41 protein-coding genes and 1 pseudogene (1 of these 42 only partly in view) are annotated in these 53,960 nt (G+C 59.8%); 17 read left to right on the top strand and 25 right to left on the bottom strand.

All coding sequences use genetic code 11. The features are described from left to right. A partial coding sequence (locus ACVOLV_RS01875) for an IS3 family transposase (RefSeq protein ID WP_481552874.1) occupies positions 1–108 on the top strand: 108 nt, incomplete at its 5' end. 26 nt (positions 109–134) lie between these two features. Here ACVOLV_RS01875 and ACVOLV_RS01870 read toward each other — a convergent pair. Together ACVOLV_RS01870 and ACVOLV_RS01865 are read right to left on the bottom strand one after the other, a co-directional pair. Then, positions 135–425 (bottom strand): hypothetical protein, encoded by a 291-nt coding sequence (locus ACVOLV_RS01870; RefSeq protein ID WP_481552870.1) that lies wholly within the window; start codon positions 423–425, stop codon positions 135–137. 111 nt (positions 426–536) lie between these two features. Continuing rightward, positions 537–980, bottom strand: a complete 444-nt coding sequence (locus tag ACVOLV_RS01865; RefSeq protein ID WP_481552873.1) for a DDE-type integrase/transposase/recombinase — start codon at positions 978–980, stop codon at positions 537–539. Between the two features lie 551 nt (positions 981–1,531). On the opposite strand from ACVOLV_RS01865, the gene ACVOLV_RS01860 reads away from it, so the two are divergent. After that, positions 1,532–2,083, top strand: a complete 552-nt coding sequence (locus ACVOLV_RS01860) for a hypothetical protein (protein WP_481552869.1) — start codon at positions 1,532–1,534, stop codon at positions 2,081–2,083. A gap of 17 nt (positions 2,084–2,100) precedes the next feature. Here ACVOLV_RS01860 and ACVOLV_RS01855 read toward each other — a convergent pair whose 3' ends face one another. The 4 genes from ACVOLV_RS01855 to ACVOLV_RS01840 form a co-directional block, all read right to left on the bottom strand. Next, positions 2,101–2,508: a hypothetical protein gene (locus ACVOLV_RS01855; protein ID WP_481552868.1), complete on the bottom strand. Its 408-nt coding sequence runs from the start codon at positions 2,506–2,508 to the stop codon at positions 2,101–2,103. A 55-nt stretch (positions 2,509–2,563) separates the two neighbouring features. Continuing rightward, a complete protein-coding gene (locus ACVOLV_RS01850) occupies positions 2,564–4,000 on the bottom strand; it encodes a phosphatase domain-containing putative toxin (protein ID WP_481552867.1) in 1,437 nt (478 codons plus the stop codon). A 32-nt stretch (positions 4,001–4,032) separates the two neighbouring features. After that, complete coding sequence (locus tag ACVOLV_RS01845) at positions 4,033–6,894, bottom strand: bifunctional diguanylate cyclase/phosphodiesterase (RefSeq protein WP_481552866.1); 2,862 nt, start codon at positions 6,892–6,894, stop codon at positions 4,033–4,035. A gap of 75 nt (positions 6,895–6,969) precedes the next feature. Continuing rightward, entirely contained in the window at positions 6,970–9,324 is a 2,355-nt protein-coding gene (locus tag ACVOLV_RS01840) for a methyl-accepting chemotaxis protein (protein WP_481552865.1), read from the bottom strand. A 764-nt stretch (positions 9,325–10,088) separates the two neighbouring features. Between ACVOLV_RS01840 and ACVOLV_RS01835 the strand changes: the two genes are divergently transcribed. Together ACVOLV_RS01835 and ACVOLV_RS01830 are read left to right on the top strand one after the other, a co-directional pair. Next, on the top strand, positions 10,089–10,400 hold the full coding sequence (locus ACVOLV_RS01835) for a hypothetical protein (RefSeq protein WP_481552864.1): 312 nt from the start codon (positions 10,089–10,091) through the stop codon (positions 10,398–10,400). 12 nt (positions 10,401–10,412) lie between these two features. Further along, positions 10,413–10,624 (top strand): annotated as a pseudogene (locus ACVOLV_RS01830) (transposase); the annotation flags it as partial. 105 nt (positions 10,625–10,729) lie between these two features. Here ACVOLV_RS01830 and ACVOLV_RS01825 read toward each other — a convergent pair. Together ACVOLV_RS01825 and ACVOLV_RS01820 are read right to left on the bottom strand one after the other, a co-directional pair. Continuing rightward, entirely contained in the window at positions 10,730–10,942 is a 213-nt protein-coding gene (locus ACVOLV_RS01825; protein ID WP_481552863.1) for a hypothetical protein, read from the bottom strand. 4 nt (positions 10,943–10,946) lie between these two features. After that, on the bottom strand, positions 10,947–13,700 hold the full coding sequence (locus tag ACVOLV_RS01820; protein ID WP_481552872.1) for a UvrD-helicase domain-containing protein: 2,754 nt from the start codon (positions 13,698–13,700) through the stop codon (positions 10,947–10,949). Between the two features lie 789 nt (positions 13,701–14,489). On the opposite strand from ACVOLV_RS01820, the gene ACVOLV_RS01815 reads away from it, so the two are divergent. Continuing rightward, positions 14,490–16,727 carry a methyl-accepting chemotaxis protein gene (locus ACVOLV_RS01815; RefSeq protein ID WP_481552862.1) on the top strand — a complete coding sequence of 746 codons (2,238 nt, stop codon included), beginning with the start codon at positions 14,490–14,492 and terminating at the stop codon, positions 16,725–16,727. 457 nt (positions 16,728–17,184) lie between these two features. On the opposite strand, the gene ACVOLV_RS01810 is transcribed toward ACVOLV_RS01815, so the two are convergent. The 8 genes from ACVOLV_RS01810 to ACVOLV_RS01775 all read right to left on the bottom strand — a co-directional run bounded on the left by ACVOLV_RS01810 (position 17,185) and on the right by ACVOLV_RS01775 (position 27,623). After that, positions 17,185–19,377, bottom strand: a complete 2,193-nt coding sequence (locus tag ACVOLV_RS01810; protein ID WP_481552861.1) for a DEAD/DEAH box helicase — start codon at positions 19,375–19,377, stop codon at positions 17,185–17,187. Between the two features lies 1 nt (position 19,378). After that, the gene (locus tag ACVOLV_RS01805; protein ID WP_481552860.1) at positions 19,379–20,677 is read right to left on the bottom strand and encodes an ATP-binding protein; all 1,299 of its coding nucleotides are present in this window, start codon (positions 20,675–20,677) and stop codon (positions 19,379–19,381) included. Further along, positions 20,674–23,682 carry a tellurite resistance TerB family protein gene (locus ACVOLV_RS01800; RefSeq protein ID WP_481552859.1) on the bottom strand — a complete coding sequence of 1,003 codons (3,009 nt, stop codon included), beginning with the start codon at positions 23,680–23,682 and terminating at the stop codon, positions 20,674–20,676. Before ACVOLV_RS01800 ends, ACVOLV_RS01805 begins: the two co-directional genes overlap by 4 nt. Positions 23,683–24,094: 412 nt before the next feature. After that, positions 24,095–24,619 (bottom strand): DUF4411 family protein, encoded by a 525-nt coding sequence (locus ACVOLV_RS01795; protein WP_481552858.1) that lies wholly within the window; start codon positions 24,617–24,619, stop codon positions 24,095–24,097. Further along, on the bottom strand, positions 24,616–25,767 hold the full coding sequence (locus tag ACVOLV_RS01790; RefSeq protein WP_313642684.1) for an ImmA/IrrE family metallo-endopeptidase: 1,152 nt from the start codon (positions 25,765–25,767) through the stop codon (positions 24,616–24,618). Before ACVOLV_RS01790 ends, ACVOLV_RS01795 begins: the two co-directional genes overlap by 4 nt. Before the next feature lie 872 nt (positions 25,768–26,639). Beyond that, positions 26,640–26,852 carry a hypothetical protein gene (locus tag ACVOLV_RS01785; protein ID WP_481552857.1) on the bottom strand — a complete coding sequence of 71 codons (213 nt, stop codon included), beginning with the start codon at positions 26,850–26,852 and terminating at the stop codon, positions 26,640–26,642. Between the two features lie 209 nt (positions 26,853–27,061). Then, entirely contained in the window at positions 27,062–27,280 is a 219-nt protein-coding gene (locus ACVOLV_RS01780) for a hypothetical protein (protein ID WP_481552856.1), read from the bottom strand. Further along, positions 27,252–27,623: a MerR family transcriptional regulator gene (locus ACVOLV_RS01775; protein ID WP_481552855.1), complete on the bottom strand. Its 372-nt coding sequence runs from the start codon at positions 27,621–27,623 to the stop codon at positions 27,252–27,254. Before ACVOLV_RS01775 ends, ACVOLV_RS01780 begins: the two co-directional genes overlap by 29 nt. A gap of 81 nt (positions 27,624–27,704) precedes the next feature. Here ACVOLV_RS01775 and ACVOLV_RS01770 point away from each other — a divergent pair, with 81 nt between their 5' ends. The 4 genes from ACVOLV_RS01770 (at position 27,705) to ACVOLV_RS01755 (ending at position 32,955) form a co-directional block, all read left to right on the top strand. Further along, positions 27,705–28,571 (top strand): aminotransferase class IV family protein, encoded by an 867-nt coding sequence (locus ACVOLV_RS01770; RefSeq protein WP_481552854.1) that lies wholly within the window; start codon positions 27,705–27,707, stop codon positions 28,569–28,571. Positions 28,572–28,830: 259 nt separating this feature from the next. After that, positions 28,831–29,625: a DUF4198 domain-containing protein gene (locus tag ACVOLV_RS01765; protein ID WP_481552853.1), complete on the top strand. Its 795-nt coding sequence runs from the start codon at positions 28,831–28,833 to the stop codon at positions 29,623–29,625. 26 nt (positions 29,626–29,651) lie between these two features. Continuing rightward, entirely contained in the window at positions 29,652–30,500 is an 849-nt protein-coding gene (locus ACVOLV_RS01760) for an EF-hand domain-containing protein (RefSeq protein WP_481552852.1), read from the top strand. 157 nt (positions 30,501–30,657) lie between these two features. Beyond that, a complete protein-coding gene (locus ACVOLV_RS01755) occupies positions 30,658–32,955 on the top strand; it encodes a TonB-dependent hemoglobin/transferrin/lactoferrin family receptor (protein WP_481552851.1) in 2,298 nt (765 codons plus the stop codon). A gap of 98 nt (positions 32,956–33,053) precedes the next feature. Here ACVOLV_RS01755 and ACVOLV_RS01750 read toward each other — a convergent pair whose 3' ends face one another. The 3 genes from ACVOLV_RS01750 to ACVOLV_RS01740 form a co-directional block, all read right to left on the bottom strand. Continuing rightward, positions 33,054–34,586 (bottom strand): arylsulfatase, encoded by a 1,533-nt coding sequence (locus ACVOLV_RS01750; protein ID WP_481552850.1) that lies wholly within the window; start codon positions 34,584–34,586, stop codon positions 33,054–33,056. A gap of 427 nt (positions 34,587–35,013) precedes the next feature. Continuing rightward, the gene (locus ACVOLV_RS01745; RefSeq protein ID WP_481552849.1) at positions 35,014–35,748 is read right to left on the bottom strand and encodes a response regulator transcription factor; all 735 of its coding nucleotides are present in this window, start codon (positions 35,746–35,748) and stop codon (positions 35,014–35,016) included. Positions 35,749–36,196: 448 nt separating this feature from the next. Further along, positions 36,197–39,184: a TonB-dependent receptor gene (locus ACVOLV_RS01740; protein ID WP_481552848.1), complete on the bottom strand. Its 2,988-nt coding sequence runs from the start codon at positions 39,182–39,184 to the stop codon at positions 36,197–36,199. Positions 39,185–39,505: 321 nt separating this feature from the next. Between ACVOLV_RS01740 and ACVOLV_RS01735 the strand changes: the two genes are divergently transcribed. Together ACVOLV_RS01735 and ACVOLV_RS01730 are read left to right on the top strand one after the other, a co-directional pair. Beyond that, positions 39,506–39,814 carry a hypothetical protein gene (locus ACVOLV_RS01735; protein WP_481552847.1) on the top strand — a complete coding sequence of 103 codons (309 nt, stop codon included), beginning with the start codon at positions 39,506–39,508 and terminating at the stop codon, positions 39,812–39,814. Positions 39,815–39,914: 100 nt separating this feature from the next. After that, positions 39,915–41,129, top strand: coding sequence for a serine hydrolase domain-containing protein (locus ACVOLV_RS01730; protein WP_481552846.1), 1,215 nt, complete (start codon positions 39,915–39,917; stop codon positions 41,127–41,129). 137 nt (positions 41,130–41,266) lie between these two features. Here the strand turns inward: ACVOLV_RS01730 and ACVOLV_RS01725 are convergent, their stop codons facing one another. Beyond that, positions 41,267–41,908, bottom strand: coding sequence for a CDGSH iron-sulfur domain-containing protein (locus ACVOLV_RS01725; RefSeq protein ID WP_481552845.1), 642 nt, complete (start codon positions 41,906–41,908; stop codon positions 41,267–41,269). A gap of 181 nt (positions 41,909–42,089) precedes the next feature. Continuing rightward, positions 42,090–42,932, bottom strand: coding sequence for a class I SAM-dependent methyltransferase (locus ACVOLV_RS01720; RefSeq protein ID WP_481552844.1), 843 nt, complete (start codon positions 42,930–42,932; stop codon positions 42,090–42,092). 282 nt (positions 42,933–43,214) lie between these two features. Here ACVOLV_RS01720 and ACVOLV_RS01715 point away from each other — a divergent pair, with 282 nt between their 5' ends. Beyond that, positions 43,215–44,708: a SulP family inorganic anion transporter gene (locus ACVOLV_RS01715; protein WP_481552843.1), complete on the top strand. Its 1,494-nt coding sequence runs from the start codon at positions 43,215–43,217 to the stop codon at positions 44,706–44,708. Positions 44,709–44,971: 263 nt separating this feature from the next. On the opposite strand, the gene ACVOLV_RS01710 is transcribed toward ACVOLV_RS01715, so the two are convergent. Then, positions 44,972–46,720 (bottom strand): acyl-CoA dehydrogenase family protein, encoded by a 1,749-nt coding sequence (locus ACVOLV_RS01710; RefSeq protein ID WP_481552842.1) that lies wholly within the window; start codon positions 46,718–46,720, stop codon positions 44,972–44,974. Positions 46,721–46,903: 183 nt separating this feature from the next. Here ACVOLV_RS01710 and ACVOLV_RS01705 point away from each other — a divergent pair, with 183 nt between their 5' ends. From ACVOLV_RS01705 to ACVOLV_RS01695, 3 genes are all read left to right on the top strand, one after another. Then, entirely contained in the window at positions 46,904–47,875 is a 972-nt protein-coding gene (locus ACVOLV_RS01705; RefSeq protein ID WP_481552841.1) for a hypothetical protein, read from the top strand. Between the two features lie 188 nt (positions 47,876–48,063). Next, positions 48,064–49,134, top strand: a complete 1,071-nt coding sequence (locus ACVOLV_RS01700) for a chitinase (protein ID WP_481552840.1) — start codon at positions 48,064–48,066, stop codon at positions 49,132–49,134. Positions 49,135–49,151: 17 nt separating this feature from the next. Beyond that, positions 49,152–49,340, top strand: a complete 189-nt coding sequence (locus ACVOLV_RS01695; RefSeq protein ID WP_481552839.1) for a hypothetical protein — start codon at positions 49,152–49,154, stop codon at positions 49,338–49,340. 142 nt (positions 49,341–49,482) lie between these two features. Here ACVOLV_RS01695 and ACVOLV_RS01690 read toward each other — a convergent pair whose 3' ends face one another. Then, complete coding sequence (locus ACVOLV_RS01690; protein WP_481552838.1) at positions 49,483–49,791, bottom strand: ASCH domain-containing protein; 309 nt, start codon at positions 49,789–49,791, stop codon at positions 49,483–49,485. 124 nt (positions 49,792–49,915) lie between these two features. On the opposite strand from ACVOLV_RS01690, the gene ACVOLV_RS01685 reads away from it, so the two are divergent. Next, a complete protein-coding gene (locus ACVOLV_RS01685; RefSeq protein WP_481552837.1) occupies positions 49,916–50,695 on the top strand; it encodes a lytic transglycosylase domain-containing protein in 780 nt (259 codons plus the stop codon). Positions 50,696–50,862: 167 nt separating this feature from the next. Here the strand turns inward: ACVOLV_RS01685 and ACVOLV_RS01680 are convergent, their stop codons facing one another. Further along, complete coding sequence (locus ACVOLV_RS01680) at positions 50,863–51,336, bottom strand: hypothetical protein (RefSeq protein WP_481552836.1); 474 nt, start codon at positions 51,334–51,336, stop codon at positions 50,863–50,865. An 87-nt stretch (positions 51,337–51,423) separates the two neighbouring features. On the opposite strand from ACVOLV_RS01680, the gene ACVOLV_RS01675 reads away from it, so the two are divergent. Continuing rightward, the gene (locus ACVOLV_RS01675) at positions 51,424–53,508 is read left to right on the top strand and encodes an NHL repeat-containing protein (RefSeq protein ID WP_481552835.1); all 2,085 of its coding nucleotides are present in this window, start codon (positions 51,424–51,426) and stop codon (positions 53,506–53,508) included. A 102-nt stretch (positions 53,509–53,610) separates the two neighbouring features. Here ACVOLV_RS01675 and ACVOLV_RS01670 read toward each other — a convergent pair whose 3' ends face one another. Beyond that, positions 53,611–53,960, bottom strand: partial view of a TonB-dependent receptor gene (locus ACVOLV_RS01670; protein WP_481552834.1) — the end only. It continues 2,689 nt past the right edge of the window; 350 of the gene's 3,039 nt are visible here — the last part of the coding sequence; its start codon lies beyond the right edge, outside the window — the gene reads right to left on this strand; its stop codon occupies positions 53,611–53,613.

Below are 53,960 nucleotides of genomic sequence, written 5' to 3'. Positions count from 1 at the left end.
GATGTCTTCCAGTACATCGAGATGTTTTACAACCCGACACGGCGACACGGTTCCAATGGCGGCCTGTCCCCGATAGAGTTTGAACGGCAGTACGCACTAAACGGCTGAAGAGTGTCTACAAAAGCCTGGGCGATTCACATCGATCGGCTCACCCGCCACTGGTCAAACATAGCCCTTACCGTTGGGGCGTAGAACAGAGCCTCCACTCGACTCTTTTGACGAGATCGTCCGTCGATCGTTCCAGACCTGTTCCGCTCACCAACATACTTCTTCAAGTCGTACATCGCTGCCAGCAGATCCTCGTCATCTGAGACTTGGTGCACGCAACTGGTTTGCATCCGTAGAACAAGCGCATCAATTGACGAAGCAATGACCTCGAGATCTGCAATTGCACCACCGACATCGTCCTCGTCCAGCGATTCCATTACCACCCCTTGGTCTAGACATATCGCGTGGCGCCACACATGTGCTTCAGGCTAAGTATAGCCATTGCGATGAGGACATTGTTCTATAGCGTTATTGGATCCTTCTCGCCTCTAGAGCTCACTCATGAGCAAACGCGAGATGTACCGGAAGATGGGAATTTCCGAGGTCGTGTTGTACGGCTGGAAGAAGAAGTTCGTCGGTCCAAGCTCAAGTAACTGGTCGCGGATCCGAGCGTGGATAAGGTGATGCTTCAGAGTGTCATTAAAAAAGCTCTGAGGCGGGTGTAGTGACATACGCGCATCGGCTTCAGCGACCGCGTTGTCCCAACAGTTGGCACGTCTGCCCATGCTTGGCTCAAAGTAGTTGTCTTTGCGGAAACGCCCCCATGCATCGCTTCCGTATTGCAAGCCTTGATCCGAGTGGATCAGGATTTTGCGAAGACGTCGGCTGAGCACGGCTTTCATCAAGGCATCCAGAACAAGTTCTCGATGAATCGTTGGTCTGACAGTCCAGTCAATAACTCTGTGCGAGAAAAGATCCAAAACAACCGCCAGATATAGCTAAACCTGCCAGGTGCGGATGTAGGTGATATTTGTTACCCATGCCTCGGTCGGTTGCGATACGGTGAACTGATGCTGCAGCGACCGGGAATCAATACGTGTCGATTTGAAGTCGGGATGTGCCATTTGCGATAGCCATGCAATGCGCGCAATGCGGTTTTGCTGCATCTTTCCCCGTGCTCCCGCAGGTCAAGAATTACCTTGGGCGTGTCATAAATGCCATAGTTGGCAGTAAATTACGCTTGTATTCGCCGAAGTAGCTGCGCGTCCTCCCGAGTTCCATCGGAGGCCGGATGTTCACGCCATGCGTAGTTGCCGGCTCAAGCAACCCCAGGAAGACGACACATCATTGGGATGCTGAACTCGTCCCGATGCGCATCAGAACGTGTAAATCCGCCGGACCTTGCTGGTGATCTTGCTTGCAAACATAGCCGTCTCCCGAGGTTATCCCAACAAAGGCTAGCTCTGTTCACGAGGTCCTGGAAATTCCAGTTGTCCTTGTCTGAGGAAACTAGTCGGGTGGGGCATGCTAGAGATTGATGGGCATGGCTCCTTCCGCCAAATCGTCCGCGAGGGGAGCGCTGCAGAAACGCAACCCGTTACCCGCGAGCGCCACTAACTCAAGCCGGGAGGCATCCGGCCACCGGATCGTCAAGATTTCCTCCAGGCCGCTGCCGATCGCGGCGTCTTACACCATTTCGCCAACCTTCTGGCAAGCCATCTGTGTGGACACCATCGGCGCGACTTTCAGGGGGCGGGCCTTCCTGCACATAGCTGACTCCCATGCGGTTGCAGGTGTTGAGGTCGGACAGTCCGCCGCTCTTGAAGACCAGGGTGATAGGGCGGTCTTCGTGGACGAAGAGGGCGCCGATACGTTGGTCGTGATTGTCAACAGCATCGTCCAGCGGCCACCGATAGGCGATAAGTTGATTGTTATCGATGGCGGCGGTTGCATCGCTGCTGTTTTGCGCTCCGTTATCGGCGGTGGGGGTGGGGGCTGTGGAGCTATTTGTTTCGGTGAACGGCGCGTTACACGCCGTTACCAGGGGACGGAGAGAACCAAAGGCAACATGCGTTTCACGTTGTTCTTTGAGTAGACGGGGGGAGACGTCGATCAGACTGCGGCTTCGATCTGCGGCATCGCCAGGCGGGCCTTGGTCAGGGCCATGCCGAGATTGGCGGTACGGCGGCAGACGAAGGTCATGATGTGGTTCGGGTAGATCTTGCCGCGCATGAAGACGTGGATCAGGTTCTCGCTGTTGACTATGATTTCCTGGAAGTAATGCGCTCCTTCGCCTTCCGGCAGACCGCGCGAGCGCCGGAACATCTGCTCGATCATGCGCACGTTAGCGCCGTCATACAGGTCGGCAGTGGCGGCGGCGAGCAGGTCCATCACTTCCCTCGGATGCGAATCCACTGTACGCATGGCCAGCAGCATGCCGGAGGAAATGTCGACATAGCCGGCGGCCAGACATTCGGGGATCGAGGTGATGGATTGTTGGATAACGGAATCGAGGGACATGGGGAGTCTCCGGTATGGTAGGCGCGCGACAGGGAGTGCGCGGTGGGTGAGGGATTCAGAAATCCGGCGCGCGGATCAATAGGTTGGTTTCCAGTTCGTGCAGCAGTTCCTCCTGCACGCGGGACTGGACGAAGCCGGGTTCGATCGCACGCAGGCGGCGCAGCGCTTCTTCGGCGGTCAGGCCTTCGCGCACCAGCCAGGCGCCGAGCACGGTGCCGGTGCGTCCGAGGCCGGCCAGGCAATGCACGGCGATGACTTCGCCTTGACGCATGAGCCGGTCGATCTTGACCAGCAGCATCTTCATCCACATCAACGGTGGCGCGTTGCGGTCTTCCACGCCCATGTGCAGCGTGCGTAGGCCATGGACGGGTATGGCGGTGTCGGTCATCGGCTTTTCGGTGAGGTTCACGAGCACGGTGACGCCGACAGTGCGCAGTAGGCTTAGGTCGTATTCCAGCGGCAGCATCGCACCGGGCATCGGACAGCCGGCGAGCTTGCCCGGAATCAGCCAATGGAACCCATTCGGGCCGCGGCTAGCGGGCAGCACACCGGTTGGGAGAGCCTCGACGTCGGCAGGCTCGGCCTGGGATTCGGAGGTGAGGGCGGCATCAAGGACAGCGGGTGGATAGTTCGTCAACGCGGACGGGGCGAGCGGCTTGGACTTAGCCATGGCGGCGTCATTCGCGGGAGTGGCGTGATGGGCGTCGAACGCATCGTCCAGATCCTCGGGCAGAGCATCCGGACTCGGAACATGGCAACTGCCGGTACGCAGAAATTGTGCGAGCACCGGATGGTCAGCGCTGTTGGAGAAGAACGCGGCGGCGCTGGCCTCGACTTGGATGCGGCCGCCGGCTAGGAGCACCACGCGATCGGCGATGGAGCGGGCCTGGGCTTGATGATGAAGGGTGAGCACGCAACAGCGGTCGCCGGCCAGACGCCGGATCAACTCCAGCACGCCGGTGGCCTGGGCATCGTCCAGGTCGCTGGTGGGTTCGTCGATCAGTAGTACGGGGTTGCCGGAAAGTGCCGCGCGCACGATCAGGGCCCGCCGCATCTGGTCGCGCGGCAGATTGAATAAGCGGCTGTCTAGCGACTCCAGCAGATCGTGCTGACCGAAGGTTTGCAAGGTGTGCCGCGAACGCTCGCGCAGCTCGGCCGGAGACATGGGTTGTTGGCTGCTGCGCAGCGCTTCGATCAGCGTGTCGATCACGCTCATGGCCAAGTCGCGTGGATGCTGCTGCACCAGCGAAGGCAGCTGCGTCGCCTGCTCAAATGGCTGGCCATCGATTTGCAGCATGCCATCGTATTGCGCGTGGACGCGGGATTGCCCAGCTAGCATTTTGAGTAGAGTAGATTTGCCGGTTCCGGCCGGTCCCATGAGCACCATCACACCCGGCGCGCCGAGGTGCAGATCGATGCCCGTCAACACGGTACGTCGACCGAAGCGGACGCCCCAGTCAGTGAATTCGATCAGAGGAGAACTGGTTTTCATGGAGCATCTGTCCACTGCGGGTGTGAATTGAATCATTGGATTTCGGCTGGCCTGCCGAAGAAATAACCCTGGTACTTCTTGCAGCCATAACGCTGTAGTTGTACATACTGATCTTCGTTCTCCACGCCTTCGGCGATCACTTCCACGTTCATCATCGTTGCCAGTGCGAGGACCATCTTGACGATGGCAACGTCGTCGGAGTTGGTCTGCAAATCTTTGATGAAAGAGCGGTCAATCTTGAGCTGGTCCACGGGAAGCCTGCGCAGATAGCTCAGCGAGGAGTAACCGGTGCCGAAGTCATCCAGTGAGAAGCGAACGCCGCGCTCGCGCAGCAATTGCATCTTGACGATCACGGCTTCCACATCGGTGTGCAGCAGACTTTCAGTCAGTTCAAGGTGTAGCCGGTTGGGGTTGGCGCCAGTACGTTCCAGTACGGTCTCGACGCTAGAGACGAAGTCGATATCATGAACCTGGCGAGCACTGACGTTCACCGAAACGCTCCACCGCGACCGAAGCGGGTCGCCTTCCCATGCCTTAATCTGTAGGCAGGCGTTCACCAGTACCCAGATACCGAGCGGCAAGATGAGGTTGACTTGCTCGGCCAGCGGGATGAACGTTTCGGGCGGCACCATACCTAGAGTCGGATGTTGCCAGCGCAACAGCGCCTCGTGGCCAATGATCTGTGAGTCCGCATCCACAATGGGTTGGTAGTGCAGGCGAAGTTGTTCGTCCTCGACGGCCCGGCGCAGGTCGCGCAATAAATTGATGCGGCTGACCATCTCGGCCTGCAGGATGGAGTCGAAGAACTGCAGGGTGTTACGACCGCTTTGCTTGGCTTTGTAGAGCGCCTGATCGGCACGTTGGATCAGTTCATCCGTATCCGTGCCAGGATGGAGCATGGTGATACCGATGCTGGTCGTGACGGTGATGATATGTTGGCCCAGCTGGTAGGGCTGAGCGAGTGCATCGCGAATACGTTCGCCCAGATCGGCCGCGCCGGCGGTGGCCTGCTCTGGCGTGGCTCCCAAGTCGTCGAACACGATGCAGAATTCATCCCCACCCAGCCGTACCAAGGTATCCCGCGGTCGCGTGATTCGCCTCAGCCGCTGCGCAACCTGCTGAAGCAGCACGTCGCCCTGCGGATGCCCCATGGTGTCGTTGACTTCCTTGAAATAGTCTAGGTCGATCATGGCCAGTGCATTGTGGCCATGCGCTTGGACGACCCGGGAAAGCTGTTCCATCATCAGTCTGCGGTTGCCCAGCCCGGTCAGTGCATCGTGGAGCGCCAGCTTTTGTGCTTCCTTTTCGGCTAGCTTGCGCTGGGTGATGTCGGCGCGGATGGCGATGTACTGCACCGGACGCCCTGTCTCACCGAGAAAGGGCACGATCGTGGTCTGTACCCAGTAGAGCGAGCCGTCCTTGGCGCGATTACAGACGTCGCCATTCCACACGCGGCCCTTGCCGATAGTTGCCCACATTTCTTCGAAGAATGCTTTGGGATGCCGCTGCGAGTTGATGAGACGATGGTTGTTGCCGACCAGCTCTTCCCGCGAATACTGGGATATTTGGCAGAACTTGTCGTTGACGCTGGTGATTGTGCCTCGGTGGTCGGTCATCGCGACGATGGCGTGGGCGTCCAGCGCCGCGCGCATTTCGCTGGCCTTGCGTGTGACCACTTCCAGTCGCTGCTGGGCGAGGGTGCACTCAGTCGTGTCCATCACGAGGGCCAGCACGCCTCGGATCGCGCCGCTTTCGTCGTGGTCGGGTACTGCGGTGACGTGGCGATAGACCTGTCCGTCAGAGGAGCCGTAGCTGTAATCTAACATCACGGAGGCACCCTGCAGAGCATTCCTCAGGTTTGGCAGGATCTGCTTAGCAGCCTCTACGGGTAGCACCTCGCTGATGTGTCGCCCTTGCAGGGCGGCAATGCGCTGTCCCAGATTTTCCTCGATCATCGGGTTGGCGAAGCGCAGCAGCAGGTCTGCATCCAACTGAATCAACCCGATGGGCAGGGCGTTTACCAAAGAGTGATACTTTTTTTTCTCCTGCTCCAATTGTCGGCGGGAGGCCAAAACCTCCTTGTAGGGCAATCGCACTGATGTGAGGTAGACACCACGGAATATGAAGAAATAGGCCAAAACCTTGTAGACGTGTCCGAGCAGCACATCTCCGGTTGCCGTGCTAGTCAGCTCGGTGAATGACAGCTCTCCAATGCCTAGAATGAAACTGGCTATGGCGAATGAAACAAAGAGGGGTTGTTCGGATGTTGCAGCGTGAGCCATCCAAGCCGCCATGGCGAGGTAAGCGGCGCAGAACAGATAGGCAAGTCTGGTATTCAGCGACGTCCCGCCTCGATCTTCCATGAACAGTGCTGGCTGCCAGGATTGGATATGGGGCTCCAGCAGCAGTACCAGCAAGCTCATCGCCATACCTAACAAGAACCAGCGGTAATGCATGCCGGGCAAGCGCACGCCGCTAAGTAGCAAAAAAAAGCCAAGAAGCTCCACCGTACGAGCGGACAGCCAGAAGAAGATCGCCTTGGCCGTGCCGTTAGGAGATGGGAAGGAGGGCATGCCGCTGTAGGAGAACGCGTGCATCAGGTCTAGCCCCGCAACCAGCGTAAAGATGAGTATCAAGCTGTTGGCTAGAGGCGAGCGATGCACATCGGATGCATGCCAGGCCGTGATGACCACCAGCGCCGATACACCTACGGAGAAGGCCTCCAGTGTGAAATGAAACACCGGCAACAAGGGGGAGTGCGCGTCGAATACGGTAAATTTGGGGGTGCACGAAACTCCCAGCATCAGGACAATGAGCAACGCGCCGCCCACGGCCAATCTTGGCCACGAGTGCGTCGCGGGGTAGCCTGGGTTCTCTTGTGTCGTGGGGGTCATGGCGGTGGTTTTCTTCGATCATCGGTAGGTAGCCCTTTCCTGAGCTATGACATCAAGAGATTGATAGGAGTTATGTCAGAACTCTTGCCAATCGCCGGCATTGGTCACCATTGCCGGTTTCATACGACGCGGGGCGGGTGCCTGGCGCAGCGCCGGTGGTTGGATGGCGACCGGCTTGCCAGCGGGGGGCGCTGGCGTTGCCGGCCCCTCAGCTGCCGTGCGAAACACCGACACCGCATCGGCCAGCTGGGTGGCCTGCTCTTCCATCGAGCGCGCGGCGGCGGTGGCTTCCTCCACCAAGGCGGCGTTCTGCTGGGTGCTCTCGTCCATCTGGTTGATGGTGCGGTTGACCTGTTCGATGCCGGCGCTCTGTTCCTGCGAGGCGGACGAGATCTCGGCCATGATGTCGGTCACACGCTGCACCGAAGTCAGGATCTCGCCCATGGTCGTGCCGGCCCGGTGCACCAGCGCCGAGCCTTCGGACACCTTGCCGACCGAATTCTCGATCAGCTCCTTGATCTCTTTGGCCGCACTGGCCGAACGCTGGGCGAGGGTGCGCACCTCCGAGGCGACAACGGCAAAGCCTCGGCCCTGATCGCCGGCGCGGGCGGCTTCCACCGCAGCGTTCAGCGCCAGGATGTTGGTCTGGAAGGCGATGCCGTCGATGACGCTGATGATATCGGCGATCTTGCGCGAGGCCGCTTCGATATCGGCCATGGTGGTGACCACCTGGCCCACGACCTGGCCGCCCTGCGATGCCACGCCTGCGGCACCCTGCGCCAACTGGTTGGCTTGGCGGGCGTGCTCGGCGTTCTGGCGCACGGTGGAGGTCAGTTCCTCCATCGAAGCCGCGGTCTCTTCCAGGTTCGCCGCCTGCTGCTCGGTGCGGCGCGACAGGTCGTTGTTGCCGGTGGCGATCTCTGCCGCCGCGCAGTTGATGCTGGACGCGGCGGTCTGGATGCGGTCGATGATGCCGGTGAGCTGGATGACGGTGGCGTTGGCGTCGTCGCGCATGTCGGCGAAGGTGCCGCGATAGTCGCCCTCCATCTGCATGGTGAGATCGCCGTGCGAAAGCGCACGCAGCACGCCGGAGACTTGCTCGACGCTGGTGCCGATGGCCGCCAGCAGGCCGTTGAGCTGTTCGGAGATCTGGAGCAGGAAGTCGCTCTTTCCTTCCAGCGGAATGCGCCCGGAGAGGTCGCCGCTGGAGGCTGCGGCGATGAGTTCGCTGACCTCTTTCTCGATCTGCACCTCAATGGTACGGTCGGCCCACTCGACCACGTAACCGACGCGCTTGCCGTCGGCATCATTGACGGGGTTGATGATCTGGCGCATCACATGGCCGCCGACGGTGATCTGTGCGCGGTGGGAGCCGCGTAGTCCGTCCAGCAGCCCCCGCTGGTGCGGCGGGTGCTTGTGGAAGATGTCGATGTTGCTGCCGACCAGGGTCTGCATGTCGAAGTGGGGCAGGTCGCGGCGCATGTCCTGCTCGGCCTTGCCCAACATTTCCATCAGCGGGCGGTTGGTGTAGATGATGTTGAGGTCGGCGTCGGCGATCATCACACTGGTAGTGACCTCGTCCAGCGCGGTGCGAATGCGCAGGTTGGCTGCTGACTGCTGCTTGATCTGCTGGATCTCATAGCCCTGCCGCACCTGCATGGCCTTGATCGACCGCGCGAGGTTGCTGATCTCGCCGTCGCCGAGGATATCGATTGCGGCGGTGTAGTTGCCTTCGGAAATGGAGCGTACCGAGCCGGCGAGCGTGCTCAGCCGGCGGCTGCGCCGGTGTGTTTCCCGGGCAAGCGCGCATCCCAGCAGGCCTACGGACAGGCCGCAGGGTAGCGCGGACCATGTGCTCCCTTTCGCCAGGCAGAATCCAAGGATTCCTACGGCTGCCAGTGCGAGCAACTGCATCGCGACCTGGACGTGGTTGCGCCGAAGCAGTAGGTCGAACTGGCGCAGAACGCGTGGCATCCACGTGGCCTTAACCACTCTGCCATGGGAAATGGTGAGGCCTGGTTCGCCATTTCGAATCCGGGCGTAGGCGGCTTCTGCTTCCTGGATGGCCTGCCGTGTCGCCTTCCGCCGCACCGACATGTAGCCGATCAGCTTGCCGTCTTCATAGCGTGGAGAGAAATTCGACTCGACCCAATAGTGGTCGCCGTTCTTGCAACGGTTCTTGACCATGCCGACCCAAGGGCGCTCGGCTTTCAGGTCTGTCCAGAGATCCGAAAAGGCCAGCTCCGGCATGTCCGGGTGGCGGACGATGTTGTGGGCCTTGCCCAACAGTTCTTCGGTGGTGAAGCCGCTAATGTCGAGGAAATCCTGGTTGATTTCCTCAATAACGCCTTTGGTATCGGTCTTTGAAACGATTGTACAGCCGTTGTCGAGAATGATCTCATTCCCGGTTACTGGAAGATTCCGGCGCATACGTACCTACGGGGCCTTTGAGAGGAGGGGCAGGACAAGGTCCGTGCGATGAGGTGCTGCATGATGGTGCCGGCATAGCGGTCGTGATGGGGCACGGAGCAACGCCCAAGAGCTCTTGTCGAACAGTATGATCAGACAGTAGAGGCAGGTTGGCGCGTGGGCGATACATGCTGCCGATTGCGGATATCGTTCGCCGAGTAATCCGGCCGCATCGCAATCGTTCGCTTGCGCGAAGCTGCCTGGCCTCTGAATCGGTCCGTCGGAAATGTGGCATGTCTTGCGGATATTGGCGGCCATGTGGCCACTGCCAGTATCGAAGGATATTTTGACCAGTCGTGTTAGATTCGATATAGCCGTGAACACGTATGTGCACCGGCACGATGTTGTTGGCGTTGAATAGATTGTTCAACGGGGGGGGGCTCATCTTGAGCTGGGCCGGTTTAGAGTCCGCTTCCATTCAGTGTGGTTGTCAGGGTTGCTACAAGGAGGGGCGGGGCTGTTGGTCGAGCTCGTCTGGTGAGCCGCAGGCAGATTCTAGATTTTCATGATACTCATACCAGTTCTCGCCGGGCGGGACAAGTAATGCTGGTATCAACATCGGCAGCAGTTCCCGTTCCTGAATCTAAAATGCATTGTCGCTCGGTGAGGATTTGAGAGATTCCATTGCCCTAATGCGGTTGTGTAGGGTGTCAGGGATATTGTGTTGATCGTGCCGAAGAGTACGCGGCGTCCATGGGTACCAGTTGCGCAAGTGACTTGTCGATATGGACCTGGAGGCCGGCACGAAGGTCTGGACTCGGATCAGTGCTCGCGGCGACGCCGTGAACCTGACTCTGGAGGCGCCACTGCCAAACGTCCGCGCGGTGAGCCCGCAGTCCTGCCCTGGTACAACCATCACGGTCCACTTGATTGACATTGCAACGGCACACATTTCATGGCCCCTTGTGGGTGTCCCGGTCAATGAACTCGTCGTGATCATGGAAGTGGTGCATGGGGCGCTGCAGATTGACCACCCCTCCAGCTTTTTGAGCCATTCAAAAGTAGAGAAATTCGGCGAAACTAACCCCAAGCAGTGAGGTGGTTTTGCCATGAAGAAGTCGAAGTTCACCGAAGGCCAGATTGCGTTTGCCTTGCGCCAGGCCGAGGGCGGTACATCAGCCGGCGAGACCTGCCGGAAGATGGGAATTTCCGAGGCCGCGTTCTACAACTGGAAGAAGAAGTTCGTCGGTCCAAGCTCAAGCAACTGGTCGCGGATCTGAGCGTGGACAAGGTGATGCTTCAGAACGATATCAAAAAGCGCTGAGGCCGGTGCAGTGACATACGCGCATCGGCTTTCTGCCGCGTTCTTACGAGATCAACCTGCGGCGTGATACGCCAGTACAAGCTGGCAGGGCTCAACCTGCGCTCAAAGCGACCGCGGCGGTGCAGGGTCGCTGCGGACCGATTGGATCGACCAGTACTCACCGCATTCTACGAGAGCTGGCGCATGGATCTCGTCAGCGATGCGTTCTTCGATGGGCGCTGTTTCGGCTCGCTGCTCGCGGTCGACAACTTCAGCCGCGAGTGTCTTGCCGTTGTCATGCGGCATAGCCTGCGCGGCGAGGATGTTGCCGAACAAGCCATTACCTTCGCCGTTGAGTCCTGGGTTTGTTCTGGCACTGCGGGAAGCTGGAGCATGATTTAAAAGGGCCGTGCGGACCGGTTCTATCAACGAACACACCAACTTTGCATACGGGACAGCGTTCCTCGGTTACGGGGATGCCGGAGACGCTGGTCACTTTGACCGCGCCCTCTTTTACAAGCTCATCCAAGAACGGAGAGTTTTTACCCAAAAGTGTGAACATGACAACCGTGCGCCTAGCGCGTGTGAGGGCGACATAGAAAAGGCGCCGCTCTTCACTCAGCGGGTAGGAGTCTCCATCAGGCATGGCTAAGGACAGAACGGGATCATCAGCCCGCAGGCTCGGGAAGCCTCGGTTCACCATGCCTGGCAGAATCACGTAGTCGGCCTCTCTGCCTTTTGAGCCGTGAGCGGTAAGGAATTTCACTTCCATGGTGCTGCCGAATGCCTTCTTCCAGTCCGCTGGAACCGCACTGCGATCTGCCCGATAGCGGCCAAGGACGAATACGCTTACTCGGCCGTCCTTACCGCGAGGGAGCTGTCCCGCCAATAGCTGTGCGTGTAGTGCTGATAGATATTGGCGGACACCATCTTGGACTTCATCTCGCTTGGCGACTTGGAAGGCTTGTAGAACCGGGCCATGTGTAGGGGTGACCGAACGAACAGTTTTCGAGATCTGCGTAGGATTCTTGCCGACGAACCGACTAGAAATGTCGCAGAGTGCTTGTGGGCATCTGAAGGTCTGTTCCAGTCTGAGAACCAGGCCTTGCCCCATCCACTCGCGGAAGCCGGTCATGACAGATACGTCGGCGCCGGCAAAGCGATTGATGGACTGCCAGTCATCGCCGACGGCGAAGAGGAACTTCCCGGGCTGTTTGACTAATGCACGGCATAGTCGGGCCCGGGCCCGGGACGCATCTTGGAATTCGTCGGCCATCACCAAGTCGTACGGTGATTCATAACGGCCTTGTTCAAGAAGACTGGCCGCCATGTTCAACATATCCTCGAAGTCAATTCCGCGTTCGTCTGAGAGTGCGTTGTCCCACGCTTGAAATACAGGACCGGCGATCTCCAGGAAACGTCGATGACGTTCCTTGAACTGATCCTCTGGCATCCGTCGTAGACGCTCAGTCATATCCTCGAATGTCAGGCAGTTGCTCTTAGCGTGGGCGATAAACGTGCGCATCAGACCGATAAGGTCTGAGTCGGGCATGGGCTTTGCACCATCATCGAGGAGGTCCCGATCTGGATTGGGGTCAAGGGTAATGCCTGAATCCGCCAGGCGCTGGGCTAGGTGATCCAGTGCATAGCCGCTGCGTAATCCGAACGAGGTGGTTTCCACGAGCGCAGTGTTGCGGCGATCATGTTCCTCGCGCTTCCAGGTCATGCTCTTTAGGTAATCTGCAAAGTGCTTGGGGGGTTGGCCGCTGGCATCCAGTGCGAAATGCTCGTGATACAGCCCGGCATCCGGATAGTAGAAGTCGGGGCGATACTGGCGATGGGTTTCCGTTGCGGTATCGAACTCATACTGCCGCTCGTACTCATACGTCACGCCGTTGTAGAAGAGCCAGTCGGCAATGACACACTCTTCCAAACTCTTGACGCGTTCACCTTGAAGCGTACGGATGTAGGGCTTTCCATCTCGGTCATAGCCGTCCGCAAGCATCTCAGCCCCTAGAGGGGGGAGGTCGCGGCCAAATACCAATCTGAACATGTCCCATTGCGTCCGGAAATGAGCAGATCGGTCCTTTAAGTTGTCTACCAGCTCTGTGAGTTTGTGAAAGCCCATGGTGGAATCCAAGGCCCACTCCGGAACATCCGGCTTCCGGCCGGTCGCTTTGGCGATGATTGCCAAGCCAAATGCGTGGAAGGTACGCGACTCGACGACAATGTCGTCTCGATCCAGGCGCCTGAAGGAGCGTTCGGCGCGCTCGCGGAGTTCCGTGGCAGCATCTTTGTTGAAAGCCAGCATGATGATGCGCTCAGGCGTAACAAATCCACGATCAATGGCATAGGCGGCTTTGGCAACCATGGTGGAGGTCTTTCCGGAACCGGCCGAGGCGACTACTTGTACACGGTTGTCAAAGCAGATGACTGCGCGTGCCTGCTCCTCGGTCAGAGGCTTGCTTTCGACTTTGTCCAGAAAATCTTTGGCCAAGACCAACTCTCTGGTCACCATGGCTTCATTGGCGTCGGACCATACCTTGGGCCATTCAAGCTCCCAGTCATCCAATGCTTTCAGTGCCGAAAGGTGGGCAGGTGAGCGTAGATCGCCATGCACCTCTGTATCCAGAAATAGACGTTCCAACTCCGATTGGTCTATCGGCAGTTGGGGACGATCGGCAAGGAGCGCGCGCTGTTGTTCTTGAGTAATCCAACAGCGATCGTCACGCCCCGTCTCTATGAGGGAATGAGCTGCAGTCAACCAGGGAAGGATTTGTCCCAGGAGGGAATCAAATAGCGCCTTTCGTGCGCGCCTGTTGCGCTCAAGAAGCAAGTCCGTTATGGCCGAGGACAGTTGTGTGCCCAGATCGTTCGGGAGGCCGTCCCCGTATAGATTTGGGCCATCCTCGCGCTCGATCTCTATTCGCGACCAGAGAATTCCTGGAATCACCTGAACGCTATGGTCGTCGGTCAAAGGTTCTCGGTAACGTTTGCCTGCGATGCTCAGTTCGACATGCTCGTCGTTCAGACGGAGCCACCAATGAGGGGAACGGGTCAGAAGCCGGCCCGCAGCAGAGGGGCGCCAATCGATTGTCATCTTTAATAAACCAGCATGTCTTAGGTATCGCCATGAAAACGAAGCCAACTGCCTTCATGATAAAACAACACCCCTTCGGATGATTGTTTGGCTGTAGCAAGGCGGATGTGACCGTGATAAGTGCGTCGTTGGTGGCCGATCGCTGTCCCCTAATGAGCTGCCGAGGCAGGCCTTCGGCTGTCTGCAGAAAACGGGACGACGGTATCTTGGCTCCGTCAAGGAGCTATCACTTTTCGGCTTTCCCCATTGATCATCGCCTACCTAAGGGGCGGAGATATGTCTAGCAGATGTTTGGGGACGGCTCGTTGGCCCCCGGCTGTCAGCCTTCCATCATGGTCGCTAAGATGGTGGGATAGTTCTTTCGTTTGCGCCGCTGGTCTCGGCATCCTGCAAAAAATCGCGCACCGATTCGGGTAAATCGTCCTCGCGTGGTTCTTGGCCTATGTCGAGTAGCAGGTCAATATGGAGGATGGTGAGGCATCGGCGGAAAGTCGCGGCTGAGTCGCACACCTAGCTCTGACGCAATCGTACGCGGATAGGTAATGAAGGAAATGCAGGCGTGCGGGCCTTGCTCTAGATGCTCTCACGGACCAACGCGGGCTTGGGTTCGGTAGTCCAACATTCGACCTCTCCTTGCCTCATCTCGGTCCTGGGTGGCTCCGTTGGGATAGTTAACGCCCGCCAACTGAGTTGCTCCCGAACGGTGCTGGTTCAGGTACATGGCTAAAGAAACCGGTGGACATGCCGCTTTCAGGTGGACCATTACACCTATTAGGAAGTGAGATGAACTCGCTAAGAAGCCTGCGGGTCGGGCTGCGGCTAGCCATGAGTTTCGGCTTGATGCTGTTGCTCATCGTGGCCATGCTTGCTGTTACCTCGTACGGTAACAAACGCAAGGCAGATCAGTTTAGATATGTGACCGACGTCAACATGGTGAAAATGCGCCTGTTGAACGAGATGCTCGGCGCCAACAATGCTGCGCTTTTGCATCGACGGTTAATGTTGATCAAGCGCGGTGACGATTTCGAGAAGGACTCGGCTCACGCCAAAGAACTTACTCACCGGTACGATGAAGTTTGGAATCAGTACGTCAAGATTCCGCGCGATGCGATCGGTGATCAGAAGGTTGCGGAAATCGAAGAGGCTCGTCGACTCGCTGAGATCTCCACGCAGAAACTGGTCGATCGGATGCAAGTTGGAGACTTCGATGGAGCCATCCAGATTCTGCTTGGCGAGTTGCGTCCACGCGCAGAAGCATGGAATGGCAGCATCGCAAGCCTGCTTAAGCACCAAGTCGAACTGACCCAGAGTAGTGGCAGCGAGTACCGTGCTATTGAGAGCTGGACCGGCAAATTGTCGCTTGGCATCAGTGTGCTGAGCATCGCGCTAGGCGTGTTGTTGGCCCTGCTGATCACCCGTAGCCTGACCCGACCGCTGGCCGGTGCGGTGGAGGTAGCCAAGAACATCGCTGGCGGCCGTCTGGACAATAGCATCGACATAACCGGTAAAGATGAAGTTGCTGATCTGCTTCGTGCCATGCAGCACATGCAACATCAGGTTCAGTCGGTTATCGCCGCGCAAGGTGAGATGGCCAAGCGTCACGATGAAGGCAACATCAGCTACCGTATCGAGGTATCTGGTTTCGCCGGAGACTATGGCCGTATGGTGCAAGAGACTAACGCACTGGTAGGCTCGCATGTGCAGGTGCAGCAGCACCTGATTGATGTAATGAAGCACTACGCGCGTGGCGACCTGTCGGTGGATATGGATCGCCTCCCGGGCGAAAAGGCCGCCATCACCCAGGCCATGGACGAGACGAAGGCCAGTCTGTCGGCGATCAATGCCGAGATCAAGCGCTTGGCTGGCGCCGCGGCAGCTGGCGACTTTAGTCAGCGGGGCGCGGAGGATCGATTCGAGCATGATTTTCGCGATATGGTCGCAGGGCTTAATGGTCTGATGGATAGCACGGACGGCAACCTCGCTGAAGTTTCAGAGCTTCTGCAGGCCATTGCGCGTGGCGACCTTACTGCACGTATGCAAGGTGACTTCCACGGCGTGTTCGCGCGAATGCGTGACGATGCCAATGCGACTGTTGCCCAGCTGACCTCGATCGTCGATCGCATTCAGCAGGCGGCCAGTAGCATTAATCTCGCAGCATCTGAGATTGCCACTGGCAACAATGACCTGTCGCGTCGCACCGAACAGCAGGCCGCAAATCTCGAGGAAACCGCAGCGTCAATGGAGGAGTTGACCTCTACCGTGCGCCAGAACGCCGAGCACGCCCGGCAGGCAAACCAACTGGCGCAAGGTGCGGCAAGTGTTGCGGTACAGGGCGGCGATGTGGTCGGCCGGGTTGTCACCACCATGTCAGCCATCGAAGCATCTTCGATGAAGATCGCCGACATCATCAGCGTCATCGATGGCATCGCGTTCCAGACGAATATCCTGGCGCTGAATGCGGCGGTGGAGGCGGCTCGTGCGGGCGAGCAAGGTCGAGGTTTCGCCGTAGTAGCTTCAGAAGTTCGGACGCTGGCCCAGCGCTCGGCTGGTGCGGCAAAAGAGGTCAAAGAGCTGATCAACAACTCGGTCGCTGACGTAACCGAAGGCTCGACACTGGTTCGCCAGGCAGGCACCACCATGGGGGAGATCGTGACCTCGGTGCAGCGTGTCACTGACATCATGGCCGAAATCTCATCCGCGTCACAGGAGCAAAGCGCAGGTATCGATCAAGTTAACCAAACTGTGGTACAGATGGATGAAGCCACTCAGCAGAACGCAGCACTCGTTGAAGAAGCCACTGCGGCGGCGCGCGCCATGGAAGAGCAAGCTACCCAATTGGCAGATGCGGTATCGGTGTTTCGTACTGCCCCTGGAGATGTAGATCGAAATAGTCGTCTGACCAACCGACCGGCCCCGCAGCTTGTCGTGCCGCCTCGCATCCCGGCTCCTAAGCTGGTGCGTGCCCTGAGCCCGATCAAATCAGCGATGATTGCTGACAACGGTGAGTGGCAAGAGTTCTAAGGTTTTTTTGCCAGCTTGGTCCGCAGCGCCGCTTCGATCGGCGCTGCGGATTTTCACCTGTCCGTGGTGGACCACTTCACCTATGAATGCCTAGCTTTCGTCGTGGGCGCAGTCCCTGTGAGGGAATAGGTAGCAGAGGCGATGGCAACACCGGCAGCCCATCGAGGATCATTGGGTGAAATCAAGGCAGAAAGCCGCAGTGAGTTCGCCAGGAAGGTAAGGGATCGTTGGGCTTATGAGAACAGCGTGGAGCTGGACTTTTCCCGACGAGGTACGCCGACCGACAACGCGCTTGTAGAAAGCTTGTGAGATATCTTCAGGAGTCCGGGGGGGATGGGCGATGATCTCGCCCGGCATCAGTTGTTGCTCGCCTTCCATAGTTGCGAGATGCACCTGCTTCGGTGGCGGTGTGTAGGGCGCCCATCATTGGGGCTACCTGCTGCCTAAGTAGTCTAGGTTATGTTGGCAGCTCGGGGCTTTGGGCGCGCCATTTGATCCATTCCAGCGCAGACTCCATGTCCAGAGTCAATGATGCATAGGAGCGCATCAGTAGTTTGGGAGGAAGCAGCCCGTCCCATTTCTGGATGGTCAGGTTTTTTGCGGTTGCCAGTAGTGCTTCTGCGGCGGGGGCAGGGCGCGCGGCTATTTCTTTCAATACGTCGCGAACGGTGCCTACGGCACCAATGCCCTTAGCTAGCTCGACGCCTAAGCGGCAAGCTTGAGCCTTGTGGCCGTGAGCATCTAATAAACAGCTAATTCCGTCGTTGACGGCGTCGCCTAGCCATGTGATCAGCAGGTAGTGACTGCCCAGATCAATGAGCCACCGATGGTCCAGGTCCAGTTGCGCGTAGGCACTTTGCCCTTCCTGAAGGAACCGTTGTGCGGTGGCGTCGAGGAAGGCAGGACGTCGCTCGCCACGGTAAACCGCGCGCATGGTCTCGCGAACACGCGTGTGCAGTCGCCCGCCGTTGCCATTGAAGAGTGGCGGGGTGCCGCCCTTGGCCGGCGCGGCGTAGATGGTCTTCTGAGGCTCGTCGACCTCCTCAACCAGCCATGTTCTTCCGCCGAACAAGAGGCGCTGACCGGGCGATATCAGCTGATTGACGGGCAACGTACCCAATGTACGCCCCATGGCGACAAGCCGGAACTCGTCCTCTGCTGCGAAGGCGGCATAAAAGGAATAGTGGTTGACGATGCGCTCCCCGGCAGGGCCATGAAGCAGGAGGCCGGAGCTGTCCTGGATCAAGATGTCTTGTTGGCCTAGGTGCCTCAACAGATCGACAAAGTCGTCTCGGGCGAGCCCGTGAAACGGTGCATTGGGTGAGCAAAGTGCTTGGAATGCCTGTGACGCATGCAGACCGCCGTACTGAGCGATCAGGGACAAAAGTTGTTGGATCAGCGTGGAAAGGTGGAGACCGTTGGCGTTGGCCGGTTCATACCATTTTTCAACCAACAGAAGAACCGAAGCTATGGACTGCACTGTGCTCAGGCGCAGCCGCGTCGCCAGGTCCGCATTTGCATCGATGACTTGCTCAATGGAATAGCCGCGGATGATTGCCGGCTCTCCTTTGCGACGTCCGGATCGGCCCATCCTCTGCCGAAGGCTCGCAACGGACGGTGGTGGTCCGATCTGAATCACGCTTTTGACGGCACCAATGTCAATGCCCAATTCCAGCGTGTTGGTGCAGATTGCCGTAGCCGGGCGAGTGTCCTGCTTCAGCGCTGTTTCGGCATCAGACCGGATTTCCTTAGATAGGTTGCCATGGTGTGGCCAAAATGATCGGGGCTGCTGGTGTTGCTCGCAAAGCTGGTTCAGAAGGTGGGTGTAGCGTTCCACCTCCCGCCTGCTGTTGGGAAAAACCAAGTTCTTGCTGCCCGCCACAACCTGAAAGATGTGTTGTGCGACTGCCGCTGCAGCCACGGCGCCCTCTGCCTCTTTGTCAGAGATCTGCGGCTCCTCAAAACCTTTGATCACCAACTGGAGCTCGCCGTTACCGGCGGGGATATCGACTACTTTGGCCTTGCCGTCGATTCGCAAGAAGCGCGTGGCGGAGGCCATGTCACCGAGTGTCGCAGACAGTCCAATGCGGGGGACCCGTCGACCAATGGCAGCTTCGATCCTGAACATAAGCGACTGGAGCTGCTTTCCTCGCTCGCTACCGATGAACGCGTGGAGCTCATCCACGACTAGGAATTGCAAGCGTTGGAACAGGGCGGCAACCTGGGTGCCACGATTGCACAGCAGGGCTTCTAAGGATTCGGGCGTGATAAGTAATACACCAGCGGGGCGCTTGAAGAAGCGTTGCTTGCTTGAGCTAGAAATGTCGCCGTGCCAAGGCCAGACGTCGATATCTAACATCTCGCACAATCGATCTAGCCGGCCGAACTGATCGTTGATCAATGCTTTGAGCGGGCTGATATAGATGATCAACCCGCTTGGGTTCTCGTTGAGAAGGTGCGTCAGGGCCGGGAGGAAGGCCGCCTCCGTCTTACCCGAAGCAGTACTGGCCGCCACTACCACGTCTTGGTCGGCCCTGAGCACTTCCGGAATGGTTCGCTCTTGGACGTCTCGCAAGCTCTCCCATTGCTCCGCCCACAAGAATCGTTGGATTTGTGGGTGTAGTGAATGGAACGCGCTGGAGTTGGCCACGTTACAAGGTAAACGACGACAACTCGTCGTCCTCGTGAACCTGCTGGTCGCCCTTTCCGCCAAGGTCCTCCTTGACCTCGACTTGGCCAATGAGGGCCTGCCAGTCCACGCCGGGATTTTGCTCCAACACCGCCAGCAGATTGATGAATGAGGTGATGGTCGTTCGAGGTGTACGGAAGAAGCTGTCTCCGATTCGCTGGGCGCAGTGCGTCATGAATTGATGCACTGCTTCATCTGGAAGGAGATATTTTGCTGGTTCGCCGCCGGCATAGACGTGGCGGATTTTGGTGAGAAGGACGTAGAAGTCCTCGGCGGTCAAGCTCGAGAGCCGAACGACGGGGCCGCTGAAATCCACCAGGCCGTTCGCCGCGAAGGTGTTTTGCGCCAACCGGCTTTGTAGCGCCTCGTAACTGTAGACTCCTCGGCGGGTATCCATCAGGAAGTCCGGCGTTCCGCCTAGCACAAAGCCCAAGCCCACTGCGGTCCCCTGCAGTGAGTCGTTGAGCATTCGCAGGAGTTGCTCGTAGTTGGCGTTACGCGCCTGAGTGTTGGCCAATTTGTAAAGGTTCACCAGTTCGTCTAAGCAAATCAGCAGGCCACTGTAGCCGGCCAGTCGAACGAAGCGCCCCATTAGTTTTAACTGATCGTAGACCGATGCATCATCGACGATGCTGCGAACGCCCAAGGCAGCCCTGGCGTCGGTTCGCGTGGAGAACTCTCCTCTCAGCCAGCGAATGGCGTCGGATTTTAGCTGCTCGTTGCCCAGCTCAAATCCGCGCCAGTAAGCTGCGATCACGTCCGCGAAATCGTAGCCATTGACCAATTCGCTGAGTTGCTCGAGCTTGAGGCGGATGACTTGTTCCGGGGAGCTGCTTTGGGCTTTGGCGTCCGAAATCGCTGTGGAAATGAATTTCTCGACGATGCCGGGGAGGGCGCCCCCGTCGGGCCTGGTGCGCGTGGCCACGTTCCGCATGAGCTCGGCATAGAGAGACCGCGCTTGGCCGCCCGAGGCATGCAGGCGACGATCGGGATTCAGGTCGGCACTTGCGACAACCAGCTTTCGCTCCATGGCGATGGCGCGCACGAGGTTGAGGAAGAAGGTCTTGCCTGCTCCGTACTCTCCCACAACCATTCGAAAAGATGATCCGCCGTCTGCGAGACGGTCGATGTCGCTCACGAGCGTCTGCACTTCACGGACGCGACCCACTTGGATCAGGTGTTGACCGGCCCGAGGAACCACGCCAGCGCGAAGGGACTGGATGACCGCGTCGCGGTCCCTGGAACGAATCGGGGTGCTCATAGCTCGATCTTCTCAAAGAATTCGGGATTAATTTCCAACGGGTCGTCCCCGTCGGTGAAAGGGATGTCATAAGCATCGAAGGAGGCGTCGTTGATTTGCTCCAATGCTCCGTCGAGCATCAATTGCAGATCTGTTGCGCTGTCCTCCAGGTCCGAACGGCTCCACGTGGGGCGAGAGAGCATCAATCGCAGCAGTGCGCTGTGGGTTTCGTCCAGCCCCAGCAACTGGCCAGTAACTTCTGTGGTGTCAGTCTCGGTCTCAACAGGAGCGGGCTCAATAACCTCAATGGGCTCTTCAACAAAAATATTGGCCAGCAATGCGGAGACTTGGGCCGTATCACGTTGCAAGGCCGCGATGCGCTCTGGATCGAGCTGCAGCCCTACGGACGTTGACTGGGTTGGCCTAGGTCGTGAGCTTCGCCCATCTGCTGCATGGATATCGCTGAAGACGCGTTTCGGATCGACGCCTAGTGTCTTGTAGACCCTTTCAAGGAATCGGATTTCCTCAGGGGATACGCTTCCATCGACTTGGGCCAAGGCGACCATGGACAACGCGACGGCCTCCTTGGCAGCTTCATCCAGTGCATCCAGCTTCTTTCGCATTGCGGTCAGCGACAAAGGGGCGGCCACCAATAGGTCCAAGTGAGCGCGTAGCCGGGCACGATCCCCTGGGCTGAGGTGCGACCAGCTCTGAATCTCCGAGATCAAGTGGCGCACTTCCTCTTCGCTGAAAGCGCCGTCAGCCTGAGCAACGGTGGACGCTAGCTGCAGCGTCAGTTGGGCGGTTTGATACGTCGCGCTGTCCGTTCCATGGGTTTGGTCCGGAAGAAGCGCAAATAGCACGATTGGGTCGTTGTCCGCGGGGGTTCGAGCGCCTTCCAGCAGGTTCGGTTCAATTCCGAGTCTCGCGGTTTCGAGTGCGCGTGCCAGCGCTTTGGCTTTGTCTTTGCCGATGGATGCTTCAGCACCGCCGAACCTGCCTGTGAGATCGGACAACGTTAGGCAGATGTTATCGGCTTCTGCATCGAGCCTGAGCTGGGTGAGCGCGGCTTGAGCTGCGCTTGGCCAAATGCTACTGGGCAGCAGGAGCAGGCCATCCAAATTGCCTCTGGACTCTGGGCTTCGGCCCACGAGTCGACTAAACGCATTGAGCTCATCGGTGCAGCGAAGTACAAGTTCTTGAAGGCCCCTCATCGGCGTACGCAGAGCCGTTACGTCCGGAACATCTCCGAACGTTCTAAAGAATTGGTCCGAATGCTGCAAGGCTGGAGACGAGGGGCGATAGCCAAACTTCAGTTTGGTCCGATTCTTCGGCAGCACCATACCGAGGCCATACAACTCTTGGTACCGCAGGGCGAACAGCTGATCGAACTCCTCGACGCAGCGAATGGCTGGGGTGCGTAGGAAAATTTCCGGACTTAACCGAATCCATGCCAGGGCAAGATGGGCGGGAATGGGTGCCCGGTCAAGAGAGCATTGCCCTAGCGCCAAGCGAAGGTAAAACGGCAATTCGTAGGAGCGCTCCAACGTGGGGAGTGGCTTTTTGTAGAGCTGATCACCGCACTCGTCCAAGGCCATCCAGTTTAGGAGGGCGGCAGCGTGGGTCTGAACAGTGGAGGAGGCACTGCCGTAGATAGATGAGAGGCGCTGAAGCGCTTCGGTGATCGCTGGCCAGTCGCGCTTGGTCGAAGGATCTGCAGCGGAGTCCATCAAGACGCGGCGCTCAAGCCCGAAGAGGAACAACCGAACGTAGCTGATGGCGCATGCCGGATCCGCCCGATCGGATGCAAGCCAATTCAAATAGGCGCGTCGTTCTGCGGGCTCCAAGTCTGTATAGCTACGCCAATAGCCCCAATCTCCTTTGTAGTCGCCGTAGCGAGCTACCGCGAGCACGCTGTTTACCAGGCTTGGTTCCTGTTCCCCGCCGGGACTGTCCAAACGAATGCCGGTATAGAACAGTCCTCCCGCAATGGCTACGCCTGCAATTTCTATTGTTTCGCCAGGGCCTAGCCAGCGCGTTCGATCCCACCCTTCTGGAGGAAGGGGAACTGAGTACTCCTTTGCTGGTTTATCTGCCGGAACCACCACCTGAACCAGTCCATGGCCCCCGGAAACGGAGGCGAGTTGCGCAGGTAGCGGTGGGGGTAGGGGCGAGCTCATTTCCGGTCTAATGCCGGCATCGATCACGACCGTCCTCGCGCGAGGGAGGTCGATAGCTTCCGTGAGCTCATCTACCCCCACCGTAATGGGGCTAGGAGGTTTCCCGCTCTCGCCAGCGATCCCGTTATCGATGACCACGGGTGTAACTGGAACCCCGCTAGGCGCCGGGTACTTCTGGTTCGGCGCGGGCATCGGGCGTTCGGTGGGCGCTGGCGCACCCCCGGTTCGAAATGAGGCTAATCGCGCGTCGATGGCTCGCTTTGCATCTGCCAGATTGCCTGTCGAGGCGTCTCGTATCGGGTGGGCGTCTGTGGCGCTCGCATCGCTTCGCTCCACGGTCACCTCAAATAGACCTAACGGCAGAATCGATTCATTTTCCTGCAGCCGCATGCGGGAACGCTCTGCGATCACAGCTTTGGCCTCCCCCAAATTGCTGGTGCGTAGTGCGGGCTGGGGCATGAACGCCGAAGAGTCAGGATTTGATTCGGACACTTCGGCTAACCCAGAGACCTGCTCAGAGCTCGGCACAATGGAACGGAGGCTATCGTCTTGGGCAGGTTGGGAGCTCGGGACAGCTTGGGCAGCGTCGGGAGAAGGCTTATCCGCAGCTGCGGGATGTTGGATCGGAAAAGGGCGAGTGCGCGGGGGCTGCATTACTGGGCCGGCCGTGCGGGATTCCTCGATGATTTCGGCCAGGGTTGGCTCGTTGATCGGGAGCGCTGAAGTCGGGCGATGCTCGCGCTTTTGCTTTGCGCACCATTGCACCCAGAGCCACCACATGGCCGCCAAAGCCGCGATGACCGCTAGGCCAATCCAGACCTTTTTGGGAACCAGCGCGATGATCACCAATACGCTCATCACCCAGCCGACCGCTGACTGCTTCCTTTTCGCCACGTGGCCCCCTGCCAACGGCATGTCCTTGCGCCATTGTAACTTGATCCTCCAGGCCTTGAAGCGAGGCGCAGGGGTAAAGCGAGTTGCAGTATTCGATTAACTTATAAATGGGGGGCGTCGTGGCCAGAAGGGGGTACTCGAAAGCACATATCTACGTGGTCTGATCAGCTATTGAGGAGGCGACGAAGCTCGGGATCCATCGTGCCACTCGATGGTTCGGCCATTCCATCAAAATGTTCCAACCTCATGCAAGAGGCCGTGGGGGGGGCTTTCTCGCAGCTCTTGGAATTCGCTTTGTCTGTCGCGTAGCTACTTAACGCGAAGCGAACTCGTTGGCAATGTCCCCGCGACGGGAAACGGTCTCTTAAGTGAGATTTACTTTCAGGCTACGCAGCAGCTCGAAAGTATCGATGCACTTTACGCCGAAATGACTTCCCAACACCGGGATGAGTACCTTGTTGCTCTTTTCCGGATTGTTCTTCTCAAGAGTCACAACGGTCAGGCCATGCACTTTGGCGTAGGCAACCAGCCAACCATCGGCCACCTTGGCGAACTCGGCTTTGGCTTCTGGCTTGAATTTTGGATGTGCCTGCACCCACTGCATCATGCTGGCATAAGTATTGGCCACTTCAACGGTGCGTGTGGAGCTGAACAGGGACTTGGGAGCGGCATTCTTCACCCAGTCTTCAAGCTTGTCTGCTTTGCCGCCACTGAGTAGCTCGTCGCGTACCAAGTCGATGCTGATCAGATGGCCTTTAGCCTCATGGTCCAGCAGCCTTTGCCAATAGCCTGGTGCGATGTCGAAAGCGTAATAGGCTCGATGGGCCTGAATGAAGACGTTCGCATCCAGTGCGTACAGAGGCTTGGCCCGTGGGGTCGCCTTGCTCATTCGGCCACTCCCAAGTCTTTGGCAAACTTGTCAAAGGTAGCGCCACCAAAGCCCACTAACTGGAAAGCATCGCGGTAGAGCAAGCGTCCCTCTTTGGCTGCACGAATCACGGTGCGGCCAAAGTGTTCGCCTACGCGGACATGCTGGGTCGCGAAGAAGTCGCCGCCATTGCTGCCTTTAGTGCCGTGCTCGACTTTGATGTAATGACGGTAGAACTGGAAGAACGTGGCACGGTCGATGTAATGTAGATCCAAGGCGCGCCGAGCTGCCACGATTGGGCTGACCTTGAATTGGCGAGCCAACTGCTCGTAGCGGTCTGCAGCGTCTTCCGTCGCGTCCCAAGCCTTGGGAAACTCCTTGGCGGGGATCAAAAATTCGGCTGCCACCTTGTTGCAGAGCTGCTCACCTTTATCGTTGGCTGGTAGGGTGGCATCTGTGCCGGATACTGCATCCAAGCCGAGCCACAGGTGGGCCAGTTCGTGGGCAACAGTGAACATCTGCGCACTCTTTGCATCACTCGCGTTGATGAACACGAGAGGGGCGTATCCGTCGGACAGGGCGAAACCGCGAAACTCTTCCGGGTTGAGCTTTCTATGGGTGTTATTGCCCACCACACCGTTGAACACGATGAGGATCCCTAAATCCTGCACGCGTCGACGCAACGTTACTAGTGCAGCTTGCCAAGTACCAACGCTCTTGGCCCAGCTGCTTTGGAGATCCAGAAGCTTGCGCATGTCGGCTGCGACAGCTTCCGGCGTGGCCTTCAAGTTATATTTTCCAACAAATGGCAGCTTCTCTTGGCCCTGTTCGATCAGTTCTTCACGCATCCAATTCTGACGACGCTGCATCGTTTGTACGGTTTCCAGCAGGTCGGGACTGGGTTCTCCCACGCTATGGTCGCCGACGGTGCGGAAGTCGGGGATGGAAAGCCTCTCCTTGAGGGGGGCGGCGAGGAACAGATGACCTAGTGGAGTGCGGGTGTGGTGAGCAAGATCTTCTATTTGGCCGAAGGTGAGTTTGCCGGTCTGTTCCCAGCCAAGGACCTTTTCTGGCTTGATCTTGGCCTTCTTCGCGAGTTCGGCCACGGCCAAGCCCGCGCGTTCACGCGCCCAGCGCAGCACATGCGGTTGCAGGGCAAGGGTGGTCATGGCGGTGATTTAGGACTAGTGGAGTAGAAGAGGCGGGCAGCGAGGATTGTGGGGGAAGCCAGTAGGCAGTGTCGAGCTATCGAGCAACTGACTCGCTTCGGGACTCAGGCTGATCGCAAACATCGGGCGCATTTGTTTAAGGTGGAGGGACTCTTCCCAGTCATAGAAGTGATGGGCGCGATGGGGCGCGTGCGAGCATTCATTGCATTGACCTTGCTGGCAGGAGCTACCAGGTACTTTAAAGGTATGCAGCAATCGTTAGATCAGAATGGCCAAAGGCGTGTGGGAGTGTTCCCGCTGCGGTCGGTTTTTGGTACTGGTAGCTCTTAGGCTTCAGGGGGCTTTTCGGCCCTACCGACCTCTGCTTAGCATGAGGGCCTTGTCCTATTCGGAAGCGCAGTCTGAGGGCATCAGGAATCGAACCCAGGGCGCAATTTTTATGTGAGTAAGGGTGTGAGTAAGATTGATTTGATTGTATTTTTAATTACATATTAATCAAAGGCTTGTGGTGGCAATTCGATTGTTGGTGGGCCCACCATGAAATCAATCGCTTAGCTCTGTTTTTATCGGGTTAGAACAAGGTTTCGTGGAAAAATTCCGCGGTTGATCCATCAGCTCCTTCCATTGCACATAGTGTGGAATCAATTGCTTAACACTGCTTTTCTCTGTTTGAAGCAGGTGCAGGGATGCATTTCTTCGGAAAATCCCATCGTTGATCTCGACTGATGCAGTGGAATGCGCAGGCGCAGGCCATCTCACGGCTACGCCAACAGGATAATTTCAGAGCTGCTCCGGTTCGGTGCCGAACAGGAACGGACGTATAACTCTGGAATCAAGCCTACCCGCCCAGCAGGTCCGGCTCGAAAGAATTTTCAGGCAGCATAGCTGTCCAGTAACTCTTGAAGTTTGGCAACGGAGAATCTGACTTTCACATTTGATGTGACAAATTCTTTGCCAATGAAATCAATGACAGGTTTCCCTTCGAGCTTCTCCAAGAGAGCATCCATGCTCCTGGCAACGATAAGTTGCTTGGCACGCTTTAGCGCCGCTTCGTTCTTTGGTGAAACATCGATGGATCGATACATTCGTGCCATCGCCTCATGGAACTCGGGTGCATTTCTCATATTGCCGATCTACCTAAAAGACGGCCCAGAGGGGTGGTTACACTACTCCTGCCCGATGGAATCTTCCCTTGATACACTTTGATCTTAGTGACGCGGGGGGGGCGACAATACGGCGCACATCCGACTCAAAAGATGGTGTCGAGCATGCTCTCGCACTTGTACCCGCTACCCTACTGCCTATCCGCTCTGTGGACAGGCGTGTCACTGATGCCGCTGTGCTTGAGTCCGTGCAGGCTAAATCGCTCGGTTTGTGCGATGACGCCTCTGGCCATCGCAGCGGTAATCATCTTCTTCCACGCCGTATCCAAACCGTACTTCGTCAGCGGATCGCCGCTCTCGGCGATGAAGATGTGGCGCTGCTCAGGCCCGAGGGTCCAGTGCGGCACCATCAACGCCTGCTAGAAAGTTGGCGATGATCCGCCTGCTTTCGGTCAGTGCATCCAGTTTCTCGTCCAGCCTTCTTACTTCCTCGCGAAGGGTAGCGACGATATCGTCGCACAGATCGAAGACTTCTGGTCCGTCAACCATGCAGGGCAGCAATACTTTGACGGCGTCGAGTTTGATTCCAGATTCGCTCAGGAGCTTGATGCGCTGGGCAGCTTGCAACTCGGCCTGCCCGTAATCACGGTAGCGTGCCTCGGTGCGTGTAGGTCGCAGGAGCCCCTGCTGTTCGTAGTAGCGAAGCATCCTTTCGCTCACCCCACTGCGTCGGGCCAGTTCTCCAATGCGCATCTGACACTCCTTCCATCGGTGCTTGACTCTAACAGCGCTGTCAAGGTTTAGGCTGGGTGCTGCCTTTGAAAGGAGACGCGCATGTCCATCGAAAATCCACAATCGTCCACATTGAAGCCAGCCCAGCGTAATGGGCATCTCGCCAGCGCGAGCGATCTCGCGCCCTTGGCCTTCGCCGGCTATGCGCACTTCACCGCCATGCAGGTTCGCAGCGGTCAGGTGCGTGGTCTTGATCTGCATCTGGCTCGCTTGCGAGCGGCATCGCAGGCGATGTTTGACCACGCGCTGCCCCATGAAACGATTCTGAGCCATCTCAGCGCTGCGCTGCCAAGTGAAGATGCTGATGTTTCCTTGACCGCTACCGTGTACTCCTCCGCTGGCGAGTTTACGGCGGAGGTGGATCGGCATTTGCCGGATCTGTTGGTGCGAGCAAGCGCGCCTTCAAATGGTCCAGTTGGGCCGCTGAGGATGGCTTTGGTAGAGCACGAGCGGATGCTGCCGCACCTCAAGCATGTGGGTGAGATCGCCAAGACGTATCTGCTGCGGCAAGCGGTGGAGCGGGGCTTTGATGACGCTGTTTTCCTTGATAGGCAGGGACACATCAGTGAGGGGACCATCTGGAACATCGTGTTCTGGGATGGTCAAGCCGTGGTGTGGCCCCAAGCCCGGATGTTGCTCGGTACGACGATGTCCATCGTCAAGCGGCAGTTGGAAGCTATGGGAATTCCCCAGCGGAACATGGAGATCGGGATCGATAGCCTGCCAAGCCTTAAAGGTGCAGCGGTGATGAATTCCTGGACGCCATGCATCGCTGTTCATCAGCTCGGCACCGTCCCCATGCCTGAGGCGCCCGAATTCCATGCGTTGCTCCATCGGTCATTTTGCGCTGAGCCGCTGAGATCCCTGCAAGAAGCTATGCCGCTGCTTCTGCGGTCCTCAATGCAGTGATGCATGACGTAGGGCATCTTGCCGCGTCCACTGTGCGGTCAAATTGCGGTATGGCGCGAGGGAGGTTGGGAGGGCGTCGGTCAACCAGTGCGAATCCGTTGTTGCAGCCGGTGCCATTGGTCTAGCTCCGCACTCCGGATAGCCCGCGGGACTCGAGCGATCGCTGTCGCTCATGGATAAACAGTATTGCGAATCATTCGCAATTGGATTAACGTATCGGCCGCCGGCATCGCGCCGGTCCCCTCCATGAGACCCTTCGATGAACTTCCGTCCTTTGGCCTGCCTGCTGCTGGCCGCTGCGGTACTGCCTGCCCAGGCGCATACGCCGTACCTCGCCCCGGCCACCTTCAAGGTGCAGCCGACCAGCACGGTTACCTTGGATGCCAGCTTCGCCGAGCATTTCTTCGTGCCCGAAGTGGTGTTCGACAACAGCGAGTTCGTCGTCACCGATCCCGACGGTGTGCAGCATGCGCCCGATGTGGTGCAGCGACTGAAGACACGCGCCGTGGTCGAACAGACCCTGCCGGGCAAGAAGGGCACGTACCGCTTCTCTACCGGCAACCGCCTTGGCGCCGTGTTCCGCACCTGGGAAGTGGATGGCCGCAAGGAAAGCAGCCGTGATCCGGCCAAGCCACTGCCCGCCGGCGCCACGGTGCTTTCGCATTACCAGAGCCTGTCGCGCTCCGAGGTCTACCTGACTGCCGGTGAGCCGACCCGGCAAGCCTTGGCGCCGTATGGCAAGGGCCTGGAACTGGTGCCGGTGACCCATCCATCGGACCTGTACGTCGGTGAGCAGTTCGTTTTCGAGGTGCATTACGACGGCAAGCCGCTGCCGGCACAGAAGGTGGAAATCCACGCCGCACGCGGTGACGACGAGATCCAGCCGGCTCCGGTCGAGCTGAGCACCGATGCTGCCGGCAAGGCCTCATTCGCCTTGCAGCAGCCGGGCACCTATCTGGCCCTGATCCGCTACCGCGGGCCGGCACCGGCTGGGGCCGCAGCGCCGGAGTACGGCAACAACTACACGCTCAGCTTCCGCGTGCTCGAACCCTAAGCCGCTTTCCAACAGGGATATCCCCGATGAAAACCTCCTTTGCTGTTGCCACGCTGCTGGCAGCGGTGCTGGCCCCGCTTGCCTCGGCGCAGACCGCCGCACCGCCCGCAGTGTCGCCGACGGTTACCGCCTTCCTGACCCAGTTCGACCCGGACAAGACCGGCGCAGTGAGCTGGAATGCCTTCGAGCAGTTCCGTCGCCAGCGTTATGACGCCACCGATGCCAGCAACGATGGGCACGTCGATCGCCAGGAATACGTGGACGAATACCTGCAGCGCTTCGATGTGCGCCTGGCCGATGCGCGTGCTGGCCACCTGCGCCAGACCGATACCCGCTTCAAGGCGCTGGACCGCGACAAGAACGGCAGCATCAGCCGGGCCGAGTTCGATGCCGCCGGCGAGCGCACCTGGGCCGGTTACGAGAAGAGCCAGGACGCTACCCGGGAAACCGCTGCCAGCGACAACCGTGATCCGCTGAAGATGCCGACCTCGCATACCGCCAACGGCATGCTGGAGTTGTACGACCGCAATGGCGATGGACTGGTGGAGCGCGCCGAATTCGACGCCGCACGCAGCGCCACCTTCGCCGCTGCCGATACCGACGGCGATGGCGTGTTGGATCTGGCCGAATACACTGCCGAGTTCGAAGGCCGGCTGGACGCGCAGCGCAGCAAGGTCCGCGAGGCGGCAAGCCGCCAGGCTGGCGTGCGTTTCGATTCGCTGGATACCGACAAGGATGGCCGCATGACCTTTGCCGAGTACCAGGTGTCCGGCAAGCGCCTGTTCGACCGTGCTGACAGCAATCGCGACGGCATCGTTGACGCCCGCGATCCCGAGCCGGTTGCCGGTGCCCATTCGGCCAACGGCAACCGTTGAGCCCTGCGTAGCGGTCGCTGCCTGCGGCCGGTCACTCCAGTTTCTGCAATGACACGGCGCCAGTGCGGCGCCGGTGCCCCCCAGCCGGCATGGTCCACGTGATCGAGCAGCCAGGAACGGCGTAGTCCCCGCCATTACCTTTCTGTGGAGATCTCTGATGAATGCAGCTGTATCCGTGCTTGCGCTGGCCGTGCTGGCCAGCCTGTCCGGCGTCGCCCGTGCCGAGGCGCCGGACGCGTCGAATCTGGACACCGTCCGGGTCGAGGCCGAACGGGCCAAGAAGAGCAAGTCGCGCAACCAGAACGTGACCGTGCTCAGCGCCGCCGATCTCGATGCAGAGATGGCCAACAACATGGAAGAAGCCATCCGCTACATTCCGGGCGTAAGCGTGGTCGACATGGGTCGCTTCGGTGACAACGGCTTCAACATCCGTGGCCTGGAAAGCGATCGCGTGGCAATCACCGTCGACGGCCTGAGCCTGGCCGAATCGGTGGAGACGGCGCGCTCCTACGAGTTCTTCCGCAGCGGCCGCGGCGATGTAGACATCGATACGCTGAAGAGCCTGCAGGTGGTCAAGGGCGCGGATTCGATCACCTCCGGCAGCGGTGCGCTTGGCGGCGCGGTGGTATTCACCACCAAGGACCCGGCGGACTACCTCAAGCCCGAAGGCAACGACACCCATGTCGGGGTGAAGTTCGGCTACAGCGGCTCCAACGACGAGACCATGGGCACGCTGAGCTTGGCCAACCGCACCGGCATCGTCGAGTCGATGCTGGTCTATACCCGCCGCGAAGGCCATGAAAGCGAAAGCTGGTACGACAGCACGGTGGACCGGATCGGTGTCGGTCGGCGCACGCCGGATCCGGTCGACAGCACGCGTGACAACCTGCTGGGCAAGGTTGATTTGCAGTTGTCGGACGCACACACGCTGGGCTTCATGTACGAGCGCGGCCGCGCCCACAACGAGGTTGACAATCTTTCCCGCGTCTACGCGCCGGGCTACCTGGAGCGCAAGGGCGACGATCGCAATGACCGCGACCGTTACGGCGTGAGTTGGCAGTGGCGTGCAGGCAATGCCTTGTTCGACACCCTTGATGCGCAGCTGGACCGCCAGGTCACCGACAGCCGTGGCGTTACCCGTATTCTGGCCGGCAGCGGTTGCCCGGGTGGTGGCGCTCCCTGCAAGCGCAGCGAAGACCGCGCCACCGAGCAGACCCTGGACCGCGCAGCGCTGGACTTCAGCAAGGTGGTGGAAGGCCCTGTGCGGCATGACATCGGCTACGGCCTGGCCTGGCAGCAGCGCGACATCGACTACACCGCGGTGGATACCCGTTGGAATGCGGCCGGTGACATTGCCAGCGTCGAGCACGATCCGCGTCAGGTGCCCAAGACCGATGCACGCTCCTGGAACCTGTACCTGCGCGACAGCCTGAGCCTGTTCGACGAGCGCCTGCTGCTCAGCGGCGGCCTGCGCTATGACCGCTACGATTACTCGCCGCAGGTAGACAGTACTTTCGTCGACAAGACCGGCAGCGTGCGTGACCTTCGCTTCTCGGCACCGAGCTGGCAGGTGGGGGCGGAGTTCCGCTTCCTGCCCGACCATGCACTGTGGGCGCAGCTTGGCCGTGGCTTCCGTGCACCGAGCGTGGCCGATCTGTACTCGCCGACCAGCGCCAGCGCCGCGTTCGATGCAGTGAGCGGTGCACCGATCCAGCTCGACACTTCGATGTCCAATCCGGATCTGGATGCGGAGAAGAGTCTGAACATCGAGCTGGGTTACCGCTGGACTACCGATCGCGCGCAGTTGGGTTTCTCGGTGTTCCGCGACCAGTACGACAACTTCATCGAGACGGTGACCAAGGCGGTGCCGTATGCCAATGGCTACCGCACCGCGCCAACCGGTCCCGTGCAGTACAGCTACAACAGTACGATGCCGATCAATGCGGGCAAGGTGACGGTGAAGGGCGCCGAGCTGGAAGGGCGCTGGCAGATTGCCGACGCGTGGTCGTCGCGAATGGCGGCGGCGTACAGCAAGGGCGAGAAGCACAATGGAGATCCGCTGGAGAGCATCGTGCCGGCCAGCGCGGTACTGGGCGTGCGCTATGCACCTTCGCCGCTGTGGAACATCAGCGCAAACCTGACCCACGCCTGGGGCAAGAGCGCCAGCGATGCCTACACCACGTCGGCCAGTGGCACGCAGGTGGTACCGGCGTGGACAGGCAAGGCCGATGGCTACACGGTGCTGGACCTCACCGGCAGCTGGAACATCACCTCGCAGTTGCGGGTTACCGCGGGCATCTACAACCTGACCGATCGCGAATACTACCTGTGGCAGCGCGTGCGGGTGATCAACAAGGGCACCAATACGCTGTACGGCTACGTCAACGATGACGGCATTGGGCGTTACAGCGAGCCGGGCCGCAATGCCCGCGTCACCGTCGCGTACTCGTTCTGAGTCGCGCGGGCTGAGTTCATTGACTCGGGGTAATGGCAACAGCGCAGAGCGTAGGCTCTGCGCTGTTATTCTTTCACGGGGGATTGTTCCCGTAAGGCTCAACTGCTCGGATGCAGCGATTCCAATTCCTTCAGCCGACTCAGCGCTTCAGTCTGCCGGATCAAGTCGTAGTTGATGCTGCCTGCATTGAGTGAACTGCCGGGCTGATAAGGGAAATCTTTGAAGTCCGAGAAGAAGGACTTGATGGCACCCATCACCGGCACGATCAGCCACATCTGCCGCGCCAGGAAATCCACCGCGCCGCCGCCGTCCTCCATGCCGCGTTCGTACGGGTCCATGCGCAGGTTGGTGATCATTGCCCAGTTGGTTACCGTTCTGGAGCCGGTGGCGATGTTGCCATGCGCCTGCACGGCAAAGCTCAGCTTCCAGTCCTGGTAGCGTACGGCGTTGAGGTTCCCGCCCTGGTCGAAGTAGAAGATCGATTTGCGCGGCCCTTCCTTCTCCTTGCCTTGCAGGAAGGGCATGAAGTTGTAGCCGTCCAGCTTCACCTTGAACTTCTTCTTGCCGAGCGTGACGCCCTTGGCCAGTTTTTCCTTGATATCCGGAACTCCCGCCGCTGCGCATAGCGTGGGAAACATATCGATAAGCGAAATGGGTTCGTTGACTACCGTGCCCGGCTTGATCACGCCAGGCCAGCGGATCGCCATCGGAATGCGGAAGCCGCCTTCCCAGGTCGAGCCCTTCTCGCCACGGAACATGGTCATTGCGCCATCAGGCCACAGTGCAATTTCCGCGCCGTTGTCGGTGGTGTAAACCACAATGGCGTTGTCGTCGACGCCAAGCTTGTCCAACAGGTCGAGCAACTGGCCGACATGGCCGTCGTGCTCGACCATGCCATCCGCATGCATGCCCTTGCCGGTCTTGCCCAGCGACTCGTCCTTGAGATGGGTGAAGACGTGCATGCGGGTGGTATTGAACCAGACGAAGAACGGTGATTTGTCCTTGACGCTCTTCTTGATGAAGGTCTGCGCCGCACCGAGGAACTCTTCATCCACTGTCGGCATGCGTGCCTTGTTGAGTGGTCCAGTGTCCTCGACCTTGCCATCGCCATAGGAGTGGATAACACCGCGCGGCCCGTACTTTTTCTTGAACGCGGGATCTTTTGGATAGAAGTAGCTTTCCGGTTCCTCCTCGGCATTGAGGTGATAGAGATTGCCGAAGAACTCATCGAAGCCATGGTTGGTCGGCAGATGCTGATCCTGGTCGCCCAGGTGATTCTTGCCGAACTGACCGGTTGCATAGCCTTCGCTCTTGAGCACGTCGGCAATCGTCGGCATCCATTCGGCGATTCCATGCGGATCGCCGGGCATACCGATGGTCAACAGGCCGGTACGAAATGGCTCCTGGCCAAGAATGAATGAGGCGCGCCCGGCCGTGCAGCTTTGCTGCCCATAAGAGTCCGTGCAGAACGCGCCTTCATTGGCAATGCGATCGATGTTGGGCGTCTGGTAACCCATCAGCCCGCGCGTATACGCGCTGATCTGTGGAATGCCGATATCGTCGCCGAAGATCACCAGGATGTTGGGTTTGCCTTTGGAGGCAGTCGATGCGGTAGGGGCCACGTCATTCACCAGAGTATCAAGCGTCGTGATTCGACCACGGCAATACTGGGCGCCGCTCGCGGGGACTTCATGCGCAAGATTGCTGATGCGGTCTCGGTAAAAATACGGCTTGTTCTCGCGTGGCCAAGCCCTGGTTGAATACCAGGCCAAATCGACGTTCTACGATTTACGCCGCTGCGGCCATTACAGCTTGCAGGCCTCGGGCACACGAAGACGCGTGCTTTTGTGGCTGGGTTGTCTTGGAGCCAGGATTGGATACGACCATCACTTGTATAGGGCGTGAGCATTCACCCTTATCAAGGCGCCCCAGCAGTGGGGCGATACGTGCCTACCTTAGGCAGCTTTTCAGCGCAGGACGACGGACTCTGCATGCGGATGATGAGTCGGGGTTCCGGCAACATTGGGACTTCAACGAGGCTCAACAGCGCGAACGGCGTCACTCATTCCGGGACATGGCGTAGCCGATGCTGCGCAGCGTTATGACGGGTAGGTGCTCGCCTGCCAGGTCAACCACCTTCTTCCGTAGCCGATGCACGACGACTTCCAATCGATGAGGGTCAAAGCCATTCATGTCCGCAGTGAGTGACTCGATCAATGCTTCGCGGCGAACTGGTTTGCCCTGCGATGACCATAGCTGCTGGACGAATATTCGTTCAGCGGAGTTCAGCCAGATCTTGATCCCCTTCGGGGAAAGCATATGCCAGGAGATGCTATCGAGCTGCCAGTCTGCCTTGTGATTCCGAGCGGTTGCGTGCTCTTCTTCGATAGCGTCAATGTGCGGGGCGATCCGCCCATGCCGAACGATGCAGCTGTGTAACGTCGCGATCAGGCTTGTGGCATCGATGCTCTTGGGCAGATAGGCATCCGCACCATTCTCAAGACCCAAAAACATATCATCCAGTGAATATCGACCCGCCATCATTACGACGGGATACTTTCCAATGCGTCGAAGGTGTTCAAGCGCACTGAAACCACTTTCATCAGGAAGACTGACATCCATGAGGATCAGGGCGGGCTCGGATACGAGCAGTTCGCGATACATCTCGCGGATATTGGCTGCGCGGAGTACTTTGAATCCTGCACCATTCAGGCAAGGGGTCAGTACTTCATCGCGAAACGCAGTGTCGTCATCGACGACCAGAACTTCCTTGACCTGAGTGCGATAAGACATGGGAACGACTGATTCGATGAATTCGGAGAAGGTTGCCCGCGGACAGTAAGCAAAAATACAGACTCTGTACGAGTTTCGAGCGTACAGCATCAAATGACTTTAAAACATATTATTTAGTGTGATTCTTTGAGAGTCCGGCGGAGTTTGTTTATCCGTAATCCGATCGCTCAAGTGGAAAGTCGGCGGGCTATCGAGTTTCCTTGAGGCGAAGTGTGCCCCGTTGACCTGGTGCTTTGTCAGGAGGGCCGGAAATACGTTTCAAATGGCGAGTTGATCGACCTCGCCCTGGACTCTTGTTCTAGCATTTACTGCAAGCAAGTCCTTTGATTAGATTGCTAATGACATTCTGCAAGTGCCATTGGTCGTTGCATGCAGGGTTACTGCCAGCGATGGAAAAAAAAGAAAGGGGGCGCCTTAGCGCCCCCCTCTTTTGCTCACAACGGGTGAATCAGAAGTCGTACGTCACGCCAAGGCGCATGCTGCGCGGGGCCTGCCAGGACAGGACCTGACGGTAGGTACCCGGGCTGTAGTCCGGCTCGAGGCGGGTAGCCTTCTGCTCGTTCAACACATTCAGCACGTCAACGGTGAAGGCCAGCTTGCCATCAGCGAAGTTGGGTCGATACTCGCCACTGAGGTTGAGGTTCTTGATCCAGGGCGTCTCACCAGCGTCGCCCATCTTGGCCGGCTTGCCACCACACCAGTGGTAGTAGTTGCCCGGATAGGCCGGATAGGTTTCATCCGGGCCGTAGGCACCCTGGCAGGAGTTCGGCGTGCCGCTCATGACCTGCAGCGTGCCGCTGATGCTCCATTCCGGGTTGATCTGCCACATGCCCATTGCCTTGAGCTGGTGGGTCCGATCATTCGGAAGACGGCCACCGCCGTACTCCATCAGGTACGGGTAGTCCCAGTCCTGCGTCGCCGAGATGTCACCCTGGCCGATGTCAGACTTGACCTGGCCTTCGGTGTTGCCGCGGCTGTGCGCGAAGGTATAGGTCACGCGGCCCCACAGCTTTCCATCGAACGGGTGCTCAATGTAGGCATCCAATGCAGTGTAGGTGCGCTTCACGGCCGGGTAGCCGAGATCTGCGTTGGTGAGGGTCAGTTCGGTGTAGCCACCCTGGCCATTGGGCAGGTTGAACACCGCGGTTTCGCCGGGGTTGAAGAAGTAGCAACCGCGCAAGCCGGTGGTGTCGATGCCCTGGGCATCAGCCACCTCTTCGAACTTCTCGATGTAGCAGGTGTCATCGATTGCATTGTTCAACTTGCGGTACGTCAGCTTGGCACCGTAGTTCCAGTTCTCGTTGAAGACCTTGTCGAAGCCTACGATGAACTCATCCTGCGACTGAGCTTTCAGGTTCTTCGCGGTAACCGTCTTCGGATCGGGTGATTGGCCGTATTCGCGATTGGCGGAGTAGGGCACACCCGGGCCATTGATGGTGTCGATGGCGGTCAGGCCAGTCGGGTTACCGTTCGCGTCGATGCCGGTGTAGGTGTAGTACTCGTTGGTGTAAATGGAACCCGCCGCGCCACGCGCAGCCAGCGAGGTCGGCAGCGCGAGGTAGTAACGGCCAGCATTACCATAGACCTTGAAGGTGCCTTCGCCGTTGACGTCCCAGGCGAAGCCAAGTCGCGGTGCCCACTGCGGCTTGGTCTGCTTGATGTACGCCTGGCCTTCCGGGTTGTAGTTGATGAACTGGTCATTGCGCAGGCCGAGCTTGACCAACCAGCGGTCGTTGACCTGCCAGTTGTCCTCGATGTACTGGGCACGCTGCATGACCTTGACCGAGGCACGGGTTTCCTGGATGTACTTGGAAACGTAGTAGCCAGTCTCGCCGCCAGGATAGTTGCCCGGTGCATCGACGCCGCCTTCGCTGATCGGTGTCATTGCGTTCGGCTTGCGGCCATAGAGCCAGTAGTAACCGGCATCCGGCGCCATGATGGTGCTGTCGTTACGGTCTTCGGTCCGCTGGTTGTCGATACCGGCGGTGATCGCGTGATCGCCCAGATGGTAGGTCACGTCCAAACGGTAATTCGCGCCGAATGTCTGATGCTTGGGATCGGTGATCTGCGCCAGCTTGTTGGCGTTGGTGATCGGGGTTCCGCCGTTCAGGGCCGGGTTCTGGTTGACGCTGCCACCGACCGGAATCAGGTTGGAGAACTTGTTGTCCGGATCAGACTTCATGTCCGTGGTCTGTTCGCCGTACTGGGCGCTGACCGTCAGGTTGTCGGTGAGATAGCCGGTGTACTTGGCAATCCACATCAGCGCCTTGGTATCGGTCGCAGTTGCATCGCTGAGGTAGTCACCCTTGCTGAAATTGCTGTAGTCGTAGCGGTAGTTTTCGCCTGAGAACTTATGCTGCGTTGAGGCCGCAGTCAGTTCCATGATGTGGTCGTTGGTGATGTTCCAGTCAACCTTGGCGTACCACTTCGGGTCCTTGAAGGTGCGTTCCGAGACCTGTGATGCCGACGACTTCACGCCTACGACCTGATCTTCGGATCGTGAACCCTCCACCGAGGCGAACAGATACAGCTTGTCCTTGATGATCGGACCACCTACGTAGGCGCTCTGTACCGTCGACCAGCCCACATTGTCTTCGCGGTACTGGTACAGGTCCTTGCTGCCGACAGCGCCCGGCAACGCATCGGAATAGTAGGTATTGCGCGGTGCACCCTTGCCCCATTCCGGGGTCCACTGCAGCTGCCCACCAAACTTCCACTCATTTGTGCCGCGCTTACCAATCTGGTTGATCACGCCGCCCGTGGTACGTCCGTACGCAGCACCGTAGCCGCCGGTCAACACTTCCTGCTGTTCGATGGAGCCATAGGGCAGTTCGATGCCACCGAAACCCTTCAACGGATCGGTAACGTTCATGCCGTTGATGTAGTAGGCGTTCTCGGAGACAGAAGCGCCACCAAACGAAGACAGGCGCTGGCCATTGGATGCATTCACGAAGTCGTTGGAACCTTGAATGACACCAGGAGCCAACTGTGCGATCGCATCTGCGCTACGGGCGATCGGCAGCTTGGCCAACTGCTCGGCCGTGATGACCATGCGTGAATCGACCTGGGTCACGTCGATAGGCTGCATTCGCGAGCCCACGACCTCGACAACCGACAGTGTCGTCGCGTCGAACGATGCGTCCGCGGTGGAGGAAACCGCAACGGTGATGCTGCGGGTGCCGACGGTAGCGCCATCCTTGATCTGCTTCACGGTATAGCTGCCAACCGGCAGGCTGCCGACGTTGAAGCGACCGTTGGCGTCCACCACCACGGTGCGTGAGAGGCCTGTGGAGCTTTCGATAACGATGGTGCTTCCGGCGTCGGCCGAGCCGCTGATGGCGCCTGACGTGGACTGCGCGTGCGCGCCAAAGCTCATTACCGCACCCATCAGGGCCACCGTAAGAGCGGAGCGGGTCAATACCTTGACTGTCTTCATTGCTGTTCTCTCTCCTGCTTAAGAATGCGCTTCGCCCGGGGATTAACGGGAAACGGAGGAATAGTTACAGATGTACCTAACTTGAACGAAGCTTCCGAACTGTAATGGAAGATTCAGTGTCGGTCACTGCCACTACTCAGGAAATTAACTACGAACTTTCCGGGTGGAATGAAATGTTGGTTATGGGGTGAAATATTTTGATATCTGGCATTTCCGCCCCGGGTTTATTCCCTCGGAAGTGGATGGCGCGAACAGGTTCAGAGTCAGTTTTTCGCATGCGGGAGCGTTTGGAAGGCCGCCGCTAGATAGCGGGCGATACCTGTGGCAGTCGCCGCACATCAACGTCAGCAATGGAGGGCCGATCCCCGGCTGGTGGCACTGTCGCCTGTGTTCTTGCTGTTCGATTTTCGTCGCCGCGCGGATGACCCCGAACGCGCGCAGACGCTTCCGTTCTCCCAAAGCAGGATCAACTTCGAAGATCCGCTGTTCATCACAACCTTCACGGCGGAGCTGTTGCTCGCGTCTGAACGCCGCGGCCCGCCTCCTGAGAAAGCAGGAGTACGGCTGCACGCTGAGCCGCGTGTTGGCGCTTTGCCAGAAAACTTCAATTGGTCGTCTATCGTCCAATAGTTCCGGAACAACGGCTAAGCTCAGCAATCATTGGCCGAGACCGCTGGCAATGCCTACTCGCACAGTTCCAAGCCGCCGCCGCTTCATTCTGCAATCAGGAATGATGGGCATCCTTGCCACACTGCCGTCGGTGCGAGCGCTGGCCGCGCCGCGCAAGGACACCAGCAGTAGTTCATGGATTCCTGATGAAACACTCCTCGCCGAACTCCCGCGAATCATGCAGGCCTTCGCGGTTCCAGGTGTTGGCATCGCCGTTGTCGAGGATGGCGAAGTAGCTTGGAGTCGGGGCTTTGGCCTGGCCAATGTGCAGGCGCAAGCGCCCGTGGATGCACGCACGGTGTTCGAGGACGCGTCACTCAGCAAGCCGGTGTTTGCCTATCTGGTGATGCAGTTGGTGGAGCAGGGGAAGATTGATCTGGATGCGCCGCTGGTGGCTTATCGCTGGCCTGATTACCTCGGTGATCACCCGTGGCTTGCGCTGATCACCGCGCGCGATGTACTGCGGCATACGACGGGTCTTCCGGATTGGCGCAAGTCGCCAGCGACGGAGAAGCTGGTGCCGATGGTCAAGCCTGGTACGCGGATCAACTATTCCGGCGAGGCGTTCGTCTGGCTGCAACTTGTCGTAGAGGGCATCACCGGGCAAAGCTTGGATGAGGCTATGCAGATGTATCTATTCGGCCCGGCCGGGATGAAGGACAGCAGTTACACGTGGAATGCGGATCTGGCTGCGCGCTCTGTCTTTGGATATCCAGCGCATGATCGTATCGATGGCGGCGCGCCACGACAGGTGATCCGCGAGCAGTGGAGCGTTGCTCAGCAGGTCGCGGACCGCTGGGGTAAGCCGTTGTCCGCGTGGAAGTACGCGGATGCTGAAGGCGCGATGCCTGAAGTGCTGGCGCTGGCCCCTGCCGGTCTGGTGGCCTGGCCTGGCGATATCCTCGCCAATGCCGCTGCAAGCCTGCGTACGACAGTGCAGGACTACGCGACCTTCCTCAGTTTGATGATGGCCGGCCGCAAGCGTGCGGCATGGGAAATAAGCGAAGCCGCACGACAGGCAATGTTGACCTCTCAGATCAGCTTGCCCGGTCGATGGACCGAGAAATGCCTGGGCTGGAATGCCGAGCAGACCCGTGACGGACCGGTGTTCTACCACTCTGGCAGTAACAGCGGCATCTTCAAGAATTTCGCGATAGGTGATGCGCAGCGACGGCGCGGCATCGTGGTGCTGACCAATGGCGGCAGTGGCTCGTTCGTGCATCAACGCATTGTGCGTGCGGTTACGGGGTATGACCTGCTGTCTTACGATCTCTAGTCGATCTGCTTTCGTATCAGTGGCTTTCAGTACTTTCAGGAAACGCGGACTGCAATGTTGCTGGTCCGGTTGTTGAAGTTGCAGCGTTTCAATTGAAGCCACTTGCTGGCTCGGGTCGAGTCGGGCAATGCTGCGCCTTACTCACCGTCAGCCTGGAAGCCGGCTTTCCTGTGGCTGCCATCGCAAAAGGGCTTGTTGTTGGAGTGACCGCAGCGGCATAGCCAGGTTTCGCTGAGGCGATCGATGGTGCGCCCGGTGCCGCTGACAACTTCGAGATTGCCAATGACATGCAGCGGGCCATTCTTGGTCGGCTTGACCTGAAGTGGACCATCGCGCTTCGGCAATGCCTCTGACTTCTTTTCAGCGGGTTCGCCAGTGGCGACGAAACCGCACTCGACATGGCGGTGATCGCAGAACGGTTTGTTATGCGATTCGCCACAGCGGCATAGCGTCGCGCGCATGCCTTCCTCCTTGCCGGCGATCAGCAGGGGCGCGTTGAAGGCGAGGGGGCCGTTCTCACGGATATGCACCAGGTTCACCACCGGTGCCGGTTCGCTGTGCGTGCCGTCGTTGTATTCGTAGCGGATGGCGCCTGAGGGGCAGTTGCGGGCGATCAGCTCCACCTCTTCCGGGGCGACCGCGTCGGGGTGGATCCATTCGCCGACCACGTTGGGTACGAACACATCCGGATGGCTGAGCACGCAGTTGCGTGAGTGGATGCAACGCTCGCCGTCGAAATGGATGGTGACGGTTTTGCCGCGTACGGTTTCGGTTGCCATGGGCTGCCTCCGCTTCGGAATGCGCAGTGTCGCGCAGGCGAGGTGAAGGCTGGCGTATACAGCTTGGCGTCTTTTTGTAGGAGCGGCGTAAGCCGCGAAGCTGGTGCCAATGAGACAGCCATTGGACTGGGGCATGAAGGGGTACGAGCTTCGCGGTTTACGCCGCTCCTACAAAGGTCGGCTATTTACGTATCGCCAGCACACCGTCCAGCGCCAGTTCGGCCTTGAAGCCGGCTTTCTGCAGGCGGGTGGCGACTTCGCGCGGCACGTCGCGGCCGCTGGTCAGCTTGTTGGGGGCGCCGGTGTAGTGGAACAAGCGGCCGCCTTTGCGCAGCACGCGGGCAAGGTGGTCGTAGAACACCTGTGAATACAGCTCGCCGGCGATGCCGAAGCGGGGCGGGTCATGCAGCACCGCATCCATCGAGGCGTCGGCGATGCCTTCGATTTCCTTGGAGACATCACCGTGGTTCAACTGCAGTCGGCCGCCTGCGTGTTCAGCATCGGGATCCGGCGACCATGGGTTGAGGGTGCGCAGCCACAGCACCTCCGGGCTCTTCTCGAACGAGCGGATGCTGGCCACGCCTTCGTCCAGGCAGCAGGCAGCGAAATAGCCCATGCCGCCGCAGGTGTCCAGAATCTGCTTGCCGCGTGGCTCCACCAGCGCGACCTTGCGGCGGGCGTCGTCCAGTGGCGAGATCTGCGCGCTGACCAGCATCTTGATACCGTCGATCTCGAAGGTGGGGATGCCCCAGTCGGTGGGCACCAGCTTGTACAGGCCGCTGCCGAAGCGCGAGGCGGCGCTGAATTCGTCGCCATCCCAGTAATAGATGGTGCGGTCCTTGAGTTTGGCCGGCCACGGGTAGTGCTGGCCCTTGTACTGCCAGCTGTCGGCGCTGAGGCTGATGCTTTCCTGGCTGCGGCCCAGGTCGAGCGAGGTGCCGAGCTCGCTGTTGCCCTTCTTCAGGGCGTTTTGCAGCTGCTCGAGCAGCGGGCGGGTGAGCAGGGGGCCGGTGTAGTGGGGCATGGGGGGCGAAGGTGATGCGGGGGAGGGAATGCTACCGCAGGGGGGGATTTTGGGGTTTTGGTTCTGCTCGAAAAGCACCCCTCCCCAGCCCTCCCCTTGCCTGCGGCAAAGGGAGGGAGCTTCTGCCCCCTCCATTTTGCGTAGCAAAGGGGAGGGCTGGGGACGGGTAGCTTTGGACGTTCACGGAAGCTGCCCTAACCAGCACCCAGTAACCCAAGCAGGCATAATTCGCGCCCCTTACTTTGATTCCGCCTGCTCTGCCAGCGCTGGCGGCCAGCCCGTATGTCCTCCCTGCATTCTGAACTGGCGCAATGGCGCGCCAATCCCCTGCGTGAAATGTTGGCCGGCGCGGTGGCCACGTTTGCGCTGATCCCCGAGGTCATCGCGTTCTCATTCGTGGCCGGGGTGGACCCGCAGGTTGGCCTGTTCGCTTCCTTCGTGCTGAGCATCGTCATCGCGGTGTTCGGCGGTCGGCCGGCGATGATCACGGCGGCTGCCGGTTCGGTGGCCTTGGTGGCGGCGCCGCTGATCAGCGCGCATGGTCTGCCCTACCTGTTCGCGGCCGGCCTGTTGGCGGGCCTCATCCAGATCGTGTTCGGCGTGCTGCGGCTGGGCGTGCTGATGCGCTTTGTCAGCAGTTCGGTGCGCACCGGCTTCGTCAATGCGCTTGCCATCCTGATCTTCGCCGCACAGCTGCCGCAGCTGCATGGGGCCACGGCCGCCACCTGGGCGATGCTGGCCCTGGGCCTGCTGGTCATCTACGGGCTTCCACGCCTGCCTTTGCCGGGGCTGCGCGCGATTCCCTCGCCGCTGATCTGCATCGTGGTGCTGAGCGTACTGGCGTCGTGGCTGAAACTGGATCTGCCTACGGTTGCCGATCTTGGCAAGTTGCCGGATGCGCTGCCGCAGTGGTTGGGTTTGCCCTCGTTGCCGTTTGATCTGGAGACACTGCGCATCATCGCGATGCCGGCCTTGGCGATTGCGATGGTCGGTTTGCTCGAATCGATGATGACGGCGCGTGTGGTTGACGAACTGACCGATACGCCCAGTTCCAAGAATCGTGAATGTACGGGCCTGGGTGTAGCCAACATCACCGCCAGTCTGTTCGGGGGCATTGCCGGCTGCGGCATGATCGGGCAGACCGTTGGCAACGTGAAGTACGGTGGCCGAGGCCGGCTTTCGACCTTGTTTGCCGGCGTGTTCCTGCTGGTGCTGATGGTGCTGTTGAAGCCGTGGGTGGGGCAGGTGCCGGTGATCGCGCTGGTGGCGATCATGGTGATGGTGAGCGTGTCCACATTTGATTGGCGCAGCCTCGGAACGCTGGTGCGGCACCCACGCCTGTCCGGCGTGGTGATGCTGGCAACGGTGGCAGTGACCTTGGGTACGCATAATCTGGCAGCCGGTGTTGGCGTAGGCGTGCTGCTGAGCGGGGTGTTCTTCGCGTTGAAAGTGGCACGCCTGCTGCGCGTGGAAGCGCTGGATCGGGCTGATGGCAGCCTTCACTACGTGGTGAGCGGGCAGGTGTTCTTTGCGTCTGCCGACGCCTTCATTGATGCGTTTGATCCGCGTGTTGCTGAAGGACGTGCGGTGGTGATTGATCTGTCCGGCGCGCAGCTGTGGGATATCACTGCGGTGGCAGCGTTGGAGAAGGTGGTCAATCGCTATCGCCATCATGGCGTGAAGCCGCGCGTGCTGGGCCTGGACCGACAGGGGCGGGCATTGATGCGGCGGGTACTGCGCGACGGTGAGTTGGCGACGGATGACCCCGCTTTGTAGGAGCGGCGTAAGCCGCGCACCCCGTGCAACCCAAGAGGCGACTACGTTCGCAATTGCATGGCTGTCTGCAGCGGATGGCTTGGTGGGTTCGCGGCTTACGCCGCTCCTACAAAGGACCGATGCACGGGTTTTTTGTGGGAGCGGCATCAGCCGCGAAGCTGATGTACCCATCAGTTGCCAGGGAGTTCGCAATTGCAGGAACTCCCTCGGCGGATGGAGCGTCGGCTTCGCGGCTTACGCCGCACCTACAAACATCCGGGGGCTTACATCACATCCCAGCCGTAGCCGCCGCGCTCCAGTACCGATGCTGCCAGCGATTCGACGATGTCGTCTTCGTTGCGCTCCAGCCCGCGTACATTGCGCGCCATGCGGCGGCGGGCCTGACGGGCGAACAGGCGGGCTATCTTCACCGCGTCTTCCGCAGCTGGATGGCCAGCCTGCAGCAGGCTCTCGACGCGCGACAGCACGCACAGCCCGACGAACAGGTCGATGGCGATGTCCGCCACCCGCTTCTGCGCGTGCTGCTGATCGGCGATCTTCTTGCCGTGCTTGCGCAGCAGCCGGTCTGACGCCTTGGACAGTTCCACCGTGTACTTCTCGCACAGCCGCGCCAGCGGTCGCAGTGCATCGTTGAGTGGCGCCCGGATGCGGCCGGTGCCATAGCCGGTGGCTTCACGTACGCGGCGGCCGGCGTAATCGCTGAGTACGCCGAAGCCCTTGATCGGATCGTTGAAAATGCCGCCCACCGCGCTCTGCAGTTCGCTCAGCGTCGCGCCCACGCCCTTCAGGCCATTCAAGGCCACATACAGGCGCAGGATCTCGTTGGTGCCTTCGAAGATCGACAGAATGCGGGTGTCGCGTGTCATCTGCTCATAAGGAAGCTCGCGCATGAAGCCGTTGCCGGCGGCGATCTGCAGCGCTTCGTAGCAGCTGCGCTGTACCGCCTCGCTTGCGAAGATCTTGCTCATCGCCGCTTCCACCGAGTAATCGGTGCGGCCGCTGTCGATCAGATGCGCCACCATCCACACCGTGCTTTCGGCAGCGAAGCAATCGGCAGTCATCTGCGCGATCTTCTCGCGCACCAGGCCGAACTCGGCAATCGGCTGGCCGAACTGCTTGCGCTCGCTGGCCTGTGCGCAGGCCATGCGGATCAGTGCACGCATGCCGCCAACCGCGCCACCGCCCAGGCCGGTGCGGCCGCTGTTGAGGATGTTCATCGCCACCTTGAAGCCCTTGCCAACCGGGCCCAGCACATTGGCTGCGGGAACGCGCACATCGCTGAAGGCGACGGTGGTGGTGGACGAGGCGCGGATGCCCATCTTGTCTTCGTGCGGGCCCTGGCTCACGCCTTCCCAGCCGGCTTCGACGATGAAGGCGGTGACCTTGCCTTCGGGGGTGTCGGTGCGTGCGAACACGGTGTAGAAATCGGCAATCCCGCCGTTGGTGATCCAGATCTTCTCGCCGCTCAGCGTCCAGCTGCCGTCATCGTTGCGCTGTGCCTTGGTGCGGATGGCGGCCGCATCGGAGCCGGCGCCGGATTCGGTCAGGCAGAACGCGGCGATCATCTCACCGCTGGCCAGCTTGGGCAGGTAGCGCTGCTTCTGCTCGTCATTGCCGAACAGCAACAAGCCCTTCATGCCGATCGAGCTGTGCGCACCGATGGTCAGCGACACCGAGCTGTCGTGGCTGCTGGTCTGGCCCAGCACGCGTGCATAGGCGCCGTTGGAGAGCTCCAGCCCGCCGTATTCCTCGGGAATGATCAGTCCGAACAGGCCCATGTCGCGCAGTGCCTGGATGAACGCCGGCGGCTGCTCGGCATCGCGGTCGTACTGGCGCAGGTCGGTGGTCTTGTCGGCCAGGAACTGGTCGATGGCATCGGTCATCGCGCCCAGCATCTCGCGGTCACGTTCGCGGATCTGCGGATAGGGGAACAGCACATCTTCGGCGATATGGCCAAAGAACAGCTGCTTGGCGATGCTTTCATCCAGGTTCTGTGCTGTAACGGTATTCACGTACGGCTCCTTGTGCTGCGAACGATGACGGCGTTTGCCCGATGATGACCCACTCTTGCCACAGGTTCACACATTCAATGGGCACAATCGTGGAACTCGTTGTGCTCTTGTCGGTCTTTGCAGTGTGCGGATGTACCGTGACAGGGCCGGTTATTGCTCTGCGTCGTGTTTTGATGGAGTTGCATGCGTTCCGAATCTGCCGCTGAACCGTTATGGACCCGATTGACTGCGGGCATGATTGCCTTGGCATTCATGTCCGGGCTGGTGCGTTTGCTGCTGCAGTTGCCGGAGCTGAATGTTGCACGGGAAGAAACGCGGATCCAGCTGCGCTGGTTGCTGACCTCACCGCAAGCGGCCGCACTCGCACCGCCGCAGCAACGCGCAGCTTCAGCGCTGCCGGATAGTCCGCAGCGTGCTCCGACAGCAGCCACCAGCAACGCGCCCGCCGTTGATGCGCCGCCCACCACTGCGCCACCTGCCGTGACCGCAGTGCCTGCATCCAAGCCCGCAGCAACGCAGGCTGGCTGGTCGCAACGCCTGTATGGCAAGGACGGCACATTGGCTGTGCCGGCTGACGGCAGCGCCACCCGGCCGAAGAGCGCGACCGAGCGGGTGTTCGAGCACCGCGACGAGTTGGCGACCGGTGTTGGTGATCGACCGCTGGAGAAAATGGTTTCCGGCATGTTCGAGGACAAGGAAAAGCCGCCAACGCTTGGGCAGATGGGGGCGCGCTTGATTCACGGCCCTGATATCCAGCCGGCGCAGGCACGGCGCCCGCCCGAGGTGGCGTTCAATCCCAACCTGCACGAGCGCAAGTCCGATCTGGGCAGCGAGGCGACCGGGGATGCCTATAAGGCGGCGCCCATCCGCTACGAAAAGGCGCCGGACATGAAAGGTGAAGCCAGCCGCCGTATCCGCGTCGCGCTGGGGGCACTGGAGCAGCGCTACCCGCGCTGCACTGGGCAGCAGCGCCGGCAGTGGCTTGCCCCGGCGATGACGCACCTGGACGCGCTGCAACGCGCCGAGTACCGCTTCAACAATGGCGCCGATCCGGTGGAGGCCGAGCACAGCCTGCTCAGCGCGGCCGATAGCGCCTACGACATGGCCCGGCGCGCACTGTGGGATGCCGAGCGGCGCATGAAAATGTGCACTTGAGCGGCGGTCATCCTCGGCCAGTGGCGGGCCTGGCTTTCGCCATTGCCGGTTCTCGTTGATCGGCCTGCACGTCAGCTGCCGGACAAACCGGGACAAAACAGGACGACTTTCCTAAGTTATTGTCTTTTAATGATTTTTAGATGGTTTTGCATGCCTAGAATCGGGCGTCTTCCCTTTCTGGTGGTGCGATGAAGTCGATCGGTCTGTTGTTCTGCGCGCTGGCGCTAGTTTCCACATTCGGCTGTCAGGCAACGCCGGTGCCGGTGTCGTCCGCAGGCGCTGGCGTCGCGCCCGGGCATAGCCATGCGCTGCCCAGGCACGCGCTGGTGGGTTATCTGCACAACTTCGACAACGGCCAGGGCTTGTTGCCGCTGGGCAAGGTGGACGAGAGCTGGGACGTGATCGTGCTGGCCTTCGCCGACGACATGGGCGAGGGCAAGGTGGCATTCAACCCGGATCCCGCACTGGACCGCGCGCAGCTGATCGCCGACATCGCCGCCAAGCGCGCGCAGGGCAAGATCGTGGTGCTGTCGTTCGGCGGTGAGCTCGGCACGGTGACCTTGAACACGCAGCGCGACGAAGACAACTTCGTTCGCACCACTGCTGATGCGATCAATACCTACGGCTTTGATGGCATCGATGTCGATCTGGAAAAGATTGCTGGTGTGGTGCACGGTGCGCCGGTTACGCCGCACCTGATTTCAGCGGTGAAGCGTCTGCATGGCATGTACCCGAACCTGTATGTGTCGATGGCGCCGGAGCACCCATATGTGCAGGGTGGTCTGGTATCGATGGAAGGCATCTGGGGTGCGTATCTGCCGCTGATCGATGGCCTGCGCGAGGAATTGGATCTGCTGCACGTGCAGCTCTACAACAACGGTGGTTTGCCCACACCATACCGTGCCGAGAAGTACCCGGGCGGCAGCGTGGACATGATGGTGGGCTCGGCCAGGATGCTGATCGAAGGGTTCGATCTGGCTGGTGGCAAGGGCCGTTTTGCTGGACTGCGTGCGGATCAGGTCGCGTTGGCATTGCCGTCGGGTCTGCGAGCCGCAGGCAATGGTTATGCAACGCCGGCTGATATCAATCGCGCCTTTGATTGCCTGACCACGGCGACGCAGTGCGATGAGGTGAAGCCAACCCAGCCGCATCCGGATTTTCGTGGCGTGATGACCTGGTCGATCAACTGGGATCTTGCCGATGGTCGGGCGTTCTCGGTGCCTGTTGGTACGCATCTACGGGCGGCGCAGCGGCGTTGAGTGCGGTGGGGGTTCTGTTGTTTTTGCTGGGTGAAGCAAAAGCAAAAGCAAAAACAAAAGCAAAAACAAAAGCTTCCCCTCATCCGGTGCTTCGCACCACCTTCTCCCGTGAACGGGAGAAGGGAAGGGCGACAGCAACAGCAACAGCAACAGCAACAGCAACAGCAAAGGCCATAGCAAAGGCCGCAGCCGCAGCTGCACGGTAGCCCGGGTAAGCGCAGCGCACCCGGGGCTGTTTGCGGACCATCTGAATCGGCACTACATCTTTGCTTCCCGTGTGCGCCGCGCTTACCCGGGCTGCGGGTTGCTACGCGACCAGACTATCCGTTGCCATCCAGGTCAGTGTTCTCACTCCACCCAGAAGTGCACCAAGGTCACCAGCTCATCGTTGCGAAACCCGGGATACAAACGCTGCATCACCGCCAATAACCCCGCAGGCGTACGACAGCCCGGGTCATGCTCATCGCGCAGATCCGCCTCATTCAAGGCGTCAAACGCCCGCAGTTCGGTCTGCAGTGGCAAGGGGCCAAGCTGGCGCCCTTCGCCCAGTTCAACGCAGGCCTGCGCGACCCCGTGCCAGCGTGCTCCGCGCCGTACGCTGGTGTTGCGTCCGGTATGGAATTGTGGGTTGTCGAAGCCGAGCAAGGGCACGGTCATGAGGGCGGGCCGGGGCGTGGAAAGCGGGTATTCATTTTGGGCGCGATTGGCGGGTTTTTCATCACCTGCCGTTCAAACATGCAAGCTCAGCATCGTGTCCTTCCTAAAGATTGGACCTGGCCCCATGCCGCGCGCGGCCGCGCTTGTGCTGTTGCTGCTGTTGTACGGGCTGTGTGCGCCGTTGCAGGCACGCACGGTGTACCGCTGCGTGCAGAAAGGCACGGTCAGCATGGCGACGGCGACGGCGCCGGAGCCGGGTTCCAGCTGCAAGGCCATCGAGCTCGACAACAACGCCGTGCAGACGCCCAATCTGTGGGGAAACTTCGGCGTGTTCAGTGGCACCCTGTACGAGCGCGAGCAGGACGGCAAGCTGGTCTACTCCACTCGCAACTTGCCGGGCTCAACGCCCTACCTGCGCTTCACCGTGGCCACGCCGCCGGGTGAACCGGCCCATGAAGGGCTTGGGCGGGTCGGCACACCACAGTTGAATCGTCATGCCCCTCAGTTCCGTGCCGCTGCCAAGGCCACCGGCGTGGATGATGCCTGGCTGCGTGCCGTCGCCCACGCCGAGAGTGCGTTCGATGAGAAGGCGATATCGCCCAAGGGCGCACAGGGCGTGATGCAGTTGATGCCGGAGACGGCAAGCGAATATGGCGTGAGCGATCCCTTGTCCCCTGCGCAGTCCATCAATGGTGGCGCGCGCTACATGAAATCGCTGCTGCGCCGTTACAACGGTGACCGGACCTTGGCTGCTGCCGCGTACAACGCCGGAATCGGCGTGGTTACCCGTTATGGCGGGGTGCCGCCGTATGCCGAGACGCGTCAGTACGTGGACAAGGTGCTGGCCCTGTATGGGCGCTACCGGGAGGCGATGGGGACGGGGCCGGAGCGGCCTGCTTTGTAGTTGATTCTTTCGGGATTGAGGAAGGCAAAAACGGAGCAGAGGCACCCCTCCCCAGCCCTCCCCTTGCCTGCGGCAAAGGGAGGTGGCAGTTCGCGCCGCAGCTTTGGCTTGTGCCCCCTCCCTTGCGCAGCAGGGGAGGGTTGGGGAGGGGTGCCTCTGCTCTGGCTTTAGTTTTCAGCCCCCACCATCCCAACCTCCAACAACCGCAACTGCTGCCAGCCAACGTGATGCATCAGCTCACGCACCACCACCAGCGCGGCGACGAAATCCGGCCGCTCCGGAATATCCAGGCTTTTTGCCGGCATACCCGCCGCTACCTGCGCCAGCTGGTTGAATGCCCGCTCCACTTCGTCGATGTCCAGCTCACAGATCGCTTGCGGCGGATAGCCCAGCACGCCCGGCAGGGGAGCCAGCACCGCATCGGCACACTCCATTACCTCCACCGAATCCAGGCGCAAGGCTGGTATCCAAGGCATCAAGGCATCTTCGGTGGCGGCGATGGCCTGTTCCAATGCCTGTTCCGACGGTGGGAAGTGCCGCAGGCCAGCCTCCAGCAGCGAGGACAACGACAGCGGCAGGCTGATGTCGGTGGTCTGCCCGGCCTGCAGGCGGATCAGGTCTTCTTGTAGATGTAGATGCACGCGGTTCTCCAACGGGCAGGGCTTTCGGCGGTTTCGCCGCGGGCCGTGAGCGTCTATGGTGCCGGGTCCGTCGTTGGTTGGGTGTACATGGATCGCAAACATTGGGTAATTGCCGTCATCGCCGTGACCGGTGCCGCGCTGGCTGCCACCTTCGTGTGGGCACCGCAGGCGCCCGCGCCAACTGCTCCGCCGCCTACACCACTGGGCTGGCAGGCGCAGATCGAGTTGTTGGGCGGCGATGGCGTGGCGGGCAACAGCGCCGGCAAGGCCACACAAACCCGTTTCAGTGATCCCTGGGGGCTGGCGATCGGCGGTGGTCTGCTGTTCTTGGCCGATGCCGGTGACAACAACCGCATTCTGTATCGCGGCCTGGACGGTGCCTTCCAGGTTCTGGCGGGTGGCATTGAAGGCTATGCCGACGGGCAGGGCGCTGCGGCCAAGTTCAATACGCCGTCGGGCATCGCCCTGGATGCGCAGGGCAATCTGTACGTGGCTGACACTGGCAACCACGCCATCCGCAAGATCACCGCGCAGGGCCAGGTCACGACCTTGGCCGGCGACGGCACGCCAGGCTTTGCCGACGGCAATGCTGCGCAGGCGCGCTTCAATGGACCGATGGGCGTGGCGGTCGGTGCGGACGGCCGCGTCTATGTTGCCGACACCTGGAACGACCGCATCCGGGTGATTGCCGCCGATGGCACGGTCAGCACCCTGGCTGGTGGTGCACTGCCTGGTTGGGAAGATGGACAGGGTGCGCAGGCACGTTTTGATACACCCACCGACCTGAAATTCGACAGCCACGGCAACCTCTGGGTCGCCGACCTGCAGAACAACGCGCTGCGCACGGTCAGCAGCACCGGCATGGTCAGCACCCGCGTTGGCATGCCCAACGCCGATCGCGTGCTGTGGGGGCCGATGAGCCTGGCCATCACCCATGACGACGTGGTCTATGTTGGCGAGCGGCTGAGCGGTCGCGTGGTGCAGTTGTCGCCGCACGGCCATATGGTGGCGGTGGCGGGCAATGATGCGCAGCACTTCGCTCGCCCTGCAGGATTGGCGCTGGCGGCGGACGGCAGCCTGCTGCTGAGCGACGCCGATGCCTATCGCATCCATCACCTCGTACCGCGCACTGCGACAAGCGCGGATGTGCCGGCGCAGCTGGGGCCATCACCGGACAATCCGCTGCCTGGCAACCAAGGCCGCTGGCCGCTGGCGCCGCAATTGGGTTGGCACGAAGTCACCGGTACGCTCGGCGAGGTGCGCGGCAACTTCAGTGGCGAAAGCAGGCACCACCTGCACAGTGGCTTCGATGTACGCGGTGATGTTGGCCAGACCGTGCTGGCGGTTGCCAGCGCCAAGGTCAGCAGCCCGGCATCGACCTGGACGCTGGGCGGGCAGGCCGAAGGCCTGTCGTTGGACAAGCTCGATTACATCCACATGAAGGTTGGTCGGGACGCAGCCAACCGCGCGCTGGATCCGGCACGCATGCAGCTGGTCTACGACGAAGCAGGCCAATTGGATCGCGTGCGCGTACGCCGCGGCACCCGCTTCCAGCCCGGGGACGCACTGGGCAGCATCAACAACCAGGCGCATGTGCATCTCGCAATCGGCCCATCTGGCTACGAGCGCAACGCGGTACGTCTTGGCTTCTCCAACTACGCCGACCACGTGGCACCGAAGATCGACGACATCGCCCTGCTCGACAGCAACGACCAACGCCTGACCGAGAGGCTCGACGGCCGCCTGCAGGTGCCACGCAATGGTGCTGGTCTGCAGCTGGTGGTGGAGGCCTGGGACCAGGTCGACAACAACCTGCCGCGTCGCCGGCTGGGACTGTACAGTCTTGGCTACCAGATCCTGGATGCCAGTGGCCGGGCACTGCCAAGTTACGAACAACCGCGCACCAATATCATCTTCAACCGCATGCCACCGCAGCGCGAAGCAGTGAAGCTGGCGTATGCAGCCGACAGCGGCATCACCGTGCATGGCAGCAGCAGCACGCGCTTCCGCTATGTGCTGACCAATACCGTGCGCGATGGCTTGTTGGGCAAAGGTGAGCTGCAGTTGCTGGAACTGCAACCGGGCAACTACACACTACGAATAAGCGCCAAGGATTTCAGCGGCAACCAGGCTGTGGTCGGCAACACGCTGGAAATCAGCGTCACGCAGTGAGCGTTTGAGCGCTAACGCAGTGCTCATGCATCAGGTCGCGGCTGCAGGAGGTGGGCACGGATCATTCCATCCGTGCCCACCTTTACCTGCATCTTTCGATGCTTACCAGTCGTACTGAAGCTGCATGCGGACATAGCGCGGCGAGGTGTAGTACTTGCCGGCACGGTAGCTGTAGAAGTCAGTGACCGTACCCGCCGAGTTGTACGAGTACTTGGTCTCATACACCTGCAAGGGCTTGATCGAATTGAAGGCATTGAGCACCGACAGCTGCATGCTCAGACCTTCGGCCCACTTCGGCTTGTAGACCACGTTGGGGCTGAAGCTCAGCGTCCATGGCGTGCGGCCGGAGCTGCCCAGCTTGGAAATGTCGTCCTCGCCAACGTTGCAGGTGTGGAATACGCCAGCGTAGCCGTACTCGGTGCCGAACGTGCCGGTGCCACCACCCAGGCAGC

Source organism: Stenotrophomonas sp. STEN023 (genome assembly GCF_056760135.1).
Note: the sequence above shows the minus strand (reverse complement) of the source record. Positions and strands in the feature narration are given on the sequence as shown.

What these genes read in the sequence shown, in the direction of transcription:
- ACVOLV_RS01870 (WP_481552870.1), bottom strand. Translation starts at nt 425, where the DNA reads ATGGAATCGCTGGACGAGGACGATGTCGGTGGTGCAATTGCAGATCTC.
- ACVOLV_RS01860 (WP_481552869.1), top strand. Translation starts at nt 1,532, where the DNA reads ATGGCTCCTTCCGCCAAATCGTCCGCGAGGGGAGCGCTGCAGAAACGC.
- ACVOLV_RS01855 (WP_481552868.1), bottom strand. Translation starts at nt 2,508, where the DNA reads ATGTCCCTCGATTCCGTTATCCAACAATCCATCACCTCGATCCCCGAA.
- ACVOLV_RS01850 (WP_481552867.1), bottom strand. Translation starts at nt 4,000, where the DNA reads ATGAAAACCAGTTCTCCTCTGATCGAATTCACTGACTGGGGCGTCCGC.
- ACVOLV_RS01845 (WP_481552866.1), bottom strand. Translation starts at nt 6,894, where the DNA reads ATGACCCCCACGACACAAGAGAACCCAGGCTACCCCGCGACGCACTCG.
- ACVOLV_RS01840 (WP_481552865.1), bottom strand. Translation starts at nt 9,324, where the DNA reads ATGCGCCGGAATCTTCCAGTAACCGGGAATGAGATCATTCTCGACAAC.
- ACVOLV_RS01835 (WP_481552864.1), top strand. Translation starts at nt 10,089, where the DNA reads ATGGACCTGGAGGCCGGCACGAAGGTCTGGACTCGGATCAGTGCTCGC.
- ACVOLV_RS01815 (WP_481552862.1), top strand. Translation starts at nt 14,490, where the DNA reads ATGAACTCGCTAAGAAGCCTGCGGGTCGGGCTGCGGCTAGCCATGAGT.
- ACVOLV_RS01805 (WP_481552860.1), bottom strand. Translation starts at nt 20,677, where the DNA reads ATGAGCACCCCGATTCGTTCCAGGGACCGCGACGCGGTCATCCAGTCC.
- ACVOLV_RS01795 (WP_481552858.1), bottom strand. Translation starts at nt 24,619, where the DNA reads ATGAGCAAGGCGACCCCACGGGCCAAGCCTCTGTACGCACTGGATGCG.
- ACVOLV_RS01790 (WP_313642684.1), bottom strand. Translation starts at nt 25,767, where the DNA reads ATGACCACCCTTGCCCTGCAACCGCATGTGCTGCGCTGGGCGCGTGAA.
- ACVOLV_RS01785 (WP_481552857.1), bottom strand. Translation starts at nt 26,852, where the DNA reads ATGTATCGATCCATCGATGTTTCACCAAAGAACGAAGCGGCGCTAAAG.
- ACVOLV_RS01780 (WP_481552856.1), bottom strand. Translation starts at nt 27,280, where the DNA reads ATGGTGCCGCACTGGACCCTCGGGCCTGAGCAGCGCCACATCTTCATC.
- ACVOLV_RS01775 (WP_481552855.1), bottom strand. Translation starts at nt 27,623, where the DNA reads ATGCGCATTGGAGAACTGGCCCGACGCAGTGGGGTGAGCGAAAGGATG.
- ACVOLV_RS01770 (WP_481552854.1), top strand. Translation starts at nt 27,705, where the DNA reads ATGTCCATCGAAAATCCACAATCGTCCACATTGAAGCCAGCCCAGCGT.
- ACVOLV_RS01765 (WP_481552853.1), top strand. Translation starts at nt 28,831, where the DNA reads ATGAACTTCCGTCCTTTGGCCTGCCTGCTGCTGGCCGCTGCGGTACTG.
- ACVOLV_RS01760 (WP_481552852.1), top strand. Translation starts at nt 29,652, where the DNA reads ATGAAAACCTCCTTTGCTGTTGCCACGCTGCTGGCAGCGGTGCTGGCC.
- ACVOLV_RS01755 (WP_481552851.1), top strand. Translation starts at nt 30,658, where the DNA reads ATGAATGCAGCTGTATCCGTGCTTGCGCTGGCCGTGCTGGCCAGCCTG.
- ACVOLV_RS01745 (WP_481552849.1), bottom strand. Translation starts at nt 35,748, where the DNA reads ATGTCTTATCGCACTCAGGTCAAGGAAGTTCTGGTCGTCGATGACGAC.
- ACVOLV_RS01740 (WP_481552848.1), bottom strand. Translation starts at nt 39,184, where the DNA reads ATGAAGACAGTCAAGGTATTGACCCGCTCCGCTCTTACGGTGGCCCTG.
- ACVOLV_RS01730 (WP_481552846.1), top strand. Translation starts at nt 39,915, where the DNA reads ATGATGGGCATCCTTGCCACACTGCCGTCGGTGCGAGCGCTGGCCGCG.
- ACVOLV_RS01725 (WP_481552845.1), bottom strand. Translation starts at nt 41,908, where the DNA reads ATGGCAACCGAAACCGTACGCGGCAAAACCGTCACCATCCATTTCGAC.
- ACVOLV_RS01720 (WP_481552844.1), bottom strand. Translation starts at nt 42,932, where the DNA reads ATGCCCCACTACACCGGCCCCCTGCTCACCCGCCCGCTGCTCGAGCAG.
- ACVOLV_RS01715 (WP_481552843.1), top strand. Translation starts at nt 43,215, where the DNA reads ATGTCCTCCCTGCATTCTGAACTGGCGCAATGGCGCGCCAATCCCCTG.
- ACVOLV_RS01705 (WP_481552841.1), top strand. Translation starts at nt 46,904, where the DNA reads ATGCGTTCCGAATCTGCCGCTGAACCGTTATGGACCCGATTGACTGCG.
- ACVOLV_RS01700 (WP_481552840.1), top strand. Translation starts at nt 48,064, where the DNA reads ATGAAGTCGATCGGTCTGTTGTTCTGCGCGCTGGCGCTAGTTTCCACA.
- ACVOLV_RS01690 (WP_481552838.1), bottom strand. Translation starts at nt 49,791, where the DNA reads ATGACCGTGCCCTTGCTCGGCTTCGACAACCCACAATTCCATACCGGA.
- ACVOLV_RS01685 (WP_481552837.1), top strand. Translation starts at nt 49,916, where the DNA reads ATGCCGCGCGCGGCCGCGCTTGTGCTGTTGCTGCTGTTGTACGGGCTG.
- ACVOLV_RS01675 (WP_481552835.1), top strand. Translation starts at nt 51,424, where the DNA reads ATGGATCGCAAACATTGGGTAATTGCCGTCATCGCCGTGACCGGTGCC.